Genomic DNA, 55,743 nt, shown 5'->3' with positions numbered 1-55,743 from the left:
CTGCGCAACGGCTGGCGATATTGACCACCTTGCCGACCAGGTCGGAGTTGACCTTCTGCACGAAGTCTTCCAGGTTCAGGTCCAGGTCATCTACGCCACGGCCCAGTTTGGCCGCGTAGTAGTAGCGCAGGTATTCCGGTTGCAGGTGGTCCAGGTAGGTGCGCGCCTTGATGAAGGTGCCGCGCGACTTGGACATCTTGGCGCCGTTGACGGTCAGGTAGCCGTGCACGTTGACTGCGGTTGGCTTGCGGAAACCCGCGCCTTCGAGCATGGCTGGCCAGAACAATGCGTGGAAGTTGACGATGTCCTTGCCGATGAAGTGGTACAGCTCGGCAGTGGAGTCTTCTTTCCAGAACGCATCGAAGTCCAGCTCCGGGCGGCGCGCGCAGAGGTTCTTGAAGCTGGCCATGTAGCCGATTGGCGCATCCAGCCAGACGTAGAAGTATTTGCCCGGCTCGCCCGGGATCTCGAAGCCGAAGTACGGCGCATCGCGGGAGATGTCCCACTCCTGCAGGCCCGAGTCCAGCCATTCGGCGAGCTTGTTGGCGACGGCCTCCTGCAAGGTGCCGCTGCGGGTCCACTGCTGCAGCATCGCCTGGAAGTCGGGCAGCTTGAAGAAGAAGTGCTGGGAATCACGCAGCACCGGGGTGGCACCGGAGATGGCCGACTTGGGGTTCTTCAGCTCGGTGGGGGCGTAGGTGGCGCCGCACTTTTCGCAGTTGTCGCCGTACTGGTCTTCGGCCGCGCATTTGGGGCAGGTGCCCTTGATGAAGCGGTCGGCCAGGAACATGCCCTTTTCAGGGTCGAAATACTGGGTCACCGAACGGGTGGCAATGTGCCCGGCCTCACGCAGGCGCGTGTAGATCAGGCCGGACAGCTCGCGGTTCTCTTCGCTGTGGGTCGAGTGGAAGTTGTCGAAGTCCACCAGGAAATCGGCGAAGTCGCCGCTGTGCTCGGCCTGGACGTTGGCGATCAGCTGTTCGGGCGTGATGCCTTCCTTTTCGGCGCGCAGCATGATGGCCGAGCCGTGGGCGTCGTCGGCGCAGACATAGATGCACTGGTTGCCGCGTAGCTTCTGGAAGCGGACCCACATGTCTGTCTGGATGTACTCGAGCATATGGCCAAGATGGATTGATCCATTGGCATAGGGCAAGGCGCTGGTGACGAGAATCTGACGTGGCTCGGACATGGTGGCTCGGCTACTTATCTGGCTACGGGGTAAAAATGAGGGTGATCGGCCACTATAAAGGGCTGGCGAAGATATTTCACCCCACAGTCGCACCTGCTGACGATTGACGGGTTAGGATAGGCGCCTGTTTTACATTCAGTTTGCCAATGGGAGTCTCCATGAGTGCCGTCACCCGTGCCGCCGTCGAAGGCGTGCTTCGCCAGTACACCGACCCCTATCTGAACCAGGATCCGGTCAGCGCCGGCTGTGTGCGCGCCGTCGATATCCAGGGCGGTCAGGTCAGTGTGCAGTTGCAACTGGGGTATGCCGCAGGGTTGTTCAAGAACGGCTGGGCCCAGGTACTGCAGACAGCAATCGGCAACCTTGACGGCGTCACCAGTGCCCAGGTGTCGATCGACTGCGTGGTCGCCGCGCACAAGGCCCAGGCCCAGGTACCGGCCATGGCCAACGTCAAGAACATCATCGCCGTGGCTTCGGGCAAGGGTGGCGTCGGCAAGTCGACCACTGCTGCCAACCTGGCCCTGGCCCTGGCCCGTGAAGGCGCCCGGGTAGGTATTCTCGACGCGGATATCTATGGCCCAAGCCAGGGCGTGATGTTCGGCATCGCTGAAGGCACCCGGCCACAGATTCGCGAGCAGAAGTGGTTTGTGCCGATCAAGGCGCATGGTGTGGAAGTCATGTCCATGGCGTTTCTCACCGACGACAACACGCCGATGGTATGGCGTGGCCCGATGGTGTCCGGTGCGCTGCTGCAACTGGTGACCCAGACCGCCTGGGATGACCTCGATTACCTGGTGATCGACATGCCGCCGGGCACCGGTGACATTCAGCTGACCCTGGCGCAGAAAGTACCGGTGGCCGGCTCGGTGATCGTCACCACCCCGCAAGACCTGGCCCTGCTGGACGCCAAGAAGGGCGTGGAAATGTTCCGCAAGGTCAACATCCCGGTGCTGGGTGTGGTGGAGAACATGGCCGTGCACATCTGTTCGAACTGTGGCCATGCCGAGCACCTGTTCGGCGAAGGTGGCGGTGAAAAGCTGGCGGCCCAATACGGCGTCGACCTGCTGGCCTCGCTGCCGCTGTCGATGCTGATCCGTGAGCAGGCCGACAGCGGCAAGCCGACGGCGATTGCCGAGCCGGAAAGCCAGATCGCCATGGTCTATCAGGAGTTGGCCCGCCAGGTGGGCGCGCGCATCGTCCTGCAGGAAGCGGCGGCGCCGGCGATGCCGAGCATTACCATCAGCGAGGATTGATATCCTCGCCGCTGCAGCGGTCTCTGCAGGAGCGGCCCGGCAAGGCCGCTTCTACAGGGCATGCCATTGCAGAAGGCATAAAAAAACCCGCCAGAAGGCGGGTTTTTTGAAAGCTTGTAAGCTTAGATCGACTTAGGCGATCTGAACTTCTTCAGCCTGCATACCTTTCTGGCCGCGGGTAGCGACGAAGGTAACAGCCTGGCCTTCTTTCAGGGTCTTGAAGCCGTCAGCTTGGATGGCTTTGAAGTGTACGAAGAGGTCGTCACCCGACTGAGGGGTGATGAAGCCGTAGCCTTTCTCATCGTTGAACCACTTAACGGTACCGTTTTGGCGATTGGACATGTTTCTGTCTCCTTGGACAAAGTTGATTACGGTCAGGAAAAACCCTGCCCGGGACTGAGTGCAAAGAGAGCAGAAAATTCAGAGATGGGCCGATCAGATCGTGCATCAAACTAGAGATTCTCGGTGTCACGTGCAGCACAGTGGCGTCACCTTACCCCACTTTCTGCAACCTGCCAATGGCCAGAAGCCGCTTTACTGAAATTCAGATCGGCGGCGGCTGTAGGCCCCGCCCGGCGGGGATTATAGCCAGAATGCAGGATGGAACTTTGAAGCGAGCGCCGGGACCGGTAAGATGCGCCTCACGATTTTCACCTAGCAACTCTTCAGGACACCCGCCATGAGCATCAAATCGGACAAGTGGATTCGCCGCATGGCGCAGGAACACGGCATGATCGAACCGTTCGTCGAGCGCCAGGTGCGCGGCGAGCACGACAGCCGGGTCATCTCCTTCGGCGTCTCCAGCTACGGCTACGACGTGCGCTGCGCCGACGAATTCAAGGTGTTCACCAACATCAATTCGGCCACCGTCGACCCGAAAAACTTCGACGCCGGCAGCTTCGTCGACGTCAAGAGCGACGTCTGCATCATCCCGCCAAACTCCTTCGCCCTGGCCCGCACTGTGGAGTACTTCCGCATTCCACGCAACGTGCTGACCATCTGCCTGGGCAAAAGCACTTACGCGCGCTGCGGCATCATCGTCAACGTCACCCCGCTCGAACCGGAATGGGAAGGCCACGTGACCCTTGAGTTCTCCAACACCACCACCCTGCCGGCAAAAATTTATGCCAACGAAGGTGTGGCGCAGATGCTCTTCCTCGAATCCGACGAAGAGTGCGAGGTGTCGTACAAGGACCGCGGCGGCAAGTACCAGGGCCAGCGCGGCGTCACCTTGCCACGCACCTGAGCCGACGAGCGCGGGGAATTCCCCGTGTGTTTGGTACTCCAACGGGTAACTGCCGATGTGCATGACGCGTATCGGCGCCCGTCAGGAGCCGCCAATGAAACTCCATCCCGCAATCAGTGCCAAGCTGGCTGGCTTGCAGCCCAATCAGGTCGGGTTGTTGCCGTGGTCATTGCTGGCGCATCCGCTGCCGATGCAGGCGGGGGGCGTGCCTCACCAGCCAGGTCCCGATACCCCGCAACCATCGCAACCCGGTGAAACGCCCATGGAGCCAGGTGAACCGACCTTGCCCGATGAGCCGCCTCCCGCGCCGGTCGCCTAAGCCGCTGCTGCTATAGCGCCCATACCCGTTCAGCGCCGGTCAGAAACACTCGGCTGGTGCTATCGGGGTGGACGCGCCAGCCACCGGTGAACTCACCGAAGGCGGGTAGCAGGCTGACTTTGTCATCGATCAGAAAGCAAGGCAGGCGCAGTCGCTGCCTGGCTCGCCCCTGCAAGACGAACACAGGGTGAACATGCCCCGCCAGCACCGGGTACTGGGGGTGGGCGAGAGGCTCGTGCTGCAAGGCAAAAGGTGCCAACACCCACGGCTCTTCCACCACTTCGATACCCAGTTCAGCCGGTGGGTCGCCCGCGTGGCGATCATGGTTGCCACGCACCAGCACGATCCGTAGCTCGGCATGCCGTTGGCGCCACGCCTGCAGCCTGGCCAGCGTCGCAGGTGCGCGGCCGGTGCGGGCATGCAGGAAATCGCCGAGCACGACCAGTAATTGGCAGTCATGGTTGGCCAGCAGGGTATTCAGGCGTGCCAAGGTGGCTTCGGTAGTACCGCGCGGCACGGGTTGATGAAGGGCGCGATAGCTGGCGGCCTTGCCGATATGCACATCGGCTACCAGCAGGGCGCGGCGGGCAGGCCAGTACAGGGCTTTGTCCGGCAACAGCCAAAGCGTTTCTTCGCAGTGTTCGATGGTCAGGTAATCATTCATCGCGTGCCACTCGCTGCGTTCTCCAGGTCTGCCACCATTCGCGCAATGCGGTCAGCCAGCTTTTCAGTGCTCAAGGTTTCGCGCATGCCTTCCACCAGCAAGGCAAAGGCCAATGGGCCGGGGCGGCGCAACTCATGCAGGTCCAGCCGCAGTTGGCCCATCTTCAGCAACTGGCGCTGCAGCCGATCGATCTCCAGTTCTTCGCGCAGCACTTCGTCCCGGGCCTGGCCGAGCAGCAGATTGTCGGCATCGTGCTTGCGAAACACCTCGTAGAAAAGCCCGCTCGACGCCTGGATCTGCCGGGTGCTCTTTTGCGCTGCCGGGTAGCCGCCAAACACCAGCCCGGCGATCTGGGCGATCTCGCGAAAGCGCCGCAGCGCCATCTCGCCCGCGTTGAGGCTGGCCAATACGTCCTCCAGCAGCTGCTCGGGCGATAGCGCAGTGGGCAAGTGCGCCGCCCAGTCCACGGCGCTCGGGCTGAGCAGTTCAAAGCCATAGTCACTGACGGCGATGGACACAGACAGTGGCTGTACCCGGCTGACCCGCCAGGCAATCAGGTTGGCCAGCCCCAGGTTGGCCATGCGCCCGGCGAACGGATAGAGAAACAGGTGCCAGCCCTGGCGTGATTTCAGGGTTTCTGCCAGCAGCGTGCCGGTGGTTGGCAGGGCCGACCAGCGGGCCTGCAGCTCCAGCAGGGGGCGTACGGCGCGCATTTCCGGGCCGTCGTAATGTTGGTGGGCGGCGGCATCGAGCTGTTCGACCAGGGCATCGGCCAGTTCGCTGGACAGTGGCATGCGCCCGCCATTCCAGCGTGCCACGGCGGCTTTGCGCGAGGTGCTGCGACGTACGTAGGCGGTCATGTTTTCGACCCGCACCAACTCCAGCACCCGGCCGGCGAAGACCAGGCTGTCACCCGGACGCAGGCGGGCGATGAAGGCCTCTTCGACACTGCCCAGCGACTTGCCGCCACCGCCCTTGCTCCAGTACTTGAGCTGCAGGCTGGCGTCGCTGACGATGGTGCCGATGCCCATGCGGTGCCGGCGTGCCAGGCGCTCGCTGGCAACCCGCCAGACGCCGTCGGCCTGGGCCTCGACACGCTGGTAGTCCGGGTAGGCGCTGAGCGAGTTGCCGCCGTGGCAGACGAAGTCCAGCGCCCACTGCCACTGGCTGTCGCGCAACGTGCGAAAGGCCCAGGTGCTGCGCACTTCGTCAAGCAACTGAGCGGGCCGAAAGCCGCTGCCCAGGGCCATGCTGACCAGGTGTTGCACCAGTACATCCATGCACAGGCGTGGCGAACTTCTGGCCTCGATCTGCCCGGCAAGCAGCGCCTTTCGGGCCGCCGCCGCCTCCACCAGCTCCAGGCTGTGGGTGGGCACCAGGGTCACCCGCGAGGGGCGCCCGGGTGCATGCCCGGAGCGCCCGGCACGCTGCATCAGGCGGGCGATACCTTTGGCCGAGCCGATCTGCAACACCCGCTCCACAGGCAAGAAGTCCACGCCCAGGTCCAGGCTGGAGGTGCAGATGACCGCTTTCAGCGTGCCTTGCTTCAGGTTGCGTTCGACCCAGTCGCGGGTATCGCGGGCCAGTGAGGCATGGTGCAGGGCGATCAGGCCGGCCCAGTCTGGGCGTGCATCGAGCAATGCCTGGTACCAGAGTTCGGCCTGGGCGCGGGTATTGGTGAAGACCAGGCTGCTGGCGCTATTGTCGATTTGCGTGCTGACCTGGTCGAGCATCTTCAGGCCCATGTGCCCTGCCCAGGGGAAACGCTCGATCTCTGGCGGCAGCAGGGTGTCGACTTGCAGGTGTTTGTCCTGTCGGCCTTGCACCAGCAACCCTTCGTGAGGCAACAGCACTTCAAGCGCGTGTTGCAGGTTGCCGAGGGTCGCCGAAAGCCCCCAGGTCAGCAACTGCGGGTGCCAGTGGCGCAGGCGCGCCAAGGCCAGCTGCAATTGCACGCCACGCTTGTTGCCGAGCAGCTCATGCCACTCGTCCACCACCACCAGGCGCAGGCCAGCGAAGTCCTCGCGGGCCTGCGCCCGGGTCAGCAGCAAGGTCAGGCTTTCGGGTGTGGTGATCAATACGCTGGGCAGGCGTCTTGCCTGCCGCGCACGCTCTGCGCTGCGGGTATCGCCACTGCGGACTCCAACGCTCCAGTTCAGCCCCAGTTCATCGAGCGGTGCTTGCAAGGCGCGCGCGGTATCGGCGGCCAAGGCGCGCATGGGCGTGACCCAAAGCACCTGCAAGGGGGCCGGTTGGCGGCCAGAGGGGCTGGTGGCGAACGCGCGAAGCGCTGCCAGCCAGACCGCGTAGGTTTTACCGGCGCCGGTACTGGCGTGCAACAGCCCGGATTCACCGCGCTCGACGGCTGCCCAGACACGCCGCTGGAAGGCGAACGGCTTCCAGCCGCGCTGGGCGAACCAGGCATTGGCGAGGTCGGTGGAGGCGGGCATGGGGGCAGGCGATCCTTCGAAGGTTGTGCTTCTACTGACCGCTTGCCCGGCCGATTGGTTTTACCGGATCAGTTACCCAGTAGGTAGCCGCTGCGGCACACGTGCTCGCCGGCCACATGGGCGATGACCATGCCCGCCGTCGCCATGCGCCGCACGCTGCGGGCGTACAGCAGGCCGGGTTGGCTGTTGCGCACGGCGGTTACCCGGTCGTTGAGCGGGTCGATGACTTCGGCGATCAACTGGTCGGCTTGCAGGTGCTGGCCTGGGCGGGCGTGGTACACCAGCAAGCCGCCCAGCGGTGCAGATATCGGTTCCACGGCGGCTAACGGCGTGGCCGGGCGGGGCAGCGGTGGAAGGGGCGCGTGGGCCCCTTCGATGACGCCGGCATGGGTCAGGAAGTCGAGTATCGCCTGGCAGTCCTTGCCGGCCAGTTCGTGGCTAACATCCGCCTGCCCACGCAACTCGACGGTCACCGCACAGCAGCCCAGCGGGATCGGGAAACGCTTGCCGAAGCGTTGCTGCAACTGCCACCAGACCAGGCTGAAACATTCATCGAACGATTGCCCGCCGGAGTCGGTGGCCAGCAAGCTGGCCTGGGCCCCCAAATAACGGGCCAGTGGCTCGATCTGTGGCCAGGCTTCGGGTGTGGTGTACAGGTGCTCGACGGCTTCGAAGTCGCAGTGCAGGTCCAGTATCAGGTCGGCGTCACAGGCCAGGCGCTGCAGGATCAGGCGCTGGGCCTGGAGGGGCGTGCGGGTGGGGTATGCGTCCAGCCCGCGGCGCAGGTATTCACGGATCAGGGCAATGTTGTGGGCCGGGTCCTGGGTCAGGTGCTGTTCGATCTGATCACCGATGCTGTCCGACAAGTCGACGAAATTGCGATTGAAGTTCTCGCCGCTTTGCAGTTCGAAGCGCCCCAGCGGTGCGTCCAGCAGTACCTGTTCCAGGCCTACCGGGTTAGCCACCGGCACCAGGATGATTTCCCGTTGCAGACGGCCCTGCTGCTCCAACTCGGCCAGCCGCCGCTTGAGGTGCCACGCCACCAGCATGCCGGGCAGTTCGTCGGCATGCAGCGAGGCCTGGATGTACACCTTGCCGCCACCGCGTGGGCCAAAGTGGAAGCTGTGCAGTTGGCGTGAGATGCCCGGTACGGGGGCAAGCAGGTCGTGGGTCGAATGGTGCATGGGGGTCCTGGCTACGTGGCGAAAACGGTCTGCGACACGGGTCGGCACAAAGATAGAAGCATAGTTTGCCACTCTGTGCCTCTTCAGATCAGCAATGCCTGCAATGTGGCCAAGTCGTCGGCTTCTTCCACCGGTTTGTCCAGGCGCCAGCGAAGCATGCGCGGAAAGCGCACGGCGATGCCGCTTTTGTGGCGGCTGGACAGGGCAATGCCCTCGAAGCCCAGTTCAAAGACCAGGGTTGGGGTCACGCTGCGCACCGGGCCGAACGTTTCAACGGTGGTCTTGCGGATGATCGCGTCGACCTTGCGCATCTCTTCATCGCTCAGCCCGGAATAGGCCTTGGCGAAGGGAACCAAGGCCCGCTCGGGGCTGCCCGGGGGCGCGTTCCACACGGCAAACGTGTAGTCGCTGTAGAGGCTGGCGCGGCGGCCATGGCCGCGTTGGGCGTAAATCAATACGGCATCGACGCTGAACGGGTCGATCTTCCATTTCCACCAGGTGCCCATGTCCTTGGTGCGGCCTACGCCATACAGGGCCTCACGCTGCTTGAGCATCAGGCCTTCCACGCCCAGGCTACGCGACTGCTCACGCTGCTCGGCGAGGTCGGCCCAGCTCAGCCCTTCGAGTAACGGCGAGAGCAGCACCGGCGCCAGTGGGTATTCTGCCACCAGGCGCTCCAGTTGCCGACGACGCGCGTGCTGCGCGCGGTTGCGCCAATCCTCGCCCTGCCATTCCAGCAGGTCGTAGGCCTGCAGCACCACGGGGGCATCGGCCAACAGCTTCTTGCCCAAGGTCTTGCGGCCCAGGCGCTGTTGCAGCAGGGCGAAGGGCTGCACGGCCAGCGCACCGCGGGTGGCGCCAGGCTTCCAGACCAGAATCTCGCCATCGAGCACAACGCCATCCGGCAAGGTTTGCGCCAAGCTGTGCAGCTCGGGGAAGCGATCGGTGACCAGTTCTTCGCCGCGTGACCAGACCCACAGCTGGCCGTCACGCTTGACCACCTGGGCGCGGATGCCGTCCCATTTCCATTCGACCTGCCAATCGCTCGGTGGCCCGAGCAGCGCATCGAACTGCTCGGTTGGCGCCTGCAACGCATGCGCCAAGAAGAATGGATACGGCTGGCCGCCGCGCTGGCTGTGCTCATCGGCCGACTCGGCGGCCACCAAACGGTGGTAATCGGCGGCGCTGGGGCGGTGGCCGATGTCGGTGTAGCCGACCAGGCGTTGGGCCACGCGCTTGGCGTCGAGGCCTGCCAGCTGAGCCAGGGCGCGGGTGACCAGCAGCTTGGACACACCAACGCGAAAGCTGCCGGTGATCAGCTTCAGGCACAGCATCAGGCTGGGCCGGTCGAGCTGCGCCCAGAGCGGTGGCAGGCGCTGGCGGACCTCTTCGGCCGGCAACCCGCGAAGGGGCAGCAGGTGAGCCTCGACCCAGTAGGCCAAGCCATCGTCGCTGCCCTGGCCGTTCTGAGGCAGCAGCAACGAAATGGTCTCGGCAAGGTCGCCCACGGCTTGGTAACTTTCTTCGAACAGCCAGTCGGGCAGTGCTGCCAGGGCAGTGGCCAGCTCACGCAGCACACGGGTGGGCACCAGTTGCCGGGGGCGGCCACCGGCCAGGAAGTAAACGGCCCAGGCCGCATCGTCGGCAGGGGCCTGGGCAAAGTAATCGCGCAACGCTTCGAGCTTGGCGTTGCTGGAGGTGGTCGCGTCCAGGCGCAGGTACAGCGCGGCAAAGGCCTTCATGCCTCGGCACCGGCGGGTGTCGACTCGTCTTCATCGCCGTATTCGGTGGCGAAGGCACGGGCATCCAGGCCCTGTTCGTTGAGATAGCGCACCAGCACGTTGACCGAACCATGGGTGACCATCACCCGCTGTGCACCGGTCTGGCCGATGGCCCACAGCAGCCCTGGCCAGTCAGCATGGTCCGACAGCACGAAGCCGCGGTCGACGCCACGTCGGCGGCGTGTACCGCGCAACAGCATCCAGCCGCTGGCGAAGGCATCGCTGTAGTCGCCGAAGCGGCGCATCCAGCTGCTGCCGCCGGCTGACGGTGGGGCCAGGACCAAGGCCTGGCGCAGCAACGGGTCGTTGCGTGGGATATCGCCGGCATAGCGAGTTTCTGGCAAGTACACGCCTGCCTCTCGGTACACCCGGTTCAGCGGCTCGACCGCACCGTGCACCAGAATTGGCCCGATACTCGCGTCCAGCCCATGAAGGATGCGCTGCGCCTTGCCGAAGGCGTAGCAGAACAGCACGCTGGCTTTGCCCTGATCGCGGTTGGCCCGCCACCAGGCATTGATGCCGGCAAAGACCTCGGCCTGGCTGGGCCAGCGATAGATCGGCAGGCCGAAGGTCGACTCGGTGATGAAGGTGTGGCACGCCACGGGCTCGAAGGCTGCGCAGGTGCCGTCGGGTTCGACTTTGTAGTCGCCCGAAGCGACCCAGACTTGGCCCTGGTGTTCCAGGCGCACTTGCGCCGAACCCAGTACGTGACCGGCCGGGTGCAGGCTCAGGGTAACCCCGTGGTGGCGGATGCGCTCGCCGTAGGCCAGGGTCTGCAGGTCGATAGCCTGGCCCAGGCGACTGCGCAAGATACCTTCGCCAGAGGCGGCAGTGAGGTAGTGGCGATTACCGGTACGCGCGTGATCACCGTGGCCATGGGTGATGATGGCACGGTCCACCGGCCGCCAGGGGTCGATGTAGAAATCACCGGGCGGGCAGTACAGGCCTTCGGGGCGGGCGATTACGAGGTCCATGGCACGGCGGCTGGCAAAGGGCTTGCTAAGTCAGAGCGTGGCAGGTATCGGGAAGTTCGAAATTGAACGGGCAGCCCTGGAGCAGGGCTGCCTGGGGCATCAGGAAATCGCTATCTTCCAACCGGACAACTGAGCTTCGGAGATGCTGATTTTTGCAACGCGCGCAATGTTGAGGCGCTTGCCATCGTGCATGAGGTAGGGGGAGGTGTGGAAGTGGTCCCACACGGTTTCGGCATCTACGGGCAGCAGGTCTTCGGTATTGTAGGTGAACGCGATGGTGGCTGGCGAAGTGGTGGCCGGGGCAGCGACATCTTCATCGCAGATCAACCGGTAGCTGGCTGCCTCGGTGCCGACCCAGATTTGGGCGTTCACGGTAGCGCCAGCCGGGACGTCAAGCGTTTCTGGCCAGGAAATTTCTATGTTCAGTGTTTCAGTAGTCATGGTGGCATCCTTATGAGAAATGGCCGCACTCGATAGGAACTACCCAGTGCGGTGCCGAGGATGCTAAGAGCCCGACGCGCTGTTGATCAGAGGGAAACTGGCCTCTAGCGGCCAGGCACCAAGGTCAGCCGCGGGTTGCCATAGGCCCGCGCAAAGTTCTGCGGTTGCAGCGGCAGGCTCATGAAGCGGCCCTTGAACCAGGCGTCCAGCCCATCGCCGTAGTGCTGGCTGGCCGGGTTGCCGGACTGGCCGCTGCTAGTCAGTACCTGCAAGGGTTCGGCCTGGCCGAAGTCGACGACCATGCGTGCCGAGGCCGGCAGGCGCGTGTCGAAGTCATTGCCCCAGGCGTAGGGTGTCAGTGCCAGGGTACTGAAATCGCCACCGGCAGCCAGCGGTGAGCGGCTGAGGGTGTCCCCCAGGCCGTGATAGGCCGGTGCTGGCCAGCGGTACTGGTGCAGTTTGCCCCATTGCCACGCGCGGCGGTCGGCGCCGAGTTGCGCAGTGCCTGCATCCACCGCAGCGGCCAGGCTGCGGGCGAGGATTGCCGGCTTGTCTTCCTTGAGCGGTGTGCTGCGGTCATCCCAGAACGGGCTGTCCTCGCGGCCCAGCAGGTGGTCGGCCTGGGCCGAGTAGGACAAACGGGCATTGCTGACGAACGCCTGCCAGGCAGGGCTGGACACCGGCCCGAGGTCGTCGAGGAACGTTTCGCGGGCGAACGCCTGGAGGAACAATTCGTACAGTGCGGCATCCGCCGACACCGGGCTCAGGCGGCCATCGAACGCCTTGAGCCGGGCCAGGGCGTCGCGGGCTTTGTCGCGCTCAGCGGGCGACAGTGCGTCGATCGCCTGCTTGAGCGGCTGGGCCATGCCCGGGGCGTCGAACATCTGCTTGAGCTTGTCGGCCAGCAGGGTGACTTGGTCGTTCTGCAGGGCCATCAGGCTGCGGCTGTCGTGGCGGCCGTTAGCGGCCAACTGGGCCAGGCGCTCGGCGCGTTCGGGGTAGTACCAGGTGTTGGACAACTGCATGCCGTAGCCGCGCGGCAGGCTGCGCTGGTTGGCGTGGCCGATCCAGCCGGCGGGCGGGTCCTGGTCGTAAGGGTGCAGCATCGGGTCTGCGTAACCGTCCCAGTCGTAACGCCCGTCCCAACCGGGCGAGGGTAGCAGGCCCTGGCCTTCGCGGCGGTTGGGGTAGCGCCCACTGACCTGCCAGCCGATGTGATTAGGCTCGGCGAAGACGAAATTGAGCGCCGCTGCAGCGACTTCACGGGTGCTGTCGAAGGCGCGTTCGACCGTTTTGGCACGCGTCAGGTCGAACAGCGCGTCGAGGCTACGGTCGCCCTTCAATTGCGGCAGGGCCAGGGCCAGGCCCAGGTTTGCGTTACCCGGCTGGGCGAGCAGGGTGCCGTGGCGTGTGTCGTACATCACCTCGCGCAGAGGGCGTTGGCCGCGCACGAAGAAGGTTTCGCTGCGCGCCCGGGCCGGCTGCCACTTGCCATCGACCAGGTAGCTAAGCTGGTTGCCTTGGCGGCGCAGTTGTTCCAGGTACAGGTCCTGGTTGTCGGCCATCACGGCACTGCTGCTCCAGGCGACTTTGCCGTTGAAGCCGGCCAGCACGATCGGCAGGCCTGGCAGTGACAGGCCGGCGACCTGGTACTTGCTGGTGTGGATCTGCACCGGGCTCAAGGCCCAGGCCGCTTGGCTGTCGCTGGCCAGCAGGCTCTTGCCGCTGCGGCTGCGCTGGGCTGCCAAGGCCAGGTTGGCCGAGCCGGGGCTGCCTAGCAGGTCGAGGTCGGCGAGTTTCTGGCTGGCCGCCGCCAGAGCCGGCAAACCGGGTAGCTGGCGGGCCAGGTTCAGGCCCTTGAGCTTGTCCACTTCGGCGTCGGCCAAGGGCTCGTCCGGGGCGCCGGGCAGCAGCCAGGCCAGCTTGTCGCTGCCGACCTTCTGCGCCAAGGTCAGGGCACTGAGTTCCTCTTGCAGGTTCACCGACTGGCTGAAGGCGTACAGGCTGAAGATCAGCGCCGAGTCTTCCGGCTTCCAGTACTCGGGGCGATGGCCGCTGTTGGCCAGGCCGGCGGGCAGTTTGTCGCGGTAGCGGAACAGGTAGGCGTTGACCCCGCGGGCGTAGACCTCGAAGAAGCGCTTGAGCCGTGGCGACGCGTCGGCGTATTGCTGGGCGGCGCTTTGCTTGAGGTTGGCGGCCCGCATCAGGCGGTCGATGTCCAGTGCTTCGCTGCCGGCCAGTTCGGCAAGGCGGCCCTGGGCGAGCAGGCGCATGGCGACCATCTGCTCGATGCGATCGCCGGCATGTACATACCCCAGGCTGAACAGGGCGTCATGGAAGTTGCCGCTCTCGATCAGCGGAGCGCCCATGGCATTGCGCCGTACCGAGACGTTTTGCGCCAGGCCCTTGAGGGGTTGCACGCCGGTGGTCGGTGGCACGCTGCCCTGATAGCCGCCCATCTGGCAACCGGCGAGTCCGAGCGTGCCGAGCAGCGTGGCAGCGGTCGTGAACCGCAGGCGGAAGGGAGGAAAGGCGGGGGCGGCCATGACAAGGGCTCCTGCAAGGCGTGGCGGGGGTTTGGAAGGCGCTAAGGTAGTGAGCGCGCAGGCGCGGTGCAAGGTGCTGGGGCGGTTTATTTACGAATGGTAGGGGAGATTCGAGGTGCTTGGCTTGGGTATTGAGGTGCTGTCGAGATCGAGCGCCCTCATGCTCAAGGCATGTACGAGGCGCTCGATATCATCAGCACAGCGGTCGCATCAAGCGCCGTGGCACTTCTTGAATTTCTTCTCGCTGCCGCAGGGGCAAGGATCGTTGCGGCCAACGTCCTTCAGGGCGTTACGCACCGGCTCCTGATGGCCGTGGTTGCAGTGCGGGCCGTGCACATGGCCATGGTCGTGATCGTGCGGGTGATCATGATCGTGGTTGCAGTCAGGGCCATGAACATGGGGTTGCTGGGTCATTGCAGGGTTACTCCGGTAAGAAATCACCGGGGATTATCTCACCACTGCGCGACAAGTGCAGGTCCCGATGGATGAGTAGCCCCGTGGCCAGTTCCCCCTGCAGGGTGTAGTGCAGCGGTTGTTCGCTTTTAAGCAGCTTGGCCAGTGGCTTGAGGTGCTGCCACAAGTTGGTCCGCGCGGTGATCTTGAACGTGCGCCGAGCATGGCCGCCAACGCTGCGCCAGACACTGGTCTCATCCTGCACCAGCAGCAGGTCGTTGAGCCGTATCGAATACGCCAGGCTACGGATGAACAGCCGGCTGTCGTTCGGGTTGTCGACACGCAGGTGCAGCACGAATTCCTGCTGCAGCAACTTGGCCTTGACCGTCTCGACCTTGACCAGATGTACCTCGGGTTCGCGCCAGTCGTCGCCGCCCCAGCTGGCGCAGCCGGCCAGCAGGGCCAACAAGGCGCCAAGCACGAGTACGCGGGCCTGGGCGATCATGTTCAGCTGGCCACGTAGCTTGCGCAGCATTTCTTGAATTTCTGACCGCTGGCGCAGGGGCAAGGGTCGTTGCGCCCGGCCTTGAGCCCGACCGTGGGGTCGATGAAGTACCAGCGCCCATCATGCTGGACGAACGCCGAACGCTCGCGGTGTTGGTGATCGCCCTCCTGATCGTGCCAGCGAGCGGTGAAGGTGACAAAGCCGTGCTCAGGCTGGCCACCCAGCACCTCGGCGTTTTCCACTTCCAGCCCCAGCCAGGTGCTCTGTGCGCTCCAGCTGGCCATCGCGGCACGGTCCAGTTCCGCCTGCTGGGCCGGCAGGGTGGTGTGCACCAGGTAATCGATCAGGCCCAGCACGTAAGCGCTGTAGCGCGAGCGCATCAGCGTCTGGGCATCGGGGGCCGGGGTTCCGGCATGGTAGTGCCCGCAGCAGGCGTCCAGCAGGTTGCCACTGCCACAAGGGCAGACCGAGACACTCATCATCACCACCAGTACTTTCCAAAATTTTCAGGGTTGGCCCAGAACCGCGCATTGAGCCAGTCCGGGACTTGCTTGTAGTCATGTAGATCATAGGTGAACAGGCTCAGTACCTGCCCTTCACGACGGAATTTTTCGCTGGCCGACAAGGCCAGGGCGAAGAAATCGGTGTCTTGCCAGCCGCAAGCCGAGAGGTCGGCCAGCACGGCAACCCGGCTGGCATTGAGGTTGCGAATGCCACCGAGCAGTTCCAGGCCCGTGCGTTTGGGCAGGTGTTCCAGGCAGTCCACCAGTACCGCCAAGTCGAAGCGTTGGTTTGCCAGGTCAACCGGCAGCGGCCCAGGCGCGGTCGTTGCGATCACCACCTGCGGGTGAGCCTGGGCAAAGGCGTCCAGCGCGGGGAAGCGTGTGCCTACCAGCAACAGGCGTTGGGGGGTGAAACGATCGAGCAGGGCTGCCAGGGCCTGCTGGGGGGTGCGCTGGGAAAAACCGTCGGTCATTGCCAATCCTCGTTCAAGTCGTCCAAGACTAGCGGGCCGCAGCGCGTGGGCAAAGCGTCATGTGACTGCGTCGTGGCTTATTGCTGGCAGGGATGGAATGTGCGGTCTTTACTGCCAGAGATCGGCCTTATGCCGATTCCCCCTAGGAGATGCGACGAAAATGAGCATAGTACGCACAGCGATACCCCTGGTACTGCTCACCAGTGTGTTGACTGGTTGTGCAGGTTTGCAAAAGACCGACTGGCCGAAGTGTGCTGCCGTCGGGGGTGTAGGCGGCGCCGCCTTGGGCGCCATCGAGAGTTCCAGCTGGGCTGGCTGGGGCGCGTTGCTGGGCGGTGGCCTGGCGGCGGGCTATTGCTGGGCCCATGGCGATGGCGACGAGGATGGTGACGGCGTGCCGGACAGCCGAGACAAATGCCCAGGCACCCCGCGCGGCGTGCAGGTCGATGCCAATGGCTGCCCACCGGAGCCGGTCGCGGTGGTCGAGGAAGTGGTGGTGCAGAAGGAAGAAGTCATCGTCATCCGCGACGTGCACTTCGAGTTCGACTCTGCACGCCTGACTGCAGCCGATAAAGAGCGCCTCAATACCATCTCCACCCGCCTCAAGCAGGAAGCACCCAGTGCGCGGCTGAGTGTCAGTGGCCATACCGACAGTGTCGGGTCAGACAGCTACAACCAAAAACTGTCCGAGCGCCGTGCTCATTCGGTGACCGATTACCTGGTCGAAAGCGGCGTACCCCGCAGCAGCTTCGTCTCGGTGGTCGGTGCGGGTGAAACCCAACCTGTGGCAGACAATGCCACCGCCGATGGGCGCGCCATGAACCGTCGCACGGAGATCAAGATCCAGCGCTGACGGCCCGCGCCCGCGCCTTGGGCAGTGGCGCGGGCGCGCTTTCAAACCGGCAAGCCGGGTGTGGCCAATGACACAGGCAGCCAGTGCAGGTACTGTTGGCCGCACGGCCCGCTCGAACGGGCCGTTTAGACAGAACAATAAATGCAGGGGGCGGGGCATGAAATTCATCCTGGGCCTGGGCAAGGTCCTGACGGTTGTCTTCTGGGGTGTGGTGCTGTTCAATCTGCTGCTGCCACAACCACTGCCATTCAATCTTCTGATCAATACGGCAGGCATTGTCCTGCTGAGCCTGCATGTGCTCGAGGTGCTGTTCTTCAACGCCAGCCTGCGTGGCCGTAGCCACCGGTGGTTCGACCGTCTGCAGATCCTGCTGACGGGTATTTTCCATGTCATGTCCATTCCTCGTGCGCAGGAGGCGCCGCGCAATGCGTAATCTGATGTTGCTGGCCATGTTGGCTGCTCCCCTGGCCCAGGCCGAAACCCTTGAAGTGGCGTCCAATTCCATGCTGCGCCTGCCCGACAAGTCGGCCAGCGTGCACTTGGAGCATTTGCGCGTGGCCGATTCGGCGACGTTGCTGCTGCCTGCCACGCTGACCGAGTTGACCATCGATCATCTGCAATTGGGGCGTGATGCGCGTATCGCCATTGCCCCTTCTGACCACCCGTTGCGCATCGAGGTGCGCAACGCCCAAATGGGCGAGGGTAGCGAGATCAGTGCCCCGGGTGCGTCGGGCACCTACCAGCGTGCGGCCCGTTCCGGTCGAAGCCTGGACCTGAAGCTGGAGGAGGTCGATGCCGGGCTGTTGTCGATCGACGCACGAGGTGGCGCGGGTGCGCCCGGTTATGCCGGGCTCGACGGCGCCAACGGCCAGCCTGGAGGCTGTACCTGGGGCCAGGCCAGCCGCGGCGCCAATGGCGATGACGGGGGCAATGGGCACGATGGCGCGGCGGGTGGGCGAATTCGCCTGAGTCTGCCGCAAGGTTTTGCCCAGGAGCGCATCGTGGCGCGCCTGGATGGCGGTGCGCCAGGCCAGGCCGGTGCCGCTGGCAAGGCCGGCAAGGGCGGGGCGAGCAAAGGGTGCCTGGTGTATCGCACCAATGCCGGCGCCAGCGGCCGGCCAGGGCAACCGGGCCAGCCAGGCCTGGCCGGCGCTTCAGGTGAGTTGATCCTGCAACGCCTTTGACGTTAAAGGGCGGCGTGGCCCAAGGGGGCGCGTCGCCTACAGCATCAATCGCGAACTGGCCACTGCCACCACGGCGATGCCCAGCAGCAGGTTGATCCCGACCATGCGTCGAATCCTTCCCAGCACCGCAGCCCCCGCTGGCCAGTCCTCTGCTTGCACGGCCGTTTTCAACTCCGGCAACAGTAACGCCTGGATGCGCATGAACAGGGCGAACATGGCGATACCCCCACCGATCATCACCTGCACGTACTTGGGCGCGGTCTCCAGGCCCGTGAAGCGCATGTGCAACATGCCGATACCACTTATCGCCAAGATCGCCACTGCCACCCAGACCCAGCCGAAGAAGCGTCGGAAAACTTCCACCCACAACCGCAGGCGAGCAGGCCCGTCGAGGGCTGCAACCGTTGCCGGGCGCAGCACCAGCCAGGCGAAGAACATGCCGCCGACCCAGACCAAGGCGGCCAGGACATGCAGTGTGTAGGGCAGGGCAAAGGCAAGCATCCGGATCTCCATGCGGCATAAAGGGCAATAGCGGGGTATGATAGCCGCCCCATGCGAAACACTGAAAATATATCCAGCCCTTCGGGCGCCTGCAGACCATGATCAGCAACGAACTCAAAGCCACTATCCAAGGCGCCTACTCGCGTTTTCTCGAAGCCAAGAGCCTCAAGCCGCGTTACGGCCAGCGCCTGATGATCGCCGAAGTGGCCAAGGTACTCGGCGACATCGCCTGCGACGATGAAGGCCGCCGCGCCGGCGAGCCTGCCGTGGTCGCGGTGGAGGCCGGCACCGGTACCGGCAAGACGGTCGCCTATGCGCTGGCCGCGATCCCGGCTGCCAAGGCGGCCGGCAAACGCCTGGTCATCGCCACCGCCACTGTCGCCCTGCAGGAGCAGATCGTCTTCAAGGACCTGCCCGACCTGATGCGCAACAGCGGGCTGAACTTCAGCTTCGCTTTGGCCAAGGGGCGCGGCCGTTACCTGTGCCTGTCCAAGCTCGACGTGCTGCTGCAGGAAGGCCACGCGCAGTCGGCCACCGCCCAGTTGTTCGAGGAAGAAGGCTTTCACATCGAGGTCGACGAGCGCAGCCAGAAGCTGTTCAACAGCATGATCGAGAAGCTGGCGGGCAACCGCTGGGATGGCGACCGTGACAGCTGGTCCGAAGCCCTGGAAGACCAGGACTGGTCACGCCTGACCACCGACCATAGCCAGTGCACGGGCCGCCACTGCCCGAACTTCCAGCAGTGCGTGTTCTACAAGGCGCGCGAAGGCATGGGCAAGGTCGACGTGATCGTGACCAACCATGACATGGTCCTGGCTGACCTGGCCCTGGGTGGCGGCGCGGTGCTGCCCGACCCCCGCGACACCCTGTACGTGTTCGACGAAGGCCACCACCTGCCGGACAAGGCCATCGGCCATTTCGCCCATTACTCGCGCCTGCGCTCCACCGCCGACTGGCTGGAGCAGACCGCCAAGAACCTGACCAAGCTGCTGGCCCAGCACCCGCTGCCGGGGGACCTGGGCAAACTGATCGAACAGGTGCCGGAGCTGGCCCGCGAGATCCGTACCCAGCAGCAGTTCATGTTCACCCTGTGCGAGCAAGTCGCGGACTTCCGCCCCAGTGAAGACACCGAGGGCCGTGAGCGCCCGCGCTATCGCTTCGAAGGCGGTGTGGTGCCGGAGCAGATCCGCGAGGTGGGCATCGAGTTGAAGAAGGGCTTTGCCCGCCTCAACGATCTGTTCACCCGCCTGGCCGACTTGTTGAAGGAAGGCATGGATGGTGAAGTCAATATCGGTATCGCCAGCCATCAGGCCGAGGAATGGTACCCGCTGTTTGGCAGCCTGGTGACCCGTGCCCAGGGCAACTGGGAACTGTGGACGGCATTCACCGCCGAAGACCCCGAGGACAGCCCGCCCATGGCGCGCTGGCTGACCCTGGCCGAGAGCGGTGCGCTGTTCGACATCGAAGTCAACGCCAGCCCCATTCTGGCGGCCGAAATGCTCCGTCGCAGCCTGTGGAGCGTCGCCCACGGTGCGCTGGTAACCTCCGCCACGCTCACCGCACTGGGCAAGTTCGACCGTTACCGCATGCGCTCTGGCCTGCCTCGCGATGCTGTTACCTGCGTGGTGCCCAGCCCATTCGTGCATGGCGATGCCGGCGTGCTGCGGGTGCCCGACCTGGGCGCCGATCCGCGTGATGCGACGGCGCACACCGCGGCGATCATCCGTGAACTGCCCAACATGCTCGATGATGCCCGTGGCGCGCTGGTGCTGTTCTCGTCGCGCAAGCAGATGCAGGATGTGTTCGACGGCCTGGACCGCGACTGGCGCAAGCTGGTGCTGATCCAGGGCAACCTCTCCAAGCAGGAAACCCTGAACAAGCACAAGGCGCGGGTCGATGATGGCCAGCACAGCGTGTTGTTCGGCCTGGCCAGCTTTGCCGAGGGGGTCGACCTTCCCGGCGCTTATTGCGAGCACGTGGTGATCGCCAAGATTCCCTTCGCGGTGCCTGACGACCCGGTCGAAGCGGCCCTGGCGGAGTGGATCGAGGCCCGTGGTGGCAACCCGTTCATGGAAATTGCCGTGCCCGACGCCTCTTTGCGCCTGATTCAGGCCTGCGGCCGGCTGCTGCGTACCGAGCAGGATCGCGGTGTCATCACCTTGCTCGATCGACGTCTGGTCACCCAGCGCTACGGCAAGGCTATTCTCAATGCGCTACCGCCGTTCCGGCGGGAGATTTCCTGACCGCCGGAGCACTCTGCACCGGCTTGTTGTCCATCACTCAGTCTTGGGCTCATGAGGGCCCTGAAGGAGAGCCCCAGCCTTATGGTCCGCCGTACCCTGCCTGTCGTATTCGCCCTGTTGTTCAGCTCGCCATTATTGGCCGGGCAGCAGACGCTGTTCAGCTTCGTGCGCCCGGCCTCGGTGGTCAATGTGGTGACCGAGGATGCCGGCATGCCGCAGTACAACGCAGAGCAGACGGCCGGGGGTGAGGTGTTGCGGCGCGTGGTGTTCAACCCGGCCGAGCGCCCGACCTTGCGCCTGAGCCCGCAGAGCGGTGTGTGGGACTGGTCAGCCGGGCAGTTCCTGACCTTGCGCCTGCAAAGCGCAATGGACTGGGCGCTGACCGTGGACGTTACCGTGTTGGGCAGTGATGGCCGCACCCTGACCAGCCGCATCGACCTGCCCGCAGGCCCCGCCCAGACGGTGATGGTACCGCTCAAGGCCAGCTCGCCGTTGAGCCAGGGCATGCGCGCCGGGCCGCCGATGCCATGGGCGTACGCAGGCCAACGCCTGCTGCTGACCAGCAGCGCGGGTGCGGTCGACCTCAAACAAGTGGCGTCTGTCAGCCTGACGATCCCCAACCCCAAGGTGGCGCAGAACCTGCTGATCGAGAAAGTGGGTATTCAGGATGACGACCAGGCCTACCAGGCCGCCTACCATGAATTGATCGACGCTTACGGCCAGTCCACACGCGGCCAATGGCCAGAGAAGATTGCCAGCGACGAACAGCTCAGGGCTGCCGAAGGCCGTGAGCAGCAGCAACTCAAGGGCTGGTTGGCAGAGCACGGCAAGCAGCAACTGGACAGCTATGGCGGGTTGCTGGGCGGGCCGGCGTTCGAGGCCAAGGGTTTTTTCCGTACCGAGAAGCGTGATGGCCGCTGGTACCTGGTCACGCCAGAGGGCAACCCGTTCTACTCGCTGGGCGTCAATGCCGTGGCCGCTGATGGCGGGCGCACCTACGTCGAAGGCCGGGACGGCATGTTCAAGGCGCTGCCGGCCGAGGGCGATCCGCTGGCGGCGTTCTATGGCAAGGGTAACAACGACGACGGCAATGCCTCTTCGCAAGGGCGTAACTTCAAGCAGGGGCGCTGGTTCGACTTTTATGCCGCCAATATCCAGCGCACCTATGGCAAGCCTTGCCTTCCCAGCGTCGAGGGCCAGCCGGCAGCCGATTGCCCACCGCAGGTGCTGGATGCCACGCGCTGGCAGGCGCACGCGCTCGACCGCCTGCAAGCCTGGGGTTTCAATACCCTGGGTAACTGGAGCGACCCTGGCCTGGGCCAGGCCAAGCGCATGCCCTATACCTTGCCGCTGTCAATCGTTGGTGACTATGCCAGCATCAGCACCGGCATGGACTGGTGGGGCAGCATGCCCGACCCCTTCGACCCTCGCTTTGCCATGGCTACAGAACGTGCCGTCGCCATCGCTGCCCGGGACCACCGCGATGACCCCTGGCTGATCGGCTACTTCGCCGACAACGAACTGGCCTGGGCCGCACCGGGCAATGACCCCAAGGCGCGCTACGGGCTGGCCTATGGCACCTTGCGCCTGACCACCGATGTGCCCGCCAAGCGCGCCTTCCTCAAGCAGCTGCGTGACAAGTACCGCAACCAGGAGGGGCTGTCCAAGGCCTGGGGGATCGAACTGTCCGCCTGGGAGCTGATGGAAGACCCAGGGTTCGAGGCGCCTTTGCCCAACCCCGAGCACCCGGAGATCGAGCGGGACTACCAGCACTTCCAGCAGGTGTTCGCCGAGACCTACTTCAAGACCATCGCCGACTCGCTGAAGTGGCATGCGCCCAACCACCTGTTGCTTGGCGGCCGTTTTGCGCTCAGTACACCGGAGGCGGTCAAGGCCTGCGCCGAGTTCTGCGATGTGCTGAGCTTCAACTTCTATACCCTCAAACCCGAGGACGGTTACGACTTCGCTCGCCTGGCCGAGCTGGACAAGCCGGTGCTGGTGTCCGAGTTCCAGTTCGGTTCCCGCGACCGCGGGCCATTCTGGCCGGGGCCGCTGGAGGTGGCGCGTGAAGAGGACCGAGGGCCGGCCTATGGCAACTTCCTCAAGGCCGCGTTGGCGCAGCCGATGATCGTCGGCGCGCACTGGTTCCAATACCTGGACCAACCGGCCAGTGGGCGGTTGCTCGATGGCGAAAACGGCCACCTGGGGCTGGTGGCGATCACCGATGTGCCGTATCCGGGGTTCGTCGAGGCCGTACGCAAAAGCAACCAGCAGGCCATTGGTCAGTTGCGCACGCAACTGGCCAAGCCGCTCCCCTGAGCCATCGGGGTCGTCAAGCGGCCCCTTTGCTGGCGACCATCGAGCCTAAGCCAGTTTGCAAAACCGCCAACTACTGAAACAATGCACGCCATTTTCAGACGGTCGTACGGAGAACAGCGGGTGCAGATCCAGGGTCACTATGAGCTGAAGTTCGAGGCGGTGCGTGAAGCCTTCGCCGAGTTGTTCGATGATCCCCAGGAGCGTGGTGCGGCGCTGTGCATCCAGGTGGGCGGCGAGACCGTTATCGACCTGTGGGCGGGCACCGCCGACAAGGACGGGCAGCAGGCCTGGCACAGCGACACTATCGCCAACCTGTTCTCCTGCACCAAAACCTTCACTGCGGTCACCGCCTTGCAGTTGGTGGGCGAGGGCAAGCTGGCACTGGACGCTCCGGTGGCCCGTTACTGGCCCGAATTCGCCCAGGCCGACAAGCAGTCCATCACCCTGCGCCAGTTACTCAGCCACCGTGCGGGCCTGCCGGCCATCCGTGAACTGCTGCCTGCCGAGGCATTGTATGACTGGCAGGCGATGGTCGATGCCTTGGCCGCCGAAACCCCTTGGTGGACGCCTGGGGTCGAACACGGTTATGCCGCCATCACGTACGGCTGGCTGATCGGTGAGCTGATCCGCCGCGCTGATGGTCGTGGCCCAGGCGACTCGATCGTGGCCCGTACGGCGCGGCCGCTGGGGCTGGACTTTCATGTCGGCCTGGCCGACGAAGAATTCCATCGCGTGGCGCATATTGCGCGCGGCAAGGGCAACCCCGGCGATGCCGCTGCCCAGCGCTTGCTGCAGGTGACCATGCGCGAGCCTGAGGCGCTGTCCACCCGCGCCTTTACCAACCCGCCGGCGATTCTCACCAGCACCAACAAGCCCGAGTGGCGGCGCATGCAGCAGCCGGCGGCAAACGGCCACGGCAATGCCCGTAGCCTGGCCGGGTTCTATGCCGGCCTGCTCGATGGCAGCCTGCTTGAATCCGAGCTGCTCGACGAACTGACGCGCGAGCACAGTATCGGCCAGGACCGCACGCTGCTGACCCAGACCCGTTTCGGCCTGGGCTGCATGCTCGACCAGCCCGAGGTGGCCAATGCCACCTTTGGCCTCGGTGCCCGCGCCTTCGGGCACCCTGGCGCGGGCGGCTCGGTAGGTTTCGCCGACCCGGAGCACGATGTGGCCTTTGGCTTTGTGGTCAATACCCTGGGCCCCTATGTGCTGATGGACCCAAGAGCGCAGAAACTGGTACGCGTGCTTGCCAGTTGCCTTTGATCGGGTAATGCGGGTATTGGCCAACCCCTTTGACTATCCTCAATGCCAACGCCTGAATGCGTAGGCAAAATTTCTTTCTATTTCATGGTGTATCGCTGATGTCTTCACATAAATCCTTAGCACTCGCCCTGTGCCTGACCGCCGTTACCGGCTGCGCCAGTCACTCCCCGGACGCCGCGAAGGGCAGTGGCTCCAGCTGGTGGCCTTTCGGTTCGGACCAGGTTGCCGAGCAGGAAGTGAAGGAAGCCGTCACCGAAAAAGTGGCCAAGGCCGATGCCAAGTCGGAAAGCGCCAGCCGCTGGTGGTGGCCATTCGGCGGTGACGACAAGCAGGCCAAAGGGCCGGTCGTGCCGAAGATCGACCAGAAGGCTACCCAAGCCTGGCTGGATGAATACGAGCCCAAGCTGCGTGAAGCCATCAAGGACAGCAAACTGGAGCTGGAGCGCCGTGACAATGTCCTGGCGGTGACCATCCCGGTGGACAGTTCGTACAACCCTGACCGCCCGAACATGCTGCTGCCAATGACCCTGGGGCCGATCACCCGCGTAGCCAAGACCGTCGAGGGCGATGCCAAGACCGCGGTGCTGGTATTGGGCCATGCCGACAGCAGCGGTGCTGCGGCTGTCAACCAGAAGCTCAGCCTGGAGCGCGCCGCTTCGGTGTCGGCGATCTTCCGCCTCAGTGGCCTGCAACGTGATCGCCTGATCCTCAAGGGTATGGGTTCGGTCATGCCGCGTGCCGCCAACGACAGCGCCGAAGGCCGTGCCCTGAACCGCCGTGTGGAAATGCTGCTGACGCCGCAGAACACCATGGTGGCGCTGTTGGCCAAGTACCAACAGGCCACGCCGGCACCTACCCCAGCTTCGATGGTTGCTGTTCAGGATGCCAAGGCGCCTGCCGCCAAGGCTGCCACCAGCAAGCCCGCCGCCAAGGCCGCTGCCAAACCTGCCGCGAAAAAGCCTGTCGCCAAGGCCAAGGCACCTGCCAAGACTGCTGCCAAGAAGAAGGCCGCAGCGGTCAAGCCCGCCGCCAAGAAGGCGACCGTTGACAAAAAAGTAGCCGCCAACAGCCCTGCGAAGACCAACTGATCGTCAAGGAAACGCAGCCATGACCCAATCCCTGGCCGATATGCGCCGCGACTACACCCGTGATGGCCTGGCTGAAGCCCAGGCCCCGGGTGAGCCGTTCGCTTTGTTCCACCAGTGGTTCGCCGATGCGGTGAAAACCGAGCAACCCCCGGTCGAAGCCAACGCCTTGACCCTTGCCACGGTCGATGGCGAGGGTCGCCCCCATTGCCGCGTACTGCTGCTCAAGGGGCTCGATGAGCGTGGCTTTACCTTCTTTACCAACTACGAAAGCGCCAAGGGCCAGCAGTTGCAGGCTAACCCTTTCGCCGCCATGACGTTCTTCTGGCCAGCGTTGGAGCGCCAGGTGCGCATCGAAGGGCGGGTTGAAAAGGTCACGGCCAAGGAGTCGGACGACTACTACCAGGTGCGCCCTCTGGGCAGCCGCCTGGGGGCCTGGGCCTCGCCTCAGAGCCAGGTCATCAGTGGCCGTGAAACGTTGGAAGCGTTGGTGAAGGCGACCGAAGCACGGTTCTCCGACACTCAGCCGCACTGCCCGGAGCATTGGGGCGGGTATCGCCTGTTGCCTGAGCGGGTCGAGTTCTGGCAGGGGCGTACCAGCCGCTTGCATGACCGGATGAACTATCGCCTGGTCGATGGGCAATGGCTGCGGGAGCGGTTGGCGCCTTGAAATCCTTGGGGCTGCGCAGCAGCCCCAAGATTGCAACGCTACCCCTGATAAGCCGCCGCCTCACGCGCCAACCACTCCGCCAGCGCCTTGCGCCTGACCTTCTGCACCCGCGCCTGCTCCAGCCGTCGCAGCATGTACTCACGTTTGCGCACATCCTCCCCGGCCAGCGACAGCGCCAGGTCGCGGTCCATCCAGCGGCGCATCCGCACATACAGCCACCCATGGAAGTACAGCCCTGCGACAGTCGTGACCACGACGATGAAGTAATCCATGGCTATCCTTGGTCTCACTTGAAAGGCCCACGATACAGTCCAGGTAGGCTGTACCCAGGCTGAATGAAAACAATTTTATTACGTCTGTGCCGTGACAGCCGTCAATGTGCAGCGTCTAATGAACACCGATGACTTATGGAGACTTTACCCATGCGTAAATCCGCTTTGCTGGTGGCGACCTTCACCACCATGTCGCTGTTGCTGGGGGGCTGTGCCTCGAGCCTGACCGGCGATAGCTACTCCCGTGATGAGGCCCGTCGCGTGCAGACCGTACGCATGGGGACCATCGAATCCTTGCGTCCGGTCAAGATCGAAGGCACCAAGACCCCGATCGGCGGTGGCGCGGGTGCGATTGTCGGCGGCGTTGCCGGCAGTGCAGTCGGGGGTGGCCGTGGCAGCATCGTCGCGGCAGTGATTGGTGCGGTTGCCGGTGGCCTGGCAGGTTCTGCCGCCGAAGAAGGCATCACCCGTACCCAGGGTGTGGAAATCACCGTGCGTGAAGACGATGGCAGCATGCGTGCCTATGTGCAGGCCGTTCAGGAAAACGAGATTTTCCGGGTTGGCGAACGTGTTCGCATCATGACCGTCGACGGTACCAGCCGCGTCTCGCACTGAGCCTTGCACCGGCTGTAGCGCAAAAACGCAAAACCCCGATCTGGCCACGCCAGTCGGGGTTTTTTCATGCCGCTTCTACTTTAGTGCGTGCGGGGGGCGCGGCTGGCCATTGCGGTAACGGCATAGCCGACGACCGCAGCGATGAACGAGCCGGTGAGAATGCCCATACGGTCCATGCCCGCATAGTCACTGCTGCCTGGCACGAAGGCCAGGGAACCTACGAACAGGCTCATGGTGAAGCCGATGCCGCAGAGTATCGCCACCCCCAGCAACTGCCCCCAGCTTGCACCCGTAGGCAACGCCGCCAGGCGAAGCTTGATCGCAAGCCAGGTCAGGCCGAACACCCCCACAGTCTTGCCCGCCAGCAAGCCGACAGCGATACCCAGCGGTACCGGGTGGGTGAAGCTTTCTAACGTCATGCCGGCCAACGAGACACCGGCGTTGGCGAACGCGAACAGCGGCAGAATGGCATAGGCCACCCAAGGGTGCAGGGCGTGTTCCAGCGACAGCAGCGGCGAGCTTTCCGCGTTGCGTGTGCGCAGTGGAATGCACAGCGCCAGGGCGACACCCGCCAATGTGGCGTGGACACCGCTCTTGAGCACGCATACCCAAAGCACCAGGCCGATGATCAGGTAAGGCCCGAGCTTGACTACGCCAAGCCGGTTCATGGCTATCAGCGCTACCAGGCAGGCCGCTGCCAGCATAAGTGACACGCTGGACAAGGTGCCCGAGTAGAACAGGGCAATGACAATGATTGCACCCAGGTCATCGATGATCGCGAGGGTCATCAAGAACAGCTTGAGCGACGCCGGGACACGCTTGCCCAGCAATGCCAGCACGCCAAGGGCGAAGGCGATATCGGTGGCGGTGGGGATGGCCCAGCCGGCGACGGCTGCAGGGTTGTCGCGGTTGATGAACCAGTAGACCAGTGCCGGTACCACCATGCCACCCACTGCGGCGGTAGCGGGCAGGATTACCTGCGAGGGCTTCGACAGCTGGCCGTCGACCACCTCGCGCTTGACCTCCAGGCCGATGAGCAGGAAGAACAGCGCCATGAGGCCGTCGTTGATCCACAGCAACAAAGGCTTGGCTATCTCCAGCGCGCCAACCTTGACGGCGACCGGGACGTCCAGCAGGCCGTTGTACAGGTAGGACAAAGGTGAGTTGTTGATGACCAGAGCAAGGATGGCCGCAGCGATCAGCAGCAGGCCGCTGGCGGCTTCGAGCTGAAAGAATCGGGTGAAGAGGCTACGCACGGGCTATGGGCTCTCCATGAGAGGTTGATTACGGAACGGGCGTACACCCTAGCTTGTGGCGATATGCTTTAAAACAAAAACTATATTCGTTTTTGTTATATGGTATTGCCGCCTTGGCTGTGGGAAGACTAGACGCAGCTGAGGAACGGTGAGGTAGGGGAAATCTGATTATTCGCGCAGACTTTTCTGGCGATGGTCATGCCCCCTGCGCAGACTTGCCCGCGCAGGGGGCGCATGAAACTTGCTGCCTTACAGCCCGAGCATGTCCCGCGCTACCGCCTCGGCAATGCGAATGCCATCGACGCCTGCCGACAGGATACCGCCCGCGTAGCCTGCGCCTTCACCCGCCGGGAACAACCCCCTCATGTTCAGGCTCTGGTAGTCCTCGCCACGGGTAATGCGCAGCGGCGAAGAGGTACGCGTCTCGATACCGGTCAACACCGCGTCATGCAGGTTGTAGCCCTTGATCTGCCGATCGAATGCCGGCAACGCTTCGCGGATCGCCTCGATGGCGAAATCCGGCAAGCTGGGCGCCAGGTCACCCAGGGTCACGCCTGGCTTGTACGAAGGCTCGACACTGCCCAGGGCAGTGGACGGCCTGCCGGCTACGAAGTCACCGACCAACTGCGCCGGGGCCTGGTAGTTGCTGCCACCCAGGACATAGGCGTGCGCCTCCAGGCGTTCCTGCAGCTCGATGCCGGCCAGCGGGCCGCCCGGGTAGTCGCGCTCGGGGTCGATGCCGACGACGATGCCGGAGTTGGCATTGCGTTCGTTACGCGAATACTGGCTCATGCCGTTGGTCACGACGCGGCCAGGCTCGCTGGTGGCGGCGACCACGGTGCCGCCTGGGCACATGCAGAAACTGTAGACCGAACGGCCGTTCTTGGCGTGATACACCAGTTTGTAGTCGGCAGCGCCCAGTTTCGGGTGGCCGGCATACTTGCCCAGACGGGCCTTGTCGATCAGCGTTTGCGGGTGTTCGATACGGAAACCGACCGAGAACGGCTTGGCCTCCATGAATACGCCCTTGGCATGCAGCATGCGGAAGGTGTCGCGGGCACTGTGCCCCAGGGCCAGAACCACATGGCGTGACTGCAGCTGCTCGCCGCTTGCCAGCACCACGCCGGTCAGCTGGCCGTTATCGGTCAGCAGGTCGGTGACCTTCTGCTCGAAACGCACTTCACCGCCCAGGGCGATGATGTCCTGGCGCATCTGCTCGACCATGCCGGTCAGGCGGAAGGTGCCGATGTGCGGTTTATTGATGTAGAGGATCTCATCCGGCGCGCCGGCCTTGACGAACTCTTCCAGCACCTTGCGGCCGTGGTGCAGCGGGTCCTTGATCTGGCTGTACAGTTTGCCGTCGGAGAAGGTCCCGGCGCCGCCTTCGCCGAACTGCACGTTGGATTCGGGGTTGAGCACGCTCTTGCGCCACAGGCCCCAGGTGTCCTTGGTGCGCTGGCGTACTTCCTTGCCGCGTTCGAGGATGATCGGCTTGAAGCCCATCTGCGCCAGCAGCAATCCGGCAAAGATGCCGCAAGGGCCAAAGCCGACCACGATCGGGCGCTGTGCGAGCTCGGCGGGGGCGTGGCCCACGTACTTGTAGGTGACGTCGGGGGCTACGCCGATGTTGCGATCGTCTTCGAACTTGCGAAGCAGCTCGGCCTCGTTGCTGGCTTCGAGGTCGATGGTGTAGATGAACAGCAGTTCGCTGTTTTTCTTGCGTGCGTCGTAGCTGCGCTTGAACAGGTTGAAGCTGAGCAATTGCTCATCGTTGATGCCCAGGCGCTGGACGATGGCTTCGCGCAGGGCTTCGTCGGGATGGTCCAGGGGCAGCTTCAGTTCGGTGATTCGTAGCATGGCAGGGTCCAGTATCCCGGCCATGGGCGGCCGGCGGCTTTACACAAACCGCCAAGTATAAGCTGTTCGCCGCCCCGACTGGCAGGATAAAAGCGCCCGGTGATCAGTTGTCGCGCGCACCGCCGTAGTAACCGCAGCCTTGCAGGGTCTTGCCGTCGATGCGCAGCTCGGCGCGCAGGTGGCGCACCGCCCCGGTGGCGACGTCCACGCAGCGTTGCGGTGCGACCCAAAGCTCCACGTGCTGGCCGTTGGCCTCGCTGGTCAGGGTCAGGCCACCACCTGGCACTTCCTCTTCCAGAAACGGCAGGGGCAGCGGCGCTTGACCAACCCGGCTGACGACCATGCCCTTGCCGCTGGCCTTGATGTCCCAGTCGGGTTCGTGGCCGTTGGCGCGCAGGGTCAGTTGCTTGAAGTTGGGGTCTTCGCAGGCGCGGGTCGAGGGCTCCAGGCGGTAAAGCCGGCGCACTTCGAGCTGGCCGTCGTTGGTGGCCTGCTTGCTGCCGGTAAGGCGCCCGCGCACATCGGCGAATAGCTTGTCGCCGGCATCCTTGGCGAGGTTGGCGGCTTCCTGCAGGACCCCCGTGCCAGCGACGTCGTTGATCACGAAACGGCGGCTTTCATTGCAGGGCTTGAACAGCAACTGGCCACCGGCGGCGCTCAGTTCGCCCTGCATGCGCGTGGTGCCGATGTTTGGGTCGCTTGGGGTGTCAGCCATCAGTTGGCAACCGGCGAACAGGGGCAGCAGGGCGGTGAGCAGCAGGGTAGGGGTGAGGCGCATGGGGCGGGCTCCGGCGATGTTCCTGAAAGCTGGCCACGTTACGCAGGGTGCACGGGGATCACAAGCATTGTCGGTATCCGGCTCAGGCCACATGAACCCAACAGGCAGAACAAAGGGCCCGAAGGCCCTTTGTTCATCAACCTCCCAGGTACGCGTCACGCACCTTGGGGTCACTCAGCAGTGACTCACCCGTTCCTTGCATCACCACCCGCCCGTTTTCCAGGACATAGGCACGGTCGGCGATCTTCAGCGCCTGGTTGGCGTTCTGTTCCACCAGGAACACGGTCACGCCGTCACGGCGCAACTGTTCGATGATGTCGAAGATCTGCTGGATGATGATTGGTGCCAGGCCCAGCGATGGCTCGTCGAGCAGCAGCAGCTTGGGTTTGCTCATCAGCGCCCGGCCAATGGCGAGCATCTGCTGCTCGCCACCGGACATGGTGCCGCCACGCTGGATATAACGCTCCTTCAGGCGCGGGAACAGCTGCAGGACTTTGTCCAGCTGCTCCTGGTAGTCGCCCTTGTCGGTGAAGAAACCGCCCATGGCGAGGTTTTCTTCCACCGTCAGGCGGGCGAACACACGGCGCCCTTCCGGGACCACGGCGATACTCTTGCGCATGATGTGCGAAGAGGTCTGGCCGACCAGCTCTTCACCCAGGTACTTGATGCTGCCGCTATGGGCCTGCGGCGAGCCGCACAAGGTCATCAGCAGTGTTGATTTGCCCGCGCCGTTGGCACCGATCAAGGTGACGATCTCGCCCTGGTTGATCTCCACGTTGACGCTGTGTAGCGCCTGGATCTTGCCGTAGAAGGTGGAAACGTTCTCGAACTTCAGCATTTACGCTTCCCCCAGGTAAGCCTTGATCACTTCAGGATTGTCGCGAATCTGCTCCGGCGTGCCATCTGCCAGGGGGGTGCCCTGGTTGATCACCACGATATGGTCGGAAATGCTCATCACCAGCTTCATGTCGTGCTCGATCAGCAGCACGGTGACGTTGTGTGACTCGCGCAGATAGGCGATCAGTGCCTTGAGGTCTTCGGTCTCTTTCGGGTTAAGGCCCGCTGCTGGTTCGTCGAGCATGATGATCCGTGGCTGGGTCATCATGCAGCGGGCGATTTCCAGGCGGCGTTGCTGGCCGTAGGCGAGGGTGCCGGCGGTACGGTTGGCAAACTCGGTCAGGTTGACCTTCTCCAGCCAGTACTGCGCGCGCTCCATGGCCTCCTTCTCGCTGCGACGGAAGCTCGGGGTCTTGAACAGGCCGGCGAAGAAGTTGGTGTTCAAGTGCCGGTGCTGGGCGATCAGCAGGTTCTCCAGCGCGGTCATTTCCTTGAACAGGCGCACGTTCTGGAAGGTACGCACCACGCCCTTGCGGGCGATCTGGTGGCCGGCCAGGCCCTGGATCGGCTGGCCATCGAGCAGGATGGTTCCACCGCTGGGTTTGTAGAACCCGGTGAGGCAGTTGAACACCGTGGTCTTGCCTGCGCCGTTCGGGCCGATCAGCGCCACCACCTGTTTTTCCTTGACGGTCAGGGCCACGCCATTGACCGCCAACAAGCCGCCGAAGCGCATGCTCAGGCCGCTGACTTGCAGAATTTCGCGGCTCATCGACGCAGCTCCATGTGTGGACGTTGCATAGGCAGCAGGCCTTGCGGACGCCAGATCATCATCAACACCATCAGCGCACCGAACATCAGCATCCGGTATTCGCTGAACTCACGCATCAGCTCGGGCAGCAGGATCATCACGATGGCCGCGAGAATCACGCCCAGTTGTGAACCCATGCCACCGAGCACGACGATGGCGAGGATGATCGCCGACTCGATGAAGGTGAACGACTCCGGTGTCACCAGGCCTTGCCGGGCAGCGAAGAAGCTGCCGGCGAAACCGGCGAAGCAGGCACCCAGGGTGAATGCCGAGAGCTTGATCACAGTGGGGTTCAGGCCCAGTGCGCGGCAGGCGATCTCGTCTTCACGCAAGGCTTCCCAGGCACGGCCGATCGGCATGCGCAGCAGGCGGTTGATGACGAACAGCGCCAGCAGGGCCAGCAGCAGGGCCACCAGGTAGAGGAAGATGACCTTGTTGATCGAGTTGTACGCCAACCCGAAGAACTCATGGAAGGTCTGCATCCCCTCGGCCGCACGGCGTTCGAAGGTCAGGCCGAAGAGCTCGGGCTTGGGGATGTTGCTGATGCCGTTGGGGCCGCCGGTCCAGTCGGTGAGGTTACGCAGGAACAGGCGGATGATCTCGCCGAAGCCGAGGGTCACGATCGCCAGGTAGTCACCGCGCAGGCGCAGCACCGGGAAGCCGAGCAGGAAGCCGAAGGTGGCGGCCATCAGGCCGGCGATCGGCAGGCAGACCCAGAAGCTCCAGCCCAGGTAGTGCGAGAGCATTGCGTAGCTGTACGCGCCCACGGCATAGAAGCCCACATAACCCAGGTCGAGCAGGCCTGCCAGGCCGACCACGATGTTCAGGCCCAGGCCCAGCAACACGTAGATCAGGATCAGCGTGGCAATGTCGACCGCACCGCGCGAGCCGAAGAACGGCCACACCAGCGCGACCAGGATCAGCCCGATGATGATCCAGCGCTGAGTCTTGGGCAGGGTCAGGTAGTTGCTCACGGCCGGCGAGATCAGCTTGCGATCCGAGCGGCGGCTCATGACCGAGCTCCACTGCTTGTCGAACAGCACGCGCAGGAACATCAGCACCGAGCACACGGCGATGATGCTGATGGTGAACGAGCCCTGGCTGTGCACCACCAGGCTGATGCCGTCGATGCTCAGTTTGAGGCCCAGTACCGGGAAGGCCACGGCCCATACCAGCAAGGCGCTGAAGAACGCCTGTTTGAGATTTTTGTTCATACTTTTTCAACCTCCGGGCGGCCCAGGATGCCGGTCGGCCGGAACAGCAGGACAAGCACCAAGAGACCGAATGCCACTACGTCCTTGTACTGGTCGCCGAAGATATCGGCGCCGAAGGCCTCGGCCACACCCAGCACCAGCCCACCGAGCATGGCGCCCGGAATGCTGCCGATGCCACCCAGCACCGCTGCGGTGAAGGCTTTGAGGCCCACCAGGAAGCCGGCGTTGGGGTTGATCACCCCGTACTGCATGCTCAGCAGCACGGCCGCTACCGCTGCCAGTGCGGCACCGATGACGAAGGTGAGGGCGATGATGTTGTTGGTGTTGATGCCCAGCAGGTTGGCCATCTTGATGTCCTCGGCGCAGGCGCGGCAGGCGCGGCCCAGACGGGAACGGGAGATGAACAGGGTGAGCAGGGTCATGGCCACCAGGGTGACGACGAACACCAGGATCTGCATGTAGCTGATCAGTACCTCTTCAGCGCCGCCCGGCCCGAAGGAGAAGCTCCCGGGGATCAGGTTGGGGATGGATTTGTCCTTGGAGTCCTGCGAGAGCAAGACCGTGTTCTGCAGGAAAATCGACATGCCGATGGCGGAAATCAGCGGGATCAGACGGTTGCTGTTGCGCAGGGGGCGGTAGGCAACCCGTTCGATGCTGTAGCCATAGGCACTGGTGACGAAGATCGTCGCGACGAAGGCGACGGTCATCAGGATCGGCAGCGAATGGATACCCATCATGGCCAGGCCCGCCAGGGCGATGAAGGCCACGTAGGAACCGATCATGTACACCTCGCCGTGGGCGAAGTTGATCATGCCAATGATGCCGTACACCATCGTGTAGCCGATGGCGATCAAGGCATAGGTGCTGCCGATGGTCAATCCATTAACCAGTTGTTGGAAGAAATGGTAGATCTCAGGCATTACAGCGCTCCTAAAAACCTGACTTGCATTTCGCTGGCGGGGGTAGGCCAGGAAACCGCGAGTGACGGTTTTAAGATTTTCAGGTGGCCGGCTCCCGGATCGCGGGAATCACGGCCATGAACCTCGTAAAACAAAGCCCACTGCTCGCACAGTGGGCTTTTACGGTCAGCTATTTAGTCACGCAGTTACTGAGGGGAGACTTCGGTCTTCGGTTTGCCGAAGTGCCATTCGTAAACAACGAATTTGAAGTCTTTCAGGTCGCCCTTGGCGTCATATGACAGGTCGCCGGTGGGGGTCTTGAAAGTACCGGCGTGGATGGCTTCTGCCACTTTGTCGGCGTCTTCGGACTTGGCCGCTTTGATGCCTTCGGCAATCAGTTGGACAGCCGAGTAGGCCGGGAACACGAACGGGCCGCTCGGGTCTTTGCCGTCAGCCTTGATGGCATCGACGATGGCCTTGTTCTCTGGATCGGCGTCGAACGACTTCGGCAGGGTGACCAGCAGCCCTTCGGAGGCGCCCTGGGCGATCTGCGAGATGGAGTCGTTGCCGACACCTTCTGGGCCCATGAATTTGGCTTTCAGGCCTTTCTCCTGAGCCTGGCGCAGGATCAGGCCCAGCTCTGGGTGGTAGCCGCCGTAGTACACGAAGTCGACGTTGTTCTGTTTGAGCTTCTGGATGATCGAGGAGAAGTCCTTGTCACCGGCGTTCAGGCCTTCGAAGACCGCAACCTTGGTGCCTTTGCCTTCCAGTGTCTGCTTGACGGCGGTGGCGATGCCTTCACCGTACTGCTGCTTGTCGTGCAGGACTGCAACAACCTTCGGCTTGACGTGGTCTGCGATGTAGTTGCCGGCGGCCGGACCCTGGGCGCTGTCCAGACCGATGGTACGGAAGATCATTTTGTAGCCACGGGCGGTGATTTCCGGGCTGGTAGCAGCGGGGGTGATCATGATCACGCCTTCGTCTTCGTAGATGTCGGACGCAGGCTGGGTAGAGCTGGAGCACAGGTGGCCGATGACGAACTTGACGCCGTCATTGACCACTTTGTTGGCGATTGCCACGGCCTGTTTAGGGTCGCAGGCGTCGTCGTATTCCTTGGCTTCGAGCATCTTGCCATCGACGCCGCCCTTGGCGTTGATGTCTTTGATAGCTTGCTTGGCGCCGATGAACTGCATGTCGCCGTACTGGGTGACAGGGCCGGTCTTAGGCCCCGCGATCCCGATCTTGATGGTATCGGCGGCAAACGAATGGCTGGCTACCCCTGCCAGAACCATTGCGGCGAACAGCTTGGAAATCTTGATCATAGTGCTCCACTCATTCTGTTGTAATTCTTATAGTCCTGGCGGCCAGGGCTACAGACCGGGCGGGATTTGCGGTATGGCCACGCCATACTGCATGCCCACCTTCCCCCGGAACATGTCCCGGAACTGTACCGGTACAGTGTAGAGCGCTGTTCGAGCGCTTGAAAAGCGGTCAAAAAGTACCTGGTTCCTGGGTTGTCGCTTGATCGACACAAAGATACAGAAAAGCGCCATCAATTTGCCTGTACCTGCGGCCCAACCCCACAAGTTCGGGGCCGATCGACCAAATTACGTATTTGAAACCGGGTTTTTCTGCAAAAATAGCGGCCTTTTTTATTGGCCGATTTTTGCGGGTAGCAACCCATGACTGATCAAACAAGCACCCTCTATGCCAAATTGATTGGCGAGACGGCAATCATCGAGTGGAAAGCGCTGGAGCGCTTCTGGGCAAAGGGTGACCTGATTTGGGTCGACCCCAGCCTGGACCTGATCGCCGTTGCCGAAGCGATGGCCGAGAATCGCGGCGAGATCTTCGCCAAGTGGCGTAGTGATGGCGCTGTTGGCCCGGTGACTGCCGAGCAGGCGCTGGACCTGCAAAACCGCGATCCAGAGATCTGGGCGGTGGTGGTTTCACCGTTTATCGTGATTCAGGTGAAGCGCGCTGAGTGAGCGTGATCGTTTTTGGTGCGTAAAAATGCGCAGCCGCTTCAATCTGGTGCTTGGGGACGATCAGATGGGTGGAGGTAAGTAACAATTCGGCGTGGCGGTAACAGTTTACGGGATGCGTAATGGGGCCGCTGCGCGCCTTGAAAATAACAAAATGTGCCAGGAGTCGTTCATGAGCTCACAACTACCTTCGCTAGCCTTCGCCGGAATCGGCCTGATGGGCTTGCCCATGTGTCGGCGCCTGCTGGCTGCCGGTTACCCGCTGACGGTGTGGAACCGCAGCCCCGACAAATGCGCCGAGCTGGTAGCAGCTGGCGCGCGACTGGCGGCAACCCCGGCCGAGTTGTGCCGCGACAGCGACATGGTGCTGCTGTGCCTGGCCGATACGGCGGTGGTGCGCGAAGTGGTGTTCGGTGAGCAAGGCATCGCGCAGGGTGGGCGCAGTGGCCAGTTACTGATCGATTTTTCGAGCCTCGAACCGACCGCCACCCGGGAGATGGCCGCTGCGCTCGCGGCCTTGTCTGGCATGGCTTGGCTGGATGCCCCGGTGTCCGGTGGCACGCCGGGCGCCGAGGCCGGCACCTTGGCCATCATGGTCGGTGGCGAGGCCGCCGACTTGCAGCGTGCACTCCCCGTACTGCAGGCCCTTGGCCAGCGAGTGACGCACATGGGCGCCGTTGGCGCCGGCCAGGTGACCAAGGCCTGCAACCAGATGATCGTGGCCTGCAATGCCTTGGTGATCGCCGAAGTGGTGGCATTGGCCGAGCAGTCAGGCGTGGACGCGACACTGATCGCCGAGGCCTTGGCGGGCGGCTTTGCCGATTCGAAACCGCTGCAGATCCTTGCCCCGCAAATGGCCGAGAGCCGCTTCGAGCCGATCAAGTGGCATGTGCGGACGTTACTCAAAGACCTCGACAGCGCAGTCAAATTCTCTCGCGAGCAGGGCTCGGCGACACCGCTCAGTGGCCTCGCCGCGCAATTGATGCGCCTGCACGGTAGCCAGGGCTATCTGCAAAAAGATCCGGCGACCCTGGTAGCGCTGTATCGCAGTAAGGGCTGAGCAGGCCATTGCGCCGTTGCAGCAGCTCCAGGATCGGCCGCAATTCGCCCAGCGGCACCGGGCGGCTGAGCAAGTAGCCCTGCAGGTAGTCGCAGCCGTGGGTTTCGAGGAATTCCAGCTGTTCGACGGTTTCTACGCCCTCGCTGACCACCTGCAGGTGCAGGGTGTGGGCCATGACGATGATGGCCTGGACGATCTCGCGGTCTTTCTGGCTGCCTGGCACATCCTGCAGGAAGGTTCTGTCGATCTTCAGGATGTCCAGCGGCAAGCGTTTGAGGTAGGCCAGCGACGAGTAACCGGTACCGAAGTCATCGATCGACAGGGCCACGCCCTGGGCGCACACGCGCTTGAGCAGGCTGACAGTGCGCTGGATGTCCCCCATCAATGCGTTTTCGGTGATTTCCAGCTCCAGGTGGCGGGGCGCCAGGGCTGAGTGAAACAACGCTTTCTCCACCTCGCTGGCCAGTTCATCGTGACTGAGCGTGACTGCCGAGCAGTTCACCGTGACCTTGAGGTCGCCATAACCGTGGCGGTGCAGTTGCGCCAGGTCGGCACAGGCGTGGCGCAGCACCCACAGGTCGAGGTCGATGATCAAACCATTGGCTTCGGCGATGCCGATGAAACGGTCGGGCCCGAGCAGGCCGTGTTGTGGGTGCTGCCAGCGCACCAGGGCTTCGAGCTTGGCCACCTGGCCATTGTGCAGGTCGAAGATCGGCTGGTAATGCACGCACAGCCCGCGTTCTTCCAGCAGCGCGATGCGCAGTTCCTCTTCCAGCTGCAGGGCAAGCGTGGCCCGGGTTTTAAGGCTGTCGTTGAAGAAGGTCAGGCTGTTGCGCCCGTTGCCCTTGGACTGATACAGGGCAAGGTCGGCGTGCTTGAGCAACTCTTCGGCGGTGTTGCCATCGTCGGGGAAAATGCTGATACCGATACTGGTGGTCATGACCATGCGCCGGCCACCCAGGTCGATGGGGTCCTTCATTCGCTGCATGATGCGCTGCGCCAGGTGGCGTGCTTCATCACGGTTGTTGAGGCTGGTGACCACGCAGAACTCGTCGCCACCAAAGCGCGCCACCAGGTCTTGGCTGCGGGTGGCTGCCTTGATGTGGTTGGCGATCACTTTGAGCAGTTCGTCGCCGGCGGCATGGCCAAGGCTGTCATTGATGCGTTTGAAATGGTCGATGTCGAGAAACATCACCGCCAGGCGGTTGTCATCGGCGTTCTGTTCGGCGAGGCGCTCGGCGAACACTTGATTGAAACCGCGGCGGTTGATCAGGTTGGTCAGGGCGTCGTAGTGCGCAGCCTGTTGCAGCGAGGCTCGCGCCTGGTCCAGTTGGTTGAGCAGCATGCTGACCCGGCGCAGGTCGTGCTCCTTGCTTTGCAGCTTCTTGTCGGCCAAGGCCGCACTGATGCTGGCACCACTGATCAGCAGCGTGATGAATGCAATGGTCAGCCCCAGTTGCAGGCTGTTGTCGGCTGACGGCAGACGCAGCGCAGTGTCGGCGGGGATGACCAAGGTCATGGCCGACATGGCCGTGAAGTGGGTCGCGACGATGCCGCCGGCCATCAGCAGGCTAGCGCCGTACTTCAGGGCCTGGTGCAAGGTGCCGCTACCGTTGCGAAAGCGCCGCGCCAGCAGCAGCGCTGCGAGGCTGGTGAGCAGGGCGATGGCCATGGAGGTCAGTAGCAGCCCGGTCTGGTAGTACTGTTGAGCGCCGGTCTCGAGGGCGGCCATGCCGACAAAATGCATGAAGATGATGCCGGCTGCGATGAGTACTGCACGCTTCAGATAATGATACGGGCGCATGTGCCTACGGTTGATGCTGTTCATGCCCACCCAGGCGACGATCAGGGCAATGAGCAGCGACAGCACGGTCAGCGACACATCGTAGTGAACTTCGAGCGGGGCCTGAAAGGCCAGCATGCTGATGAAGTGCATGGCCCAGATACCGCCGGCGAGGCAGCAGGCGCCGAGCATGCGCCATTGGCGTTGCGCCGTGGCCTGTTCGCTATGGGACTGGCGCTCGGCCATGTCCAGGGTCGCAAAGCACCCCGCGCAGGCCACGGTATAGGCGAGCAGTACCAGGAAGGGTTCATGGCGACAATCGATGACGATTCGTCCGGTTGCCGGAAGATCGGCGAACAGTTGCAGACCCAGCCATTCCATTGCGTGCCTCTTGGTCGAGTTTTCACTCGTCTGCGGTACAACCCTTGGCAGACTGTCCAGAGGCAGTATAGGAAGAGGTAGTTAGCCCTTCCTGAATAATGGCAATTTGATTTCTATGATTTGGTTATGAGGCCAATCGCAGCAAGGCATATAGCCGCTCCCGTTGCAGGAGCAGCCTTGTGTTGCGATGGGCTGCCAAGCAGCCCAACTTGTCGCTCGTATAGTCAGCCAGCCACCAGCACGCGAATGGCTTCCAAGCGCAAGGCAGCTTTGTCCAGCATCGCCAGGCCTTCTTCACGCTGCTTGCGCAAGGCGTCGATTTCGCTGTCGCGTACGCTCGGGTTGACCGCCTTGAGCGCGGTCAGGCGGGCCAGTTCTTCGTCCGCTTCGGCAGCCAGGCGGCGCTGGGCTTCGGCCACACGCTCGACGTGGGTCGGCATGATCTTGGCCTCACCGCCACTGATGCGCTGGGCCAGTACATCCCGCTGGGCCTGGATGAACTTGTTGGCGCTGGCGCGCGGAACGCTTTCGAGCTGGTCGTTGAGCGTTTCGAAGGCCACGCGCGACGCCAGGTCGTTGCCATTGGTGTCGAGCAGGCATCGCAGGGCTGCCGGGGGCAGGTAGCGACCAAGTTGCAGGCTGCGTGGCGCCACCACCTCGCTGACGAACAGCAGTTCGAGCAGCACGGTGCCAGGCTTGAGGGCCTTGTTCTTGATCAGCGCGACGGCGGTGTTGCCCATCGAGCCGGACAGCACCAGGTCCATGCCACCTTGAACCATCGGGTGTTCCCAGGTCAGGAACTGCATGTCTTCGCGGGACAATGCCTGGGTACGGTCGTAGGTGATGGTCACGCCTTCGTCGTCACCCAGCGGGAAACTGGCGTCGAGCATCTTCTCACTCGGCTTGAGGATCAGGGCGTTTTCCGAATGGTCTTCGCTGTCGATGCCGAACGCGTCGAACAGGGTCTCCATGTAGATCGGCAGGGCGAACTGGTCGTCCTGTTCGAGAATCGCCTCCACCAGTGCCTGGCCTTCGCCGGCCCCGCCGGAGTTGAGCTCCAGCAGCCGGTCGCGGCCGCTGTGCAGCTCGGCCTCCAGGCGCTCGCGCTCGTTGCGGGCATCGGCCATCAGGGCATCCCAGGCTTTGCTGTCACCGCTTTCAAGAAGCGGCAGCAGGCGCGGGCCGAACTGATGCTGCAGGGCATTGCCGGTCGGGCAGGTGTTGAGGAAGGCGTTGAGCGCTTCGTGGTACCACTGGAACAGGCGCTGTTGCGGGCTGTCCTGCAGGTAGGGCACGTGCAGCTGGATGGTGTGCTTCTGGCCGATTCGGTCGAGACGGCCGATACGCTGTTCGAGTAGGTCAGGGTGGGCCGGCAGGTCGAACATCACCAGGTGATGAGAGAACTGGAAGTTGCGGCCTTCGCTGCCGATCTCGGAACAGATCAGCACCTGGGCGCCGAATTCCTCGTCCGCGAAATAGGCGGCGGCGCGGTCACGCTCCAGAATGCTCATGCCTTCATGGAAGACCGAAGCGGGGATGCCGGAGCGCACGCGCAGGGCGTCTTCCAGGTCCATGGCGGTTTCGGCATGGGCGCAGATGACCAGCACCTTGGTGCGCTTGAGCATCTTGAGGGTATCGATCAGCCAGTCGACCCGAGGGTCGAAACGCCACCAGCGTTCGTCGTCAGTGGTGTCGCCGTGTGCCTGGAAGGCGACTTCCGGGTACAGCTCGGCCTTTTCGCCAGGCGGCAGGTCGCGGTACTGCTCGGGCATGGCCACCGGGTAGGCATGCAGCTGGCGCTCGGGGAAACCCTGGACCGCAGCACGGGTGTTACGGAACAGCACGCGGCCAGTGCCGTGGCGGTCGAGCAACTCGCGGATCAGGCGCGCGCTGGCCTGGGTATCACCATCGTTGACCGCCGCCAGCAAGGCTTCGCCTTCGGCGCCGAGGAAGCCATGGATGGTGGCGTGGGCCTTGGGCGAAAGACGGCCTTCATCCAGCAGCTCCTGCACGGCTTCGGCCACCGGGCGATAGTGCTCGCTCTCGGCGCGGAAGGCCGCCAGGTCATGGAAGCGGTTGGGGTCGAGCAGACGCAGCCGGGCGAAGTGGCTGTCCTGGCCAAGTTGTTCGGGGGTGGCGGTGAGCAGCAACACGCCAGGGATGACCTGTGCCAGTTGCTCGACCAAGCCGTACTCCGCGCTGACCTGGTCTTCATGCCAGACCAGGTGATGGGCTTCATCGACCACCATCAGGTCCCAGCCCGCAGCAAACAGCGCATCCTGGGCCTTCTCGTCGTCGACCAGCCATTCCAGGGCGACCAACGCGAGTTGGGCGTCTTCGAACGGGTTGCTGGCGTCGCTCTCGATGAAGCGTTCGGCGTCGAACAGCGCCACCTGCAGGTTGAAGCGCCGGCGCATTTCCACCAGCCATTGGTGCTGGAGGTTTTCCGGGACCAGGATCAGTACGCGGCTGGCGCGCCCGGTCAGCAGCTGGCGATGGATGACCAGGCCGGCCTCGATGGTCTTGCCCAGGCCGACTTCGTCCGCCAGCAGAACCCGTGGCGCGCTGCGGTCTGCGACTTCGCGGGCGATGTGCAACTGGTGAGCGATCGGTTGCGCGCGGCAGCCACCCAGGCCCCAGAGCGACGATTGCATCTGTTTGCTGGTGTGATGCAGGGTGTTGTAACGCAGGCTGAACCACGACAGCGGGTCGATCTGGCCGGCGAACAGGCGGTCGCTGGCCAGGCGGAATTGAATGAAGTTCGACAGCTGGGTTTCTGGCAGGGTGCGCGGCTGGTTTTGCGCGTCCAGGCCATGGTAGACCAGCAGGCCGTCGACATCGTCGACCTCGCGCACGGTCAGCTTCCAGCCGTCGAAGTGGGTGATCAGGTCACCTGGCGAGAAGCGCACGCGGGTCAGCGGCGCATTGCGCAGGGAATACTGGCGGGTGTCGCCAGTGGCCGGGTAGAGCACGGTCAACAGGCGGCCATCCTGCGCCAGGATGGTACCCAGGCCGAGCTCTGCTTCGCTGTCGCTGATCCAGCGTTGCCCCGGTTGATACTGCTGCGCCATACTGCCTGAACTCCCGCGATGAAAAGCCGGCTATGTTAACGGATCGGCCGGTCAGACCAAAGTGTTGAAGTGCACCGATCGGTGCCAAAGACCAACAGTCTAGCCGTTTCATCGACCAACACCGTCTTGCCGACGAGGGCTGCGCACCGACATGTCCGCCAAGCACCGCTGGTTGAACGCTTCCCTGGCCGTGGGCAGCCTCGTGCTGCTGGCTGCGTGCGAGCAAAAAAACTTCGAGACCTTGCCGGCCATTGCGCCCGAGCAGCTTGAGGCGCTGGGCGTGCAGACGCCGATCAAGAGCGTGCATTTTCGTGACCGCGAGGGTGAAGGCCTGTTGGTGCTCAGCCGCACCGATGGCCAGGCCACCGACGCCGAAAACCAGCAGGAAGTCGACAAGGTGGTGCTCAAGGCCACGCTGTATGGGCGCACGGCAGAACGCGATGCGTTCAAGGCACGCTGGCAGGTCGAACAGGAAACCACCTGCCCAGGCTTGGACCTGGATGTCGACTTCTATACCGATGTCAGCGATGTCAGTGACCTGAACAAGGACGGGGTCGCCGAACTGACGGTAGCTAGCCATGCCTTCTGCGGCGGGGGGATCGACCCGCACGATATCGCCATCGAGATGCGCGAAGGGCAGGCCAGTTACACCATTACCGGGGAGTCGCTGATCACGCCCGCCGGCGAAGACCCGATAGGCGGAGAACGCGAGGACAGCGCCTCGCTCAAGGCCGCGCCGCAGGTACTGCGCGACCACATGGACGCGGTCTGGCAACAGGTCTACAAGCGGCCCTGGAGTGAGGCCAGCCCGCCGAGTGACGACGACCCTGACGACGAAACCGAGTAAGCGTTGTCTGTATTCAAGGTAGGTGACCAGCCGCCGATACAGGGGTAATAGGAGACTTTCCATGTTGCCGCCGATCATTCCGCTCAGTGCAGCACCGGTAACCTCGCAACAGGACCCGGTCAAGCCAACCCCCGACATCAAGCCGGTGGTTCCCACGCAGCCTTCGTCCGGTGAAAGCGCGATCGACCTCAAGCAGCAGCGCGACCCGCAAGAGCAGGCCTTGCTGCTGCGTGATGAACAACGACGGCAACAGCAGCGTCGGCAAAAAAACGACGGCGAGCGCTACAGCGCGCTACCCGGCGATGAGGTCAACGCCGACAATACCGTACCGGTGGCACCGCTGATGGGCGAGCGCCCGCGTCAGGGGCTGCTGGTCGACATCGAAGTCTGACGCGGGGCTGGTCAGCGTCCGCGCCTGGCTTCATCATGCAAGCCTCAGTTGATCGTCGAGCCCACCCATGAGCCAAGACAACCTCATCGATTTCGATGCCGAACGTGCCAAGCGCGTCCACGACCTCAAGGAAAAGCGCCTCAACGAAGTGCGCCAGGCCTTCGAGCAGGCCATGCCCTTGAGCGCAGCCAAGAAAAAGAAACCCAAGGGCAAGCCCAAGAAGCGCTGAAACTTGACGCAGGTCAAACCTGCGCCCGCCTCGCGTGCCCGGTCTCGGGCACCATTGACCCCGATCAATTTTCTGTGCCCCCACATTCGTTACCTTGCATCCATCGGACAACGGCAAACGAAGAGGGAGGCCGACATGTTCTTCGACAACGTGGTTATCGCAGGTGTGGTAACGGTCGGGTTGATGGTCGCGTTCTTTGCCGGTCTGGGCATTTTCATCTGGAAGGACTCGAACAAGCGCAAGCCGCGCTGACCTTCTGGGTTCACGAGCACGCAAGGCATTTAGGGCGACTTCGGTCGCCCATTTTTTTTGCCTGGAAAATGCCACGCAGCACAGCCCTTAAAATATGATTAGCTAGCTAATTAATCGTTTGCGCATTATCCTTCTCTACATTGTCTATCGTTTACCTGAACATCCCGCAAGGTCCGCCTCGTGCCCATCACTCTCCAGGCCCTGTTCGCACCCAGCAGCCTCGCCCTGAAGTTCGCCATCAAGACCGTGCTTGGCGGTGGCCTGGCGCTATGGCTGGCGATGCGTTGGGGGCTGGAGCAGCCTTCATGGGCACTGATGACCGCCTTTATCGTGGCCCAGCCGCTGTCGGGCATGGTGGTGCAAAAGGGCCTTGCACGTCTGGCCGGGACGTTGGTCGGCACCTTCATGTCGGTGCTGTTCATCGGCCTGTTCGCCCAGACGCCAGGCCTGTTTTTGATCACCCTGGCGCTGTGGCTGGCCCTGTGCACGGCGGCTTCGACCCAGCTGCGCAGTGCCTGGGCTTACGCCTTCGTGCTGGCCGGCTACACCGCAGCGATCATCGCCTTGCCGGCGATCGACCACCCGTTGCAGGTGTTCGATCAGGCTGTGGCCCGCTGCACCGAGATCTGCCTGGGGATTTTTTGCGCCACTGCCACCAGCGCCCTCATCTGGCCCATGCGCGTGGAACAGCAATTGAGCGGGCAGGCCCGGCAGGCTTGGCACAATGGCCTGCAGGCAGCCAGCGCCATGCTCGGCGGCGAAGATGACGCGCGCAAAGGGTTGCTGGAAAGCCTGGGGCGTATCGTTGCCATCGACAGCCAGCGCGAACATGCCTGGTTCGAAGGCAACCGCGGGCGCCAGCGCGCCCGCGCCATCCGTGGCCTGAGCCAGAAGTTGATGGTACTGCTGCGTATCTCCCGCTCGGTGCGCCGGCAGTGGCGCCAGCTTGATGAGCGCGAAACTCGGCACCTGGCGCCCTGGTTGGAAGCGTTGCGCGCGCAGTTGGGCAACCCCGATCAACCGAGCCTGTTGCTGTTGCGTCAGCGCATCTGGGATGCCGCCCATGACGAGCAGATCAGCTCTGCAGAACATTACTGCCTGGCACGCATGGCGCTGTTGCTGGATTACGCCATGGCCGCGACCCAGGCGCTGGACGACGTCGAAGCGGGCAGGGCGCCCAAGGATGTGCCCCAGGGCCTGGCCGCGCACCGCGATTGGTCGCTGGCCCTGTTGTTCGGTTCACGCAGCGCGTTGGCGTTTCTGGTGATGAGTGGTTTCTGGCTGGCAACAGCCTGGCCATCGGCGCCGGGTGGGCTGGTATTGACCTGTGTGGTCTGCAGCCTGTTCGCCAGCCGCGAAAACGGCGCCCAGATCGGCCTCAGTTTCTTGCGTGGCATCTTTTTGGCGATCCCGGCGGCATTCTTGGTCGGGCAAATTTTGCTGCCCCAATGGAGCAGCTTCGCCATGCTCTGCCTGGGCATGGGCGTGCCGCTGTTTCTGGGCGCGCTGGGCATGGCCCACCCGCGTACCGGCGCTACCGCCACCTCCTATTGCCTGCACTTCATTGTTCTGGTTTCGCCGCTCAATGCCATGCAATTTGGCGTGGCCAGCATGCTCAACAGTGCGTTGGCCATGCTGGTGGGTGTGTCTGCGGCGGTCATGGCGTTCCGTTTGCTGGTGTTTCGCCACCCGGCGTGGCTTGGCCGGCGTCTGCGGGCAGCGACCCAGCACGACCTGGTGCGCCTGACCCGGCGCGACCTGCGTGGCGCCGACAGCTGGTTTGGCGGGCGTATGGCCGACCGCCTCATGCAGCTGGCGCGGCATGCCAGCGAGTTGCCTGAAAGCGAGCGCAAGCGCTGGGACGATGGCCTGCATGGCCTGGACATCGGCGACGAACTGGTGCACCTGCGCATGTGCCTGGCGGTGGCCCAGGCGCCGTTGGGCCGGGCCGAACGCGAGTACCTGCAACAGGTAGAGGCCGTGCTGGCCAAAGGGCCTGCGCCCGGGCGCGGGCAGCGTCTGGACAACGCCAGCGCGCAATTCATCGAAGCGTTGCGCCGGCTGCCTGCGAGCGATCCGCTGCGCCTGGCCGAAGGCGCGGTACTGCAGTTGCAGAAGAGCTGGGGCAAGTGGTGCCGCTGGCAGGAGGACGTGCATGGGGTTGCGTGAATGGGCGCTGGGCGGCGTGCTGTTGAGCCCGTTTCTGGTTTATGTGCTGCTGGCGCTGGTGTGCACCGGGCTGCTGCGCTTGTTGGTACAGGCCACGCCGTTGGGCCGCTGGATCTGGCATGAAGCACTGTTCGACGCGGCATTGTTTGTGTGCCTGTTGTACCTGGTAGTGCGCGTGCTGGGCGCTGCATAAGGGTTTTTGTCAGGGTTCAAGTAAGGAGTGATTCGATGCGTACCGTCGTACGTACCTTGGTGACACTGTGTGTGGTGGCCCTGGCCCTGTTGGCAGGCTACCAGCTGTGGCAGTACTACATGCTCACCCCCTGGACCCGCGATGCGCGTGTGCGCGCCGACGTGGTGGTGATCGCGCCGGACGTGTCCGGCTGGGAGCGCGAGCTGAAGGTGCATGACAACCAGCAGGTGAACGCGGGTGATCTGCTCATGAGCATCGACAGCGAGCGCTTTCAGGCAGCATTTGACCAGGCCAGCGCCGTGACCGAGACCCGCGCGCAGCAACTGCGCCTGCGCGAGCGCGAAGCGGCGCGGCGTACTGCCTTGGGGCCGGAGGCGATCAGTGCCGAGCTGCGGGAAAACGCCCAGATCAATGCCGCCATCGCCCGTGGCGAACTGCATGAGGCCCAAGCGCAATTGCAGGTGGCCAAAATCAACCTGGCGCGCAGTGAAGTGCGCGCGCCGCGCAGCGGGCACATCACCAACCTGCGCTTGGCCCAGGGCAACTACGTGAACACCGGTGAGTCGGTCATGGCCCTGGTGGATGACTCTACCTTCTATATCCAGGCTTACTTCGAAGAAACCAAGCTACCGCGCATCCGTGTGGGTGACCGAGTGAAGGTGTGGCTGATGGGGGCGGGCGAGGCGATGCAAGGGCATGTGCAGAGCATCAGCCGCGGTATCACCGACCGCAACAGCAACCCCGACAGCCAGCTGCTGCCGGAAGTCGAGCCCACCTTCAACTGGGTGCGGTTGGCGCAGCGGATACCGGTACGGATCCGCCTCGACCAGATCCCGCAAGGGGTGAACCTCAGTGCTGGCATGACCGCCAGCGTGCAAGTGCATGAAGACCGCGTTCAACAGTGATCGCCCTGGCACGTGCCACGGCGGGTGCAGGCCTTCATGTACTGGCTGGCGGTGCTGCTGGCGCCCCAGGTTGACCCAGCGGCAGACGGAAGCTGAACAAGGTACCGTTGTGTTCGTTGGAGAGCACCTCCATGCGCCCACCATGTGCCAGCGCGATCTGGTTGGCGATGTACAGCCCGAGCCCAAGCCCTTGCTGCGGTACCTGTGACAACGGGCGGGAGAAGGGTTGGAACAATTGCGCCAGGGTCTGCACGGCGATGGGGGCGCCGTGGTTGTGCACGCTCAGCACGAACTCACCGGCCTGGAGGGCCGCCTTGACCGCTACCGGCCCTTGCGGGTCGCCGTGGGTCAGGGCATTGGCGATCAGGTTCGAGAGCAGTTGGGTGACCCGTTCGCGATCACAGTACAGCCCGCCGATGTCGCCGATGTCCAGCACGATCCGCCGCTGCGGATGCACCTGTTGCAGTTCCGAGGCGACATGCCGCAGGCCTTCGGCAAGGTCAGGGCAAGCCTGCAGGTTCAAGGGGATGCCGGCACCGAGGCGGCCGCGGGCAAAGTCCAGCACATCGCGCACCAGCTGCGAGGCACGCCTGCCGCAGGTGAGGATGTGCTGGGCGATAGTGCGCTGCTGGTCGTCCTGCAGGCGCTGGGTGAGCAGCTCGGCACCGGCGGTGATGGCGAACAGCGGGTTGCGCAGGTCATGGCCGAGCACGGCAATGAACTGTTCGCGCACTTCGGCCATGGCCCGCTCCTTGCGCAGGGCCTGTTCGGTGCGCTGGGCGCCTTCCTCGCTTTCGATCTGGATGGCCAGCAGCCGGGCGAAGGATTCCATCATCGGCTGGATGGCACTGCCTTTAAGCGCTGCGGGTAAAGGGTCGAGGGCGCAGATGGTGCCGAAGAAGCGGCCATCGGTCCGGAACACCGGCACTGAAATGTAGCTTTCGAAGCGATAGAGCTGAGGCGTGTGGTGCCGGCAGTACTGCTCGTCTTCGCTGGCCTTGTCGATCACGATGGTTTGGTGCGTGCTGCGGATTTCGTGGCACAGCGTGGTGGCGACATCGAGCTCACCGCCCGCGGTCAGGCCAAAACCCAGGGTGTCGAGCACAGCACATGCCGTCCAGTTGCTATCGGTTACCCGGGCCACGGCGGCGAAGCGCATGCCCGTTGTTTCGCAGATCACCTGGAGGATGGCGGGCACAGCATTGATGCGGCCGATCGTGGCAATGTCGGCATGGATGGCGTCGGTCATTAACAGTCCCAGTGTTGGCGACGAAGGGGGTTCAGGACCATTCTAGCGGGCCTTTGGCAGGATGATGAAAAACCTTGGCGAATGCTCTACCACTTGCGTTAGGCTGGCCTTTGCGAGTCGCCCGGCAGAGGCGACGGTTTGCAGCCCGGCGTGCGTCACTTCCTTTCATTGCGAGGTTACGTCATGGCCATCACTTCCCAGGACATCTGCAACGCCGCAGAGCAGCTCAACGGTTTCGTCGGCTTTCATGGCAAGCGCGGCGTTCATATCGTGCGTTTTTCCGAGGACGCGTTCGGCATGGACGTGGCCGACGACAGTATCACCCCCTGTAACGAATTCGTCTGGCGACCCGAGCAAGGGCCGCGCATGGCCTTGTGCCGGTCGCGCCTGGCACTGTTGCTGGAGCAGCATGTGGACGACCGCCTGAACATCGGCGAGCCCTTGCGGACCTACTTGCGGCGCAGCGATTTGCCGGAGATCGTGGCCGAACGCAATAAACGCTGATGGCCCCTGTGTAGGAACATCCGTGCACCGCGAATAGGTTGTTCCTACAACAGATGGTGTGCCGAGCCTTCGGGGGCCTGTCGCAGCAGCGCCTCAAGGCTTTCTTTCGTCAAAGGTCGGCTCAGGAAGTAACCCTGCACTTCATGGCAGCGGTCCTTCTCCAGCGTCCTGAGCTGTTGTTCACTCTCCACGCCCTCGGCGGTCACCGTCAGCCCCATGGCTTCGCCCAGGTTGATGATTGCCTGGACCACAGCGCGATCATTGCCACTGGTGTTGTTCAGGCCGGCGATGAAGCGTTTGTCGATCTTTATGCTGTCGAACGGGTAGGTGCGCAGATAGCCCAGCGACGAGTAACCGGTGCCAAAGTCGTCCATGTTCAGGCGCACGCCAAGCTCCTTGAGTGACAGCATGGTGCTGAGTGCGCCTTCGATGTCGTTGAGCATCACGTTCTCGGTGATCTCCAGCTCCAGGCGCTGGGCGGGTAGCGCGGTTTCCAGCAGGATGTCGCGCACATCGGCCACCACATCGCTGCGCAAGAACTGGGCGGGCGACAGGTTCACCGAAATCAACAGGTCTGCCGGCCAGTCGTGGGCCGTGCGGCAGGCTTCGCGCAGTACCCAACGGCCCAGCGCAACAATGATGTCGCTCTGCTCGGCCAGCGGGATGAAGGTGTCTGGCCCCAGCAGCCCTTCGTGCGGGTGCTGCCAGCGCAGCAGGGCTTCGACCGCGACGATGCGCAGGTCGCCCAGGCGATAGCGCGGTTGGTAGTGCAGCTCGAACTCCTGGTTCTGCAGGGCACGGCGCAAATCGTTTTCCAGTTGGCGGCGGTACTGGATCTGCTGGTTCATTTCGGCGGCGAAATAGCGCCAGGTGCTCTTGCCATCTGCCTTGGCCTGGTACAGCGCGAGGTCGGCGCAGCGGATCAGCTCGCCGGCATCGAAGCCCAGGGTGCGGCTTTGCGCGACGCCGATGCTGGCGCCAATGTGCAGAGGCTGGTTGTCAAACACGATAGGTTGCTGCAACAGGCTGATCAGGCGCGCGCAGAAGCGATCAACCTCGCTGCGGTTATCCATGCCAGTCAGAACCAGGATGAACTCGTCACCCCCCAGGCGTGCGACCAGGTCGACATCGCGGGTGGTGTCGCGCAGGCGTGTCGCCACCTCTTGCAGCACGGCGTCACCGGCGGCGTGGCCGAGGGAATCGTTGATCGGCTTGAAGTTGTCCAGGTCCAGCAGCAGTAAAGTGAGTGGCGGCGAGTCGCTGCCGCGCAGCAATACCTGTTCGAGATGCCGGGCGAGTTTGTTGCGGTTGGCCAGCCCGGTCAGCGGGTCGTGCAGCGAGAGGTGCTGGATGCGCGCATGGGCGTCGACCTCGTCCGTGATGTCGCTGGCGGTACCGCGAAAGCCGGTAGGCTTGCCGTCGTACCAGATCGCTCGCGCCGAGATGCGGCAGTAGCGGTTCTGCCCGTTGTGGTCACGGTAGGTGCAGCGCAAGTTTGCCAACTGCTGGGGGTCGGCGGCGGCCAATGCGTCGAGCCAAGGCGACAGCGGCGTGGTATCGCAGGCCAGCAGCTGGTTGACCGGCTGGCCCAGCCAGTCGTCAACCGGGTAGCCGGTGACGCTGACGAAACGTTGGGAAAGATAGGTCAGGCGTTGTTGCCGGTCGGTTTCCCAGATCCAGTCGGAAGCGGCTTCGGCCACGGCGCGAAAACGCTGCTCGCTGGCCTCCAGGGCCTGGTTGCTCTGTTGCAGGCGCTTGAGGCTGAGGTCGATGGCGCGGGAGCTGCGCAGGGCATGGCGGAACAGGTAGAGCATCACCAGGCCCAGTATCAACAGGGCGCAGAGCAGCGCAGGCAACATCGCCCACAGCAATTGCTGCCCCGGCAGCGGGCTGGTCCAGGCCAGGTGGTAGCCGGTATCGCCCAGCTCGATGCGCTGATGGCCATGCTCACCTGTGCCGTGTTTCTCGATATGCATACCCGCCAGGCCCGCACCGGTGCCCAGGCGTGCGAGCTTGTCCTCGGTCAACTGGTCGACGAACAGCATGACGGGCGCCTGGCTCACTTCGCTGGCCGACACGTCTTTGTCGGGGCGTACGGCGGCCGCGCTGAGCACTGCAGGCCAGCCGTTGAACAGCACGAACCGGGTAATTTGTTCGCGAGCGCTGGCGGCCGCCCGCGCTTGGCTGATGATCGGTTGCAGGGGCGCTTCTATATAGGTACTGGCTTGCGCCACGCTGGGCTTGCCTTTGAACAGGGCGTAGGTGGTGCGCTGGTCGTCCACCACGAATATACCTTCATAGCCACTGGCGCTGTACAGCGATTCGCCGACGTTCTTCTCCTCGTAGGCCCATTGCCAGTCGGCCTTGCCGGCCAGGTGCTCGAAGGCCGCATCCCACACGGCATAGCTGGACAGAAACTGGCGTGAGGCGAGCAACCGTTGTTCGAGGGCCTGGGTGGCATGGAAGGCGCTGCGTTGCTGCTCTTGGCGATCGAGGGTGGCAGCAATATTGAGCAAAGCGCCCAAGGTGACCAGGCAGGCCAAGGCGAAAACCGCGCAAAAGCCTGCAATCAAGCGGCGGACTTGGAAATGTGGGGTGGCAAGGGTGGGTGGAAGGTCGGCGTTCCTGGCCATGCGCGAGCGACTCCTTCAAGAACAGCAGCCTCCCGCAGGGCAATCAGGAAGGAGGTTCAGTCAGGATAGGCCAGCCTGAGCCCGGCGGCCTCGCTTTGCGCGAAATTGACCTGGTCACGACCAGCGTGCTTGGCGGTGTACAAGGCCTTGTCAGCCTGTTCGAGCCAGTGCTCGGGCGATTCAAGGTCTGCATGAAACGCGGACAAGCCAATGCTGAGGCTGATGCGCAAATGCGGCAGCTGCGGATTGCGATAGTTCGCCACCCGCTCGCGCAAGCGCTCCATGGCCTGGCAGGCCTGCGCCTCGTGGGTGTCTGGCAGGATCACGCAGAATTCGTCGCCGCCATAGCGTCCGGCCTGGTCGACGTCACGCAGGTTGCGTTTGAGCTCTTCGCTCATCTGCCTAAGCACGCAATCGCCGACCACGTGGCCAAAGGTGTCGTTGATGGTCTTGAAGTGGTCGATGTCGATGAGGGCGATCACCGCATGCTGCTGTTGTTGCTGGCAGGTCTGGAACCTGACCTGTAGCAGGTCTTTCCAGGCCCCGTGGTTGAGCAAACCGGTCAGGCTGTCGGTAAGGCTCAGCGCACTGAGGCGGCGTTTGTGCTCGGCCAGCTTGATTGCCAGTTGGTAGCAGACCCAGCCAAGGGCCAAGGGGTAGAGCGTTAACATTGGCAGGCACGCGTAAACCTGCAGTGGTGTGGCATTGAGTTGTAGCCCGGGGCCGAACACCAGCGTGGCCAGGAGCATACCGGCGAGCTGTGCCAGCACACCGCGTACGAGCAGGCGCTTGCCACCTGCGGCGACGTTGTTCATGGTCATCATCGACAGAACGGTGACGCTGGGCAGTGGGTTGAACTGCATGGTGGCAGTCCAGAAGCCCCCCATCAGCGAGTCCAGCAGCAAGTTGCGTTGCTCTGCCTGGTAAGGCGTTGCCGAGCGGATTGCCCAGAGGTAGGCGGCATGTGGCCAGAAAAGTCCATTGAACAGTAACAGCAGCCACGCCCACATGGGCGGGGATAGCGGCGCCACGGCTGCCATTACACTGAACAGACCGATGCCCATACCGATGATGCGCGGCAGGTAGATGCGCTTGACGAAAGAAAGTCCCTTGCCGCTGCGTTTGTCCATCATGGTTATCATTCTTCTGCCAAGGCGCCGTTTATCGCATAACTCGCGTGAATATTGTTGAACAGTGTTTCATCTATGAAAAATGACCTTACAAGCCAATTCACGGTTGATGCGATCACTGTGGGGTAATATGAAGGCTTTCCTGTTGCTCGGAGTGCTGCTGCTCATGGTCTCCACCGCTAACGCTGCCGGTGAGCCGGCGCCACACTGGGACGGACGGTTCCACAACCAGGCACGCCTGCCGCAGGACGGCGTGATGAAGAAGCTGCGCATTGGCCTCAAGTACCTGTTCTTGCGCAAACCCCCCGAAACCCGCCCCGCCAACCCCATCGCCGTGCAGCCCATGACCCGGCAGCAGGTGCTCGACGCACCTGATCACAGCCTCTGGCGCTTGGGCCATTCCACGGTATTGCTCAAGCTGCGGGGTCGCTTCTTCATCACCGACCCGGTATTTGCCGAGCGCGCCTCCCCGGTGCAGTGGGCAGGGCCGCAACGTTTTCATGCCCCACCACTTGGGCTGGACGAGTTGCCGCCGTTGGCGGCGGTAATTCTGTCCCATGATCACTTCGACCACCTGGACGAGCAGGCGATTCGTCGGCTTGCTCCGCGTACCGGGTTTTTCCTGGCCCCGCTTGGCGTGGGTGACCGGTTGATCGAATGGGGCGTTGCGCCTGACAAGGTACGTCAGCTGGATTGGTGGCAGGAGACCGAGGTTGACGGCGTGCGTTTCGTCGCGACCCCGGCGCAGCATTTTTCTGGGCGTGGTCTGTTCGACAGCAATCAGACCTTGTGGGCCTCGTGGGTGATCATTGATGAACAGCTGAGGGTGTTCTTCAGCGGTGATACCGGGTACTTCGATGGCTTCAGGCAAGTTGGCGAACGCTTCGGGCCTTTCGACCTGACCCTGATCGAAACCGGGGCCTATAACGTCGCCTGGCCGAACGTGCACATGCAGCCAGAACAGAGCCTGCAGGCACACCTGGACCTGCGCGGGCGCTGGTTGCTGCCGATTCACAACGGCACGTTCGACTTGTCCATCCATGGCTGGCAGGAGCCGTTCGAGCGCATTCTGGCGCTGAGTGCGCAAGCGCAGGTGCGGCTAAGTACGCCGCAAATGGGCGAGCGGGTCAGCCTGGACTCGCCCCATGCCGGGCAGAATTGGTGGCAACCAAGGCCTGCGCAAGAGCACAGGCGGACGGCCGAGCGTGCAGTGGCGGTGCGCTAAGGGTCATTTACCAGGGGGTTGCCGACGCGGGGAGGGCGGCGCCTGGTCGTCCAGCAGCCGCGAAGGCGGCTTGCCGCTGTCACTGCGTACTTGCGCATGGCTGATCAGCGCAAAGATGAAGCTGCCACCAATGATGTTGCCGGCCAAGGTCGGCAGGGCGAACTCCATCAAGAAGCTGCGCCAGGTCTCTTCACCGGCCCAGACCAGGTAGGACACCTCGACCGAGCCGACGACGATATGGGTGAAGTCACCCAAGGCCATGAAGTACGTGATCATCAGGATGATCCAGATCTTGGCGTGCTCCATCGACGGAATCATCCAGACCATGGTTGCGATCATCCAGCCCGAGACGATGCCTTTGGCGAACATCTGGCTGATGTCGTTCTTCATTACCTTGCGGCCGACCTCGAGGAAGGCCACGTCGGTCTTGCTGTCGAAGATCGGCAGCTCCAGCATGACCCAGGCCACCAGCAAGGTGCCCGCCAGGTTGCCGAGCAGTACTACGCTCCATAGGCGCAGCAGGCGGCCGAGGTTGGCCAGCGTGGGCGTGGTCATCACCGGCAGCACCGCGGTCAGCGTGTTCTCGGTGAACAGTTGCTGGCGGGCGAGGATTACCGCAAGGAAGCCAGCACTGTAGCCGATGCTTGCGATTACCTGGGCGCTGTCGCCTTCCGGCAGGCGGGCATAGAACAACCCCATGGCCATGAGCGAAAGCCCCATGGACAACCCTGCAGCCAACGCCGACCACCACAGTGCTGCGAGGGTGCGTTCCAGTTCCTGGTCGCCCTGGGCGCGAATGATCTCGTGCAGCACCGCTGCCCGTGGCGGCTGGTTATGGCTTACTTCCTGCTCTTCATCCGCCGACAGGCCAGGCGTTTTCTCGCTTTGCGCATCGCTCATGATTGCCACGCTCCGTGGGGTGTTTATCTACAGATCGGTTGCGCCTTAATTAGTTGCGGGCGGGGGTAAACCGCGATTGGAAAGTTTTTTCAGCTCAAGGTGTTGACTCTGATTTCAAAGCGCGTATTATTCGCCTCCTCGCAGCGATGAACGCTTCGGGGCAAGCGGTAAGATGTTGAAGTTAAAGGCTTTCGAAAGAAAGCAGCAGTTAAAAACTTCAAAATAAACGCTTGACAGCAAATGAGGAAAGCGTAGAAT

Annotated in this window: 52 protein-coding genes (1 of these 52 only partly in view); 23 read left to right on the top strand and 29 right to left on the bottom strand. The window is 63.3% G+C overall.

Features of this window, described 5'->3' with window-relative positions; genetic code table 11:
* A protein-coding gene (gene metG / locus PC358_RS22375; protein ID WP_033702657.1) for a methionine--tRNA ligase crosses the window boundary here: on the bottom strand, positions 1-1,189 show its 5' portion. Its footprint begins 857 nt before the window's first position; only the first 1,189 of its 2,046 coding nucleotides appear in the window; the start codon lies at positions 1,187-1,189; its stop codon lies beyond the left edge, outside the window.
* Positions 1,190-1,347: 158 nt separating this feature from the next.
* Here metG and apbC point away from each other — a divergent pair, with 158 nt between their 5' ends.
* Positions 1,348-2,442 carry an iron-sulfur cluster carrier protein ApbC gene (gene apbC / locus PC358_RS22370; RefSeq protein WP_033702656.1) on the top strand — a complete coding sequence of 365 codons (1,095 nt, stop codon included), beginning with the start codon at positions 1,348-1,350 and terminating at the stop codon, positions 2,440-2,442.
* A gap of 132 nt (positions 2,443-2,574) precedes the next feature.
* On the opposite strand, the gene PC358_RS22365 is transcribed toward apbC, so the two are convergent.
* Complete coding sequence (locus PC358_RS22365) at positions 2,575-2,784, bottom strand: cold-shock protein (RefSeq protein ID WP_012273869.1); 210 nt, start codon at positions 2,782-2,784, stop codon at positions 2,575-2,577.
* A 337-nt stretch (positions 2,785-3,121) separates the two neighbouring features.
* On the opposite strand from PC358_RS22365, the gene dcd reads away from it, so the two are divergent.
* Both dcd and PC358_RS22355 read left to right on the top strand, forming a co-directional pair.
* Positions 3,122-3,688: a dCTP deaminase gene (gene dcd / locus PC358_RS22360; protein ID WP_012313046.1), complete on the top strand. Its 567-nt coding sequence runs from the start codon at positions 3,122-3,124 to the stop codon at positions 3,686-3,688.
* 94 nt (positions 3,689-3,782) lie between these two features.
* Positions 3,783-4,007: a hypothetical protein gene (locus tag PC358_RS22355; protein ID WP_033702655.1), complete on the top strand. Its 225-nt coding sequence runs from the start codon at positions 3,783-3,785 to the stop codon at positions 4,005-4,007.
* A 10-nt stretch (positions 4,008-4,017) separates the two neighbouring features.
* Here PC358_RS22355 and pdeM read toward each other — a convergent pair whose 3' ends face one another.
* The 11 genes from pdeM to PC358_RS22300 form a co-directional block, all read right to left on the bottom strand.
* A complete protein-coding gene (pdeM, locus tag PC358_RS22350) occupies positions 4,018-4,671 on the bottom strand; it encodes a ligase-associated DNA damage response endonuclease PdeM (protein WP_033702653.1) in 654 nt (217 codons plus the stop codon).
* Entirely contained in the window at positions 4,668-7,121 is a 2,454-nt protein-coding gene (locus PC358_RS22345; protein ID WP_033702652.1) for a ligase-associated DNA damage response DEXH box helicase, read from the bottom strand. Before PC358_RS22345 ends, pdeM begins: the two co-directional genes overlap by 4 nt.
* A 68-nt stretch (positions 7,122-7,189) precedes the next feature.
* Positions 7,190-8,305: a succinylglutamate desuccinylase/aspartoacylase family protein gene (locus PC358_RS22340; RefSeq protein WP_033702651.1), complete on the bottom strand. Its 1,116-nt coding sequence runs from the start codon at positions 8,303-8,305 to the stop codon at positions 7,190-7,192.
* A gap of 83 nt (positions 8,306-8,388) precedes the next feature.
* On the bottom strand, positions 8,389-10,047 hold the full coding sequence (locus tag PC358_RS22335; RefSeq protein WP_033702650.1) for an ATP-dependent DNA ligase: 1,659 nt from the start codon (positions 10,045-10,047) through the stop codon (positions 8,389-8,391).
* The gene (locus PC358_RS22330) at positions 10,044-11,060 is read right to left on the bottom strand and encodes a ligase-associated DNA damage response exonuclease (RefSeq protein ID WP_033702649.1); all 1,017 of its coding nucleotides are present in this window, start codon (positions 11,058-11,060) and stop codon (positions 10,044-10,046) included. Before PC358_RS22330 ends, PC358_RS22335 begins: the two co-directional genes overlap by 4 nt.
* Positions 11,061-11,159: 99 nt before the next feature.
* On the bottom strand, positions 11,160-11,501 hold the full coding sequence (locus PC358_RS22325; protein WP_033702648.1) for a hypothetical protein: 342 nt from the start codon (positions 11,499-11,501) through the stop codon (positions 11,160-11,162).
* Positions 11,502-11,605: 104 nt separating this feature from the next.
* Positions 11,606-14,047: a penicillin acylase family protein gene (locus tag PC358_RS22320; RefSeq protein ID WP_033702647.1), complete on the bottom strand. Its 2,442-nt coding sequence runs from the start codon at positions 14,045-14,047 to the stop codon at positions 11,606-11,608.
* Positions 14,048-14,257: 210 nt separating this feature from the next.
* A complete protein-coding gene (locus tag PC358_RS22315) occupies positions 14,258-14,461 on the bottom strand; it encodes an SEC-C metal-binding domain-containing protein (RefSeq protein ID WP_033702646.1) in 204 nt (67 codons plus the stop codon).
* Between the two features lie 7 nt (positions 14,462-14,468).
* Positions 14,469-14,945: an LEA/WHy family protein gene (locus PC358_RS22310; RefSeq protein ID WP_033702988.1), complete on the bottom strand. Its 477-nt coding sequence runs from the start codon at positions 14,943-14,945 to the stop codon at positions 14,469-14,471.
* A gap of 2 nt (positions 14,946-14,947) precedes the next feature.
* A complete protein-coding gene (locus tag PC358_RS22305) occupies positions 14,948-15,424 on the bottom strand; it encodes a YchJ family protein (protein ID WP_033702645.1) in 477 nt (158 codons plus the stop codon).
* A 2-nt stretch (positions 15,425-15,426) separates the two neighbouring features.
* The gene (locus PC358_RS22300; protein WP_033702644.1) at positions 15,427-15,921 is read right to left on the bottom strand and encodes a DUF6231 family protein; all 495 of its coding nucleotides are present in this window, start codon (positions 15,919-15,921) and stop codon (positions 15,427-15,429) included.
* A gap of 160 nt (positions 15,922-16,081) precedes the next feature.
* Between PC358_RS22300 and PC358_RS22295 the strand changes: the two genes are divergently transcribed.
* From PC358_RS22295 to PC358_RS22285, 3 genes are all read left to right on the top strand, one after another.
* Positions 16,082-16,774: a PA1041 family peptidoglycan-binding anchor lipoprotein gene (locus tag PC358_RS22295; RefSeq protein WP_033702643.1), complete on the top strand. Its 693-nt coding sequence runs from the start codon at positions 16,082-16,084 to the stop codon at positions 16,772-16,774.
* Between the two features lie 157 nt (positions 16,775-16,931).
* Positions 16,932-17,207, top strand: a complete 276-nt coding sequence (locus tag PC358_RS22290; protein ID WP_033702642.1) for a DUF1145 domain-containing protein — start codon at positions 16,932-16,934, stop codon at positions 17,205-17,207.
* A complete protein-coding gene (locus tag PC358_RS22285) occupies positions 17,200-17,958 on the top strand; it encodes a hypothetical protein (protein ID WP_033702641.1) in 759 nt (252 codons plus the stop codon). Before PC358_RS22290 ends, PC358_RS22285 begins: the two co-directional genes overlap by 8 nt.
* A 36-nt stretch (positions 17,959-17,994) precedes the next feature.
* On the opposite strand, the gene PC358_RS22280 is transcribed toward PC358_RS22285, so the two are convergent.
* Positions 17,995-18,459: a CopD family protein gene (locus PC358_RS22280; protein ID WP_033702640.1), complete on the bottom strand. Its 465-nt coding sequence runs from the start codon at positions 18,457-18,459 to the stop codon at positions 17,995-17,997.
* A gap of 98 nt (positions 18,460-18,557) precedes the next feature.
* Here PC358_RS22280 and dinG point away from each other — a divergent pair, with 98 nt between their 5' ends.
* The 5 genes from dinG (at position 18,558) to pdxH (ending at position 26,042) form a co-directional block, all read left to right on the top strand.
* Positions 18,558-20,702 carry an ATP-dependent DNA helicase DinG gene (dinG, locus tag PC358_RS22275; RefSeq protein ID WP_033702639.1) on the top strand — a complete coding sequence of 715 codons (2,145 nt, stop codon included), beginning with the start codon at positions 18,558-18,560 and terminating at the stop codon, positions 20,700-20,702.
* Positions 20,703-20,783: 81 nt separating this feature from the next.
* The gene (locus PC358_RS22270; RefSeq protein WP_033702638.1) at positions 20,784-23,021 is read left to right on the top strand and encodes a beta-galactosidase; all 2,238 of its coding nucleotides are present in this window, start codon (positions 20,784-20,786) and stop codon (positions 23,019-23,021) included.
* 120 nt (positions 23,022-23,141) lie between these two features.
* Positions 23,142-24,287, top strand: a complete 1,146-nt coding sequence (locus PC358_RS22265) for an EstA family serine hydrolase (protein ID WP_033702637.1) — start codon at positions 23,142-23,144, stop codon at positions 24,285-24,287.
* Between the two features lie 98 nt (positions 24,288-24,385).
* Positions 24,386-25,375, top strand: a complete 990-nt coding sequence (locus PC358_RS22260) for an OmpA family protein (protein ID WP_033702636.1) — start codon at positions 24,386-24,388, stop codon at positions 25,373-25,375.
* 19 nt (positions 25,376-25,394) lie between these two features.
* Positions 25,395-26,042 (top strand): pyridoxamine 5'-phosphate oxidase, encoded by a 648-nt coding sequence (gene pdxH / locus PC358_RS22255; RefSeq protein WP_033702635.1) that lies wholly within the window; start codon positions 25,395-25,397, stop codon positions 26,040-26,042.
* 38 nt (positions 26,043-26,080) lie between these two features.
* Here the strand turns inward: pdxH and PC358_RS22250 are convergent, their stop codons facing one another.
* Complete coding sequence (locus tag PC358_RS22250; protein WP_033702634.1) at positions 26,081-26,314, bottom strand: hypothetical protein; 234 nt, start codon at positions 26,312-26,314, stop codon at positions 26,081-26,083.
* A 150-nt stretch (positions 26,315-26,464) separates the two neighbouring features.
* On the opposite strand from PC358_RS22250, the gene PC358_RS22245 reads away from it, so the two are divergent.
* Positions 26,465-26,929, top strand: a complete 465-nt coding sequence (locus PC358_RS22245) for an outer membrane lipoprotein (protein WP_033702633.1) — start codon at positions 26,465-26,467, stop codon at positions 26,927-26,929.
* An 80-nt stretch (positions 26,930-27,009) separates the two neighbouring features.
* Here the strand turns inward: PC358_RS22245 and nhaA are convergent, their stop codons facing one another.
* From nhaA to PC358_RS22205, 8 genes are all read right to left on the bottom strand, one after another.
* A complete protein-coding gene (gene nhaA / locus PC358_RS22240) occupies positions 27,010-28,185 on the bottom strand; it encodes a Na+/H+ antiporter NhaA (protein WP_033702632.1) in 1,176 nt (391 codons plus the stop codon).
* A 249-nt stretch (positions 28,186-28,434) separates the two neighbouring features.
* Positions 28,435-30,042 carry an NAD(P)/FAD-dependent oxidoreductase gene (locus tag PC358_RS22235; protein ID WP_033702631.1) on the bottom strand — a complete coding sequence of 536 codons (1,608 nt, stop codon included), beginning with the start codon at positions 30,040-30,042 and terminating at the stop codon, positions 28,435-28,437.
* A gap of 103 nt (positions 30,043-30,145) precedes the next feature.
* On the bottom strand, positions 30,146-30,820 hold the full coding sequence (locus PC358_RS22230; protein ID WP_033702630.1) for a COG3650 family protein: 675 nt from the start codon (positions 30,818-30,820) through the stop codon (positions 30,146-30,148).
* Between the two features lie 136 nt (positions 30,821-30,956).
* On the bottom strand, positions 30,957-31,658 hold the full coding sequence (locus tag PC358_RS22225) for an ABC transporter ATP-binding protein (RefSeq protein ID WP_033702629.1): 702 nt from the start codon (positions 31,656-31,658) through the stop codon (positions 30,957-30,959).
* Positions 31,659-32,426 carry a high-affinity branched-chain amino acid ABC transporter ATP-binding protein LivG gene (gene livG / locus PC358_RS22220; protein ID WP_033702628.1) on the bottom strand — a complete coding sequence of 256 codons (768 nt, stop codon included), beginning with the start codon at positions 32,424-32,426 and terminating at the stop codon, positions 31,659-31,661.
* A complete protein-coding gene (locus PC358_RS22215; protein WP_033702627.1) occupies positions 32,423-33,679 on the bottom strand; it encodes a high-affinity branched-chain amino acid ABC transporter permease LivM in 1,257 nt (418 codons plus the stop codon). Before PC358_RS22215 ends, livG begins: the two co-directional genes overlap by 4 nt.
* Complete coding sequence (livH, locus tag PC358_RS22210; RefSeq protein WP_008097482.1) at positions 33,676-34,599, bottom strand: high-affinity branched-chain amino acid ABC transporter permease LivH; 924 nt, start codon at positions 34,597-34,599, stop codon at positions 33,676-33,678. Before livH ends, PC358_RS22215 begins: the two co-directional genes overlap by 4 nt.
* 185 nt (positions 34,600-34,784) lie before the next feature.
* Positions 34,785-35,900, bottom strand: a complete 1,116-nt coding sequence (locus PC358_RS22205) for a branched-chain amino acid ABC transporter substrate-binding protein (protein WP_033702626.1) — start codon at positions 35,898-35,900, stop codon at positions 34,785-34,787.
* Between the two features lie 360 nt (positions 35,901-36,260).
* On the opposite strand from PC358_RS22205, the gene PC358_RS22195 reads away from it, so the two are divergent.
* Positions 36,261-36,566, top strand: a complete 306-nt coding sequence (locus PC358_RS22195; protein WP_033702624.1) for a DUF2288 domain-containing protein — start codon at positions 36,261-36,263, stop codon at positions 36,564-36,566.
* A 169-nt stretch (positions 36,567-36,735) separates the two neighbouring features.
* Complete coding sequence (locus PC358_RS27395; RefSeq protein WP_077068736.1) at positions 36,736-37,623, top strand: NAD(P)-dependent oxidoreductase; 888 nt, start codon at positions 36,736-36,738, stop codon at positions 37,621-37,623.
* Here the strand turns inward: PC358_RS27395 and PC358_RS22185 are convergent.
* Both PC358_RS22185 and rapA read right to left on the bottom strand, forming a co-directional pair.
* On the bottom strand, positions 37,523-39,787 hold the full coding sequence (locus PC358_RS22185; protein ID WP_033702622.1) for a putative bifunctional diguanylate cyclase/phosphodiesterase: 2,265 nt from the start codon (positions 39,785-39,787) through the stop codon (positions 37,523-37,525). The two genes, PC358_RS27395 and PC358_RS22185, sit on opposite strands and share 101 nt — an antisense overlap.
* A 224-nt stretch (positions 39,788-40,011) precedes the next feature.
* A complete protein-coding gene (gene rapA, locus PC358_RS22180) occupies positions 40,012-42,858 on the bottom strand; it encodes an RNA polymerase-associated protein RapA (protein WP_033702621.1) in 2,847 nt (948 codons plus the stop codon).
* A 151-nt stretch (positions 42,859-43,009) separates the two neighbouring features.
* Between rapA and PC358_RS22175 the strand changes: the two genes are divergently transcribed.
* The 7 genes from PC358_RS22175 (at position 43,010) to PC358_RS22150 (ending at position 47,844) form a co-directional block, all read left to right on the top strand.
* Positions 43,010-43,705, top strand: a complete 696-nt coding sequence (locus PC358_RS22175; RefSeq protein ID WP_033702620.1) for a M949_RS01915 family surface polysaccharide biosynthesis protein — start codon at positions 43,010-43,012, stop codon at positions 43,703-43,705.
* A 61-nt stretch (positions 43,706-43,766) separates the two neighbouring features.
* The gene (locus PC358_RS22170) at positions 43,767-44,096 is read left to right on the top strand and encodes a hypothetical protein (protein WP_033702619.1); all 330 of its coding nucleotides are present in this window, start codon (positions 43,767-43,769) and stop codon (positions 44,094-44,096) included.
* A gap of 67 nt (positions 44,097-44,163) precedes the next feature.
* A complete protein-coding gene (locus PC358_RS27950) occupies positions 44,164-44,325 on the top strand; it encodes a hypothetical protein (protein ID WP_077068735.1) in 162 nt (53 codons plus the stop codon).
* Positions 44,326-44,460: 135 nt separating this feature from the next.
* Positions 44,461-44,577, top strand: coding sequence for a cytochrome c oxidase subunit CcoM (gene ccoM, locus PC358_RS28300; protein WP_003254862.1), 117 nt, complete (start codon positions 44,461-44,463; stop codon positions 44,575-44,577).
* Positions 44,578-44,757: 180 nt separating this feature from the next.
* On the top strand, positions 44,758-46,746 hold the full coding sequence (locus PC358_RS22160) for an FUSC family protein (RefSeq protein WP_033702618.1): 1,989 nt from the start codon (positions 44,758-44,760) through the stop codon (positions 46,744-46,746).
* Positions 46,733-46,939 (top strand): DUF1656 domain-containing protein, encoded by a 207-nt coding sequence (locus tag PC358_RS22155; protein ID WP_033702617.1) that lies wholly within the window; start codon positions 46,733-46,735, stop codon positions 46,937-46,939. Before PC358_RS22160 ends, PC358_RS22155 begins: the two co-directional genes overlap by 14 nt.
* Before the next feature lie 35 nt (positions 46,940-46,974).
* A complete protein-coding gene (locus tag PC358_RS22150) occupies positions 46,975-47,844 on the top strand; it encodes an efflux RND transporter periplasmic adaptor subunit (protein WP_033702616.1) in 870 nt (289 codons plus the stop codon).
* Between the two features lie 34 nt (positions 47,845-47,878).
* Here PC358_RS22150 and PC358_RS22145 read toward each other — a convergent pair whose 3' ends face one another.
* Positions 47,879-49,093 carry a GAF domain-containing sensor histidine kinase gene (locus PC358_RS22145; RefSeq protein WP_033702614.1) on the bottom strand — a complete coding sequence of 405 codons (1,215 nt, stop codon included), beginning with the start codon at positions 49,091-49,093 and terminating at the stop codon, positions 47,879-47,881.
* Positions 49,094-49,276: 183 nt separating this feature from the next.
* On the opposite strand from PC358_RS22145, the gene PC358_RS22140 reads away from it, so the two are divergent.
* A complete protein-coding gene (locus tag PC358_RS22140) occupies positions 49,277-49,597 on the top strand; it encodes a DUF2025 family protein (RefSeq protein ID WP_033702613.1) in 321 nt (106 codons plus the stop codon).
* Positions 49,598-49,641: 44 nt separating this feature from the next.
* Here the strand turns inward: PC358_RS22140 and PC358_RS22135 are convergent, their stop codons facing one another.
* Together PC358_RS22135 and PC358_RS22130 are read right to left on the bottom strand one after the other, a co-directional pair.
* Positions 49,642-52,230 carry a bifunctional diguanylate cyclase/phosphodiesterase gene (locus PC358_RS22135; RefSeq protein ID WP_033702612.1) on the bottom strand — a complete coding sequence of 863 codons (2,589 nt, stop codon included), beginning with the start codon at positions 52,228-52,230 and terminating at the stop codon, positions 49,642-49,644.
* Between the two features lie 56 nt (positions 52,231-52,286).
* Positions 52,287-53,360 (bottom strand): diguanylate cyclase, encoded by a 1,074-nt coding sequence (locus PC358_RS22130; RefSeq protein ID WP_033702611.1) that lies wholly within the window; start codon positions 53,358-53,360, stop codon positions 52,287-52,289.
* Positions 53,361-53,490: 130 nt separating this feature from the next.
* Between PC358_RS22130 and PC358_RS22125 the strand changes: the two genes are divergently transcribed.
* Positions 53,491-54,585 (top strand): MBL fold metallo-hydrolase, encoded by a 1,095-nt coding sequence (locus PC358_RS22125; RefSeq protein WP_033702610.1) that lies wholly within the window; start codon positions 53,491-53,493, stop codon positions 54,583-54,585.
* Between the two features lie 3 nt (positions 54,586-54,588).
* Here the strand turns inward: PC358_RS22125 and PC358_RS22120 are convergent, their stop codons facing one another.
* A complete protein-coding gene (locus PC358_RS22120) occupies positions 54,589-55,485 on the bottom strand; it encodes a formate/nitrite transporter family protein (protein WP_033702609.1) in 897 nt (298 codons plus the stop codon).
* Between the last annotated feature and the right edge of the window lie 258 nt (positions 55,486-55,743).

This window comes from Pseudomonas capeferrum, assembly GCF_000731675.1.
Lineage (GTDB): Bacteria > Pseudomonadota > Gammaproteobacteria > Pseudomonadales > Pseudomonadaceae > Aquipseudomonas > Aquipseudomonas capeferrum.
This window is presented reverse-complemented; position numbering and strand designations above follow the sequence as displayed.

Excerpts from the sequence above, each read along its gene's own strand:
- pdxH (WP_033702635.1), top strand. The coding sequence starts at position 25,395 with ATGACCCAATCCCTGGCCGATATGCGCCGCGACTACACCCGTGATGGC.
- PC358_RS22235 (WP_033702631.1), bottom strand. The coding sequence starts at position 30,042 with ATGCTACGAATCACCGAACTGAAGCTGCCCCTGGACCATCCCGACGAA.
- PC358_RS22155 (WP_033702617.1), top strand. The coding sequence starts at position 46,733 with ATGGGGTTGCGTGAATGGGCGCTGGGCGGCGTGCTGTTGAGCCCGTTT.
- PC358_RS22215 (WP_033702627.1), bottom strand. The coding sequence starts at position 33,679 with ATGAACAAAAATCTCAAACAGGCGTTCTTCAGCGCCTTGCTGGTATGG.
- PC358_RS22145 (WP_033702614.1), bottom strand. The coding sequence starts at position 49,093 with ATGACCGACGCCATCCATGCCGACATTGCCACGATCGGCCGCATCAAT.
- PC358_RS22170 (WP_033702619.1), top strand. The coding sequence starts at position 43,767 with ATGTTGCCGCCGATCATTCCGCTCAGTGCAGCACCGGTAACCTCGCAA.
- ccoM (WP_003254862.1), top strand. The coding sequence starts at position 44,461 with ATGTTCTTCGACAACGTGGTTATCGCAGGTGTGGTAACGGTCGGGTTG.
- PC358_RS22230 (WP_033702630.1), bottom strand. The coding sequence starts at position 30,820 with ATGCGCCTCACCCCTACCCTGCTGCTCACCGCCCTGCTGCCCCTGTTC.
- dinG (WP_033702639.1), top strand. The coding sequence starts at position 18,558 with ATGATCAGCAACGAACTCAAAGCCACTATCCAAGGCGCCTACTCGCGT.
- dcd (WP_012313046.1), top strand. The coding sequence starts at position 3,122 with ATGAGCATCAAATCGGACAAGTGGATTCGCCGCATGGCGCAGGAACAC.
- PC358_RS22355 (WP_033702655.1), top strand. The coding sequence starts at position 3,783 with ATGAAACTCCATCCCGCAATCAGTGCCAAGCTGGCTGGCTTGCAGCCC.
- PC358_RS22280 (WP_033702640.1), bottom strand. The coding sequence starts at position 18,459 with ATGCTTGCCTTTGCCCTGCCCTACACACTGCATGTCCTGGCCGCCTTG.
- PC358_RS22245 (WP_033702633.1), top strand. The coding sequence starts at position 26,465 with ATGCGTAAATCCGCTTTGCTGGTGGCGACCTTCACCACCATGTCGCTG.
- PC358_RS22150 (WP_033702616.1), top strand. The coding sequence starts at position 46,975 with ATGCGTACCGTCGTACGTACCTTGGTGACACTGTGTGTGGTGGCCCTG.
- PC358_RS22135 (WP_033702612.1), bottom strand. The coding sequence starts at position 52,230 with ATGGCCAGGAACGCCGACCTTCCACCCACCCTTGCCACCCCACATTTC.
- PC358_RS22125 (WP_033702610.1), top strand. The coding sequence starts at position 53,491 with ATGAAGGCTTTCCTGTTGCTCGGAGTGCTGCTGCTCATGGTCTCCACC.
- PC358_RS22250 (WP_033702634.1), bottom strand. The coding sequence starts at position 26,314 with ATGGATTACTTCATCGTCGTGGTCACGACTGTCGCAGGGCTGTACTTC.
- PC358_RS22315 (WP_033702646.1), bottom strand. The coding sequence starts at position 14,461 with ATGACCCAGCAACCCCATGTTCATGGCCCTGACTGCAACCACGATCAT.
- livH (WP_008097482.1), bottom strand. The coding sequence starts at position 34,599 with ATGCCTGAGATCTACCATTTCTTCCAACAACTGGTTAATGGATTGACC.
- PC358_RS22270 (WP_033702638.1), top strand. The coding sequence starts at position 20,784 with ATGGTCCGCCGTACCCTGCCTGTCGTATTCGCCCTGTTGTTCAGCTCG.
- PC358_RS22285 (WP_033702641.1), top strand. The coding sequence starts at position 17,200 with ATGCGTAATCTGATGTTGCTGGCCATGTTGGCTGCTCCCCTGGCCCAG.
- PC358_RS22330 (WP_033702649.1), bottom strand. The coding sequence starts at position 11,060 with ATGGACCTCGTAATCGCCCGCCCCGAAGGCCTGTACTGCCCGCCCGGT.
- PC358_RS22205 (WP_033702626.1), bottom strand. The coding sequence starts at position 35,900 with ATGATCAAGATTTCCAAGCTGTTCGCCGCAATGGTTCTGGCAGGGGTA.
- rapA (WP_033702621.1), bottom strand. The coding sequence starts at position 42,858 with ATGGCGCAGCAGTATCAACCGGGGCAACGCTGGATCAGCGACAGCGAA.
- PC358_RS22340 (WP_033702651.1), bottom strand. The coding sequence starts at position 8,305 with ATGCACCATTCGACCCACGACCTGCTTGCCCCCGTACCGGGCATCTCA.
- PC358_RS22320 (WP_033702647.1), bottom strand. The coding sequence starts at position 14,047 with ATGGCCGCCCCCGCCTTTCCTCCCTTCCGCCTGCGGTTCACGACCGCT.
- PC358_RS27395 (WP_077068736.1), top strand. The coding sequence starts at position 36,736 with ATGAGCTCACAACTACCTTCGCTAGCCTTCGCCGGAATCGGCCTGATG.
- PC358_RS22305 (WP_033702645.1), bottom strand. The coding sequence starts at position 15,424 with ATGAGTGTCTCGGTCTGCCCTTGTGGCAGTGGCAACCTGCTGGACGCC.
- PC358_RS22225 (WP_033702629.1), bottom strand. The coding sequence starts at position 31,658 with ATGCTGAAGTTCGAGAACGTTTCCACCTTCTACGGCAAGATCCAGGCG.
- PC358_RS22185 (WP_033702622.1), bottom strand. The coding sequence starts at position 39,787 with ATGGAATGGCTGGGTCTGCAACTGTTCGCCGATCTTCCGGCAACCGGA.
- PC358_RS22335 (WP_033702650.1), bottom strand. The coding sequence starts at position 10,047 with ATGAAGGCCTTTGCCGCGCTGTACCTGCGCCTGGACGCGACCACCTCC.
- PC358_RS22175 (WP_033702620.1), top strand. The coding sequence starts at position 43,010 with ATGTCCGCCAAGCACCGCTGGTTGAACGCTTCCCTGGCCGTGGGCAGC.
- PC358_RS22365 (WP_012273869.1), bottom strand. The coding sequence starts at position 2,784 with ATGTCCAATCGCCAAAACGGTACCGTTAAGTGGTTCAACGATGAGAAA.
- PC358_RS22130 (WP_033702611.1), bottom strand. The coding sequence starts at position 53,360 with ATGGACAAACGCAGCGGCAAGGGACTTTCTTTCGTCAAGCGCATCTAC.
- livG (WP_033702628.1), bottom strand. The coding sequence starts at position 32,426 with ATGAGCCGCGAAATTCTGCAAGTCAGCGGCCTGAGCATGCGCTTCGGC.
- apbC (WP_033702656.1), top strand. The coding sequence starts at position 1,348 with ATGAGTGCCGTCACCCGTGCCGCCGTCGAAGGCGTGCTTCGCCAGTAC.
- pdeM (WP_033702653.1), bottom strand. The coding sequence starts at position 4,671 with ATGAATGATTACCTGACCATCGAACACTGCGAAGAAACGCTTTGGCTG.
- PC358_RS22325 (WP_033702648.1), bottom strand. The coding sequence starts at position 11,501 with ATGACTACTGAAACACTGAACATAGAAATTTCCTGGCCAGAAACGCTT.
- PC358_RS22140 (WP_033702613.1), top strand. The coding sequence starts at position 49,277 with ATGGCCATCACTTCCCAGGACATCTGCAACGCCGCAGAGCAGCTCAAC.
- PC358_RS22310 (WP_033702988.1), bottom strand. The coding sequence starts at position 14,945 with ATGATCGCCCAGGCCCGCGTACTCGTGCTTGGCGCCTTGTTGGCCCTG.
- PC358_RS22260 (WP_033702636.1), top strand. The coding sequence starts at position 24,386 with ATGTCTTCACATAAATCCTTAGCACTCGCCCTGTGCCTGACCGCCGTT.
- PC358_RS22195 (WP_033702624.1), top strand. The coding sequence starts at position 36,261 with ATGACTGATCAAACAAGCACCCTCTATGCCAAATTGATTGGCGAGACG.
- PC358_RS22295 (WP_033702643.1), top strand. The coding sequence starts at position 16,082 with ATGAGCATAGTACGCACAGCGATACCCCTGGTACTGCTCACCAGTGTG.
- PC358_RS22345 (WP_033702652.1), bottom strand. The coding sequence starts at position 7,121 with ATGCCCGCCTCCACCGACCTCGCCAATGCCTGGTTCGCCCAGCGCGGC.
- PC358_RS27950 (WP_077068735.1), top strand. The coding sequence starts at position 44,164 with ATGAGCCAAGACAACCTCATCGATTTCGATGCCGAACGTGCCAAGCGC.
- PC358_RS22300 (WP_033702644.1), bottom strand. The coding sequence starts at position 15,921 with ATGACCGACGGTTTTTCCCAGCGCACCCCCCAGCAGGCCCTGGCAGCC.
- PC358_RS22290 (WP_033702642.1), top strand. The coding sequence starts at position 16,932 with ATGAAATTCATCCTGGGCCTGGGCAAGGTCCTGACGGTTGTCTTCTGG.
- PC358_RS22120 (WP_033702609.1), bottom strand. The coding sequence starts at position 55,485 with ATGAGCGATGCGCAAAGCGAGAAAACGCCTGGCCTGTCGGCGGATGAA.